The organism is Aquimarina discodermiae (genome assembly GCF_040786235.1).
Taxonomy (GTDB): Bacteria; Bacteroidota; Bacteroidia; order Flavobacteriales; family Flavobacteriaceae; genus Aquimarina.
The window spans coordinates 1-57,671 of record NZ_JBFMKP010000005.1 but is presented as its reverse complement, the minus strand read 5'-3'; the positions used below and the strand labels follow the sequence as shown (position 1 = coordinate 57,671).

The following is a 57,671-nucleotide window of genomic DNA, read 5'->3' as shown; positions in this document are numbered from 1 at the left end:
AAGTATCTATTTCATACGAATCGATACCACTACAATCATCACTACTTCCGCCATCAATATCTACTTCAGAAATAGAAACAACTCCAGATTCGTCCAGTGATAATGTAATATCCTGACAAATTGCTATAGGATCTGTACCATCTTCGACGCTTATTATTGCGATACATTCAGATGAATTACCATTAGCATCGGTTACGGTAAGAGTCACTTCATTATCTCCTAGATTAGAGCAATCGAATGAGTTTTTTGTAATACTTACCGAAGAAATTTCGCAAGCATCTGTACTTCCTCCGTCGATATCCATTGCCTCAACTGTTCCGTTACCAGTTTCATCTAATCGCAAATCATAATTTGAACATAAAGGGACAGGAGGGATATTATCTTCGATATTTATGGTTGTTATACAAATGGATTCATTTTCACTAGAGTCGGTTACTGTAAGAGTTACTGTATTGACTCCTACAGATGTACAGTCAAAAGATTCGGAAGATACATGATAAGTATAATCACAATTGTCTGATGAACCCTGCCCCAAGTCTGAAGCATTGACATTTACAAACCCCATATCATCTAATTCTAATGTAAGCATATTGCAAATAGCATTGGGATTTATTGTATCTATCACAGTTACTATAGCTGTGCAAAAGGCAGAGTTTCCGGCAGCATCTGTACCTGTAAGGGTAACAGTGGTATCACCTACATGAATACATTCAAAATCTTGTTGATCAATGATAAGCGAAACGAGGCCTATATTATCGGTAGATCCTCCATCGACCTGATCGGCTGTAATTGATGCATTGCCAGAAGAATCTAAAGCAATAGTAATGTTTTTACATACCATATCGGGAGGAGTAGTATCTTGAGAAAATATAATTCCAGAAACAAATAGGCAGAAGAACACATAGAAAAGTTTTTTTTTCATAATTAGCGAAAATTATGACAATGTGTTCGACAAAAAAGGGGTTTTCTTTGGTATAGAAAAAACTTAATAGCTTGTATTATACCTGTTTGTCTTATTAAAAATAAAAAAAATGAACCGTTTTAAAAAATGATACCATAAAAATCAGACAATCCCCATTTTCTTAAGTAAAAAAGAAGCGTTCATATTTTGACAAATACCTTCTTTAAATTTATAATCAAAATAAAGTTCATTGTTTACAATTTGTGCATCAAAGAAACGATTTTTTACTTGAGGAAGTACCGCTGTAATTTCGCATAAACTAAGATCGTGAGTAGCAATAATTCCGGTAGCTTTGGCTGCTACCAATTTTTCTACAAACTTACGGGATCCTGTAGCTTTATCTTTACTATTGGTCCCTTTTAGAATTTCATCAAGGATGATAAAGTATTCATCTTTTTCTAGAGCAGTTACTATTTTTTTAAGTTGGGTGAGCTCAGAAAAGAAATAAGAAGCATCGTCGCTTAACGAGTCTGATGTTCTCATGCTACTAATTAATTTTATAGGTCGATATTCGCATGATTGAGCACAAATTGGCAATCCGATATTAGACATTACAATTTGCAGGGCTACTGTACGTAAAAAAGTACTTTTTCCTGCCATATTAGCCCCTGTTATGATAAAGAATTGATCTTTGTTAATAGTAATGTCATTATCAACTCTTTTGCTAGCATCGAGCATAGGATGACCTAGACCTGTTGCTTTTAATGTATGACCGTTTGATACAATCTTGGGGTATATGTATTGTGAATGATTAAATGCAAAATTACCGAGAGAATTATAGGAGTCAAAAAATGCAATGACTTCAAACCATTGTTCTACCTTGGTATTATTTTTAAGAATCCACTGCTCGATACGGTAACATTGTTTGATATCCCATAACAGTAATCCATTCGCCAAAACACCAAACATCATATTGTTGCGCTGGTCAAAAGCATTAAGTATCCCTGCAAATTGTTTTAATATTTGGGATGCTTTTTCTTTTTCACTAATTACAAGTTGTTGTTTTTCTTTCAGCATTGTAGAGGTAAAGTCAGTATTTTCGATTTTTTCTATAAGCTGATAGTACTGCTCAAATGTATCTTTTATGCGGTTAGAATCGTTGTACAGTTTATTTATTTTTTTTAGTTGCGTTCCTGTAATACCAAGCCCAATAAAAAACCAAATCAAAAAAAGATTAAAGGTGATTACTTCTGTAAATAATAGTACAAGCATTACCAGAGAAATCCCAGAGATAATACTGGGTAAAATTTTCATGATTTTTGGAACAAAAAAGGTATAATTTGATAACCATTTTTGAATTACAGAAATAGAAATGGTTACATCTGCCAAAGAAGCAATAGCACTAAACTCTTGTCTCCACTCTGGCAGTTTGGCAATATTTTTTATTGCTTTTTGTTTTTGTTCTATAGAATCGATGGTGTTGGCATTTAGAATTTTTGCCAATTTATTTTTACCTGCCAAAGTAGTCGTTCGATTGATATATTGAAAAAAAGATTGTTTGCCAAAAAGATCAATATCGTGACTATATGAGTGTGACGAATCTATATATTCTTTTCCAGGGTCTAATGCATTTATGTTACCGTCGAGAACATCTAGTTCTAATCGATTAATTTGTAATAGTTTTTCGAACTTTTTTTTGATGTAAGTAAGGCTACTATGACGATTAACCAGATATATAAAAGAAATCGCACCAATAATCAAGCTACCAAAAATTATCTGGGTATTAGGGTAACCAAAGTATATTGTCAAAACAACGGCGATAAAGATCAGTACACGTATACTGCTAGACACGACCAAACGTTTTTTTGTTTCATTTAATGCTGCAGTATGTATGTCAATTTGGCTATGGTAAAATTCGTGTGGTTTTTTCATTTTATTATTGGTGGGGGAAAATAAGCATAAAAGTAGTTTACTTGTGGCGTGCCTCTATGGTCGAGCTATTTGTTTCAATTCCTCATATCTCCTTTGTCGAGCTGTGGTATTTTTACTACTATCTCTCACGCAATTTTTTAAATACTTCTATTCATCAAGTTTTATACGATTAAAGACTTTCTAATTCTTGTTTCAATTTTTTGGTAAGACCTTTTACAACCAGGTCATACGAATGATCTATTAGTTCTAATAATATACTAGTCGACAAACTTTCAGAAAAGTTAACAGTATTCCAATGTTTTTTACTCATATGATAACCCGGTGTGATTTCTGGATGGTATTCTCTTAGTTCGATAGATCGATCTGGGTCACATTTTAAATTAACGCTAAAAGGTATTCTTTCTAATCCCGTTAATGCAAACATTTTTCCCATTACCTTAAAAACCAAGGTGTTTTCGTCAAAAGGAAATTCTTCGGCAACTCCTTTTTTAGATAAACAGTAGGTTCTAAATGTTTCAATATCCATGATTTATTTAATTACAGATTTTTGCATAAAAATAGAAGAGTTCTCTAAAGGTTCAAAGTCAAATTGTTGATACAATCTATGAGCATCACTGGTTGCCAACATCCATTTTTTTACAGGCTTTAGTTTTTTATGTTCAAAAATTGTTTTCATCAATTGTTTAGAGTATCCTTTACCACGATATTCTTTAGAAATAAATACATCCATCAGATAAGCAAAAATTACATAGTCGGTAACCACTCTGGCAAATCCTATTTGTTGATCGCCTATATAAATCCCAAAACACATAGAGTTTTCAATACTTATACGAACTGCTTCTTTAGTTCTGTCTTTTGCCCAATAAGAATTCGTCAAAAATTGATAAACAAAATCAATATCTAACTTATCTTTTTGGCTAGAAACAATTATGCTCATTTCTCTAACTTTTTTCTTTCGGTATTATTGTGGTCTAGTTGCAAAGCAGAATAATCTAATGACCAACCAATAGCACCAGCCAGAGACTCCATTAACGATATAGCATTAAGCGCTTCTTTGTGTGCAGATTCTATAAGACCACTTTGCGGAATTTTATCTTTGATAAACTGTTTTGCTTCTTTATTAATTTCTGTAAGATCAGCAGAGGTAAAAGGATTTAACCAACCTTCTTTTTTGTCATAATATTTATAATCGGTCTCTATGGTCAATAATTTTGGGGTAGGAAAATGAGTAAGAATAATTCGTTTGTTTTTAGTATCACTCTCTAATTTTACTTGAGATAGATCAAAGCCTACATATGCCTTGGCTTCGATAACAACCAATGCTTTTTTGGTACCGGTTAATAAGTTAAAAAACTTGTCTTTAACACTTTCATAATGATATATCTCTGCAAAATCACCTTCTACCGTAACCAGTTTACATACACTTTTAATTTTTTCCATCAAAACGACTGACTGGGTGTGTATAGATGCCTTTTTTTTGGCAGCACTAAATTTTGAAAAGATAAAATAGGCAAGAATAGCACCTCCTAAAAGTCCGATAAACAATAACTCCATGGCGTAAAGATAGGAAGAATATTGATTAAGAAAAATGTGACCTTAGGACTAATTAGCGAGCAATAAACTCTTTTTCTTTTCTTAAACGATTGATATAAATTTTATACGCCTGTATATTAATTTGAAAACTTGCACATACCTCACCAGTTACACAAACTGAACTATTTTTGGTAAAACTCTTTTAAAACTATGTTTTTTCCTTCTATCAATCTTTTTAATTCTTTTCGAATGTAATAACGGTGCATAAATCCTGTTAATACCACCAATCTTTTACCTTGATTTTGCTCTGCAGTTTTTAGAATATTTTTTGCCATGGTTTGATTTCTTAAATCCCAAAAATCTGCCCAAAGCTGGTATCCGTCTCGATAACTTATCTTTTCTCCATTTGGTTTGGTATGAAAATGATTGGCAAATTCTTCTCGCGTGTTGGTAATCTTAGGAATCATTTTGTACTGATAAAACTGTCTTATTTCACAAAGACTGTCTGCCTTTTCGTTATTAAAATATTCTGCAGATTTGGATGCAATTTCTATCAAAGGATTTAAGTGATTTCTGTAGGTGTTTAGGATTTCTGATTCTGTTTTGGTCAGTAAATCAGCTTTATTTAGGCTATCTAGTAATCGAAATGTTAACTTATCTGTAGGACGCATTCCTTTATTTATTCTATGTTGATTTCTACCTTCAAATTCATGCGGTCTAAACGCCACCTCAGGGTATTTTTTTTGATATTTAAGAGAGGCAATTCCTTCATTTTCTTTGGGTTCCTTTTTGAACTTAAAATCTGCTGTATAATGAGAAGAATCTGATTCGTGTAAAATAAAATCGGGTTGTACGTCTTCTAATATATCAAATAGGATATCTGCATTAAAATTGGGTACAGGTTTATGCTGAGTACCGATAACGATTATTTCTGTTGGTTTTTCTTTTTTACACGAAAGAATGACTACAGACAGTAGTGCAATTAGAATTCTCTTTTTCATAGTTTTTGATGTGATGAATTGATGTTTATTCTATAAGTAGAATCAGATAAAAAAAGTTACAGGAAAAAGCATTAAAAATAGGAGAGATGATCAAAGATTTTTTACACTAGATACTTGATTTGTTAATGAATTTCTATTGTTTTAAGATGCTATAAAGAACAGGTTTACTAGGAGAAGCATCATTTTCAAAAGGCGCAATTTGTAAATTAAGAAGGTAAATACCATCGTGGATACGATCATTTACATAGATCATTTCGGTAATCGTAGCGTGATGTCTTGTGGCATTGGGGTAGTTCCAAAATGCTTTATGAGCAACCAATTTACCTTCATCTTTTTCTTTGTCTACAGAAGGTAAATCAATGAGCAAGTGATCAATATTCAGATTTCTGATATACATGGCAGCTTCTTCGGTAAGATAAGGCCAATTAGTGTGAGAATATTGTTGATTCTCTTTGTTTTTTGAGTTCGGTAGTGTTCTTATGATCAAAGCTTCGATAGGAGTATCCGAAATAGAATTTTTGAGCATATTTTTTGTGATGACCAGATCATCTCCTTGTTTTTCTGGAGTTACCGTAATCACCTCTGCTATAAAATAGTATTGCTGTAATGCTTTGTTAATACTATGAAACTCGGATGTAATATGGCCTACACATTCGGTATGGGTACCATGTGCATGTGGATTAAATAAGATAGTATTAAAATTAACAGCAGCCCCTTTAGATACCTTGCCAACCCAATCTCCCATGGTAACCGGTGTTATTTGGGGTTCATCAATATACCATGCATTTACGTTTTCTTTAGAAGCTCTTAACGGAATAGAGATGTCCAAAGGTTTTGATAAATCAATTGTATAGGTTTGATGATTATAGGATATGGTAGCTAGCATATGTACTTGATTGCATAATATTACTCTATGTTAAATTATTTTATAATGTCATCCCAAACTAGATTTGGGATCTCATCGTTCTAGGCTGTACACCTGTTAACTAAGATGCTGAATCAAGTTCAGCATGACAAATAACATAGATTTAGTTATAAATGTAACAAGAAAAGATCACTTGCAATGCCATCACATAAGAACTTTCCTTTTTGAGTCACCGATAATGTATCATTATCCAGAAAAACTAAGGAAGCGTCGATATGTTTTTGAGCTTGTTTAAGAAGATACTCTTTATTGGTTGTGCCAAATTCGATTTCTATTTTTTGCAAAGATATTCCCCATATCGTACGCAGTCCCGTCATAACATACTCATTATACTTATCGGTAAGAGATAGGTTTTCTACTTCTTTAGGAAGCGCGTCTTGCTGTAAGGCCTGTATATATTTTGTGTTGTTATTGATATTCCAGCTACGTTGTTTGCCATTATAAGAATGTGCAGAAGGACCAATGCCTAAATAATGTTTTCCTTGCCAATAGGCAGTATTGTTTTTACTAAAAAAACCAGGTTTTCCGAAGTTTGATAACTCATAATGTACAAAACCTTCTTTGTTAAGAGTCTCGGTAAGAATTTTAAAATGCTGCTGAGCCAGTGAATCGTCTACTTCAGGAATTAGTCCTTTGTCGATAAGTTTAGGTAAGGGTGTATTGGGCTCTACCGTTAATGCATAACAAGAGATATGAGGGATATTAAAATCCAATGCCATTTGGATGTTTTGTTTCCATCGTTTTATAGACATACCTGGGATACCATAGATGAGGTCTATGGTGATATTTTCAAAATGCTGTGAGGCAAAAGATAGACAATCTATAGCTTCTTTGGCATTATGGGCACGATTCATCATCGTTAAATCCTCTTCAAAAAAAGATTGGATTCCTATACTTAATCGATTGACCTTACTTTTTGATAATGCTATTATCTTTTCTTTATCAAGATCATCGGGATTGGCTTCTACAGTAATTTCTGCATCTTTTGCTATTTGATAGTGATGATCTATCGTTGTTATGATACCAGATAACTCTTCTACAGATAATACTGTGGGAGTACCGCCACCAAAATAGATGGTCTGGATAACTTCATCACCACATACTTCAGATTTTCGTAGTTTGATTTCATGACAGAGTGCAGCGATCATGTCTTCTTTTTTCTTCATCGAAGTAGAAAAGTGAAAATCGCAATAATGACAAGCTTGTTTGCAAAAGGGAATATGTATATAGATACCGTTAATAGGATTGGATTTTAGAGTTAATATGGGTTTAGTCACAATATTAGTATAGACTAATAATGACTCATTTCTTTATTCGTTTTTCGTTTTGTTTTACAAAAGCTGCCCAACCGCTATAACTTTTACCTACAATATCAGCTCTTCCCATATTATAGAAATGACATACCGCTGCGGCAAGTCCATCTGTCGAATCCAAATTTTTGGGTAATGTTTTTATTTTTAATAGGCTCTGTAGCATTTTGGCTACTTGCTCTTTGCTAGCATTACCATTACCTGTTATTGCCATTTTAATTTTTTTTGGAGAATACTCTGTAATAGGCACTTCACGACTTAATCCCGCAGCCATGGCAACTCCTTGCGCACGCCCCAATTTGAGCATCGATTGTACGTTTTTTCCAAAAAAAGGAGCTTCAATTGCGATTTCATCTGGGTGATAGGTATCAATAAGCTCTATAGTACGTTCAAAAATATGTTTTAACTTGACATAATGATCATCATACTTACCAAGTTGTAGCTCATTTAACTGTAAGAAAGACATTTTTTTGTTAAGAACTTTTATCAACCCAAACCCCATGATAGTTGTTCCCGGATCAATTCCTAATATGATTTTTTCGTTTTCCAAAGAAGCAGCGTGTTTATGCAAAGCTACGTAATAAAACTGGTATGAGATTGAGAAGAATTACAAGTATGGGTATTAGAAATACATCTTTTTTTGAAATGGTAATCTTTAAGGCTAGTTTGTTTTGTTAGAGAACATAATGTATAATTGTATTTTTTATAGGTGTTTATGAGTGAATATAGATGGCGTTTACTTGTTATACTATACCTAAATGATATTACTTAACCCGTAGTGCATTTATAAAAAGTTGTGCAAACTGCTAAGGCAGTAAGTTGTAATCACCACAAAACAATTCCAATGTACAACTTTCAAGCAAATTACGAGAAAATTCTAGAAGTATTAAATCAAATAGAGGCTACATCCAATTTTTTGTTTCAAATACGGATTCCTAAACTATCGGATAAAGAATTGATAGCCATCAACCTAACGTCAGAATATATGAATATCGATAGTGAACATCAATTGTTCAGGATTTTACCTGCATTTTTATCTTCGCGCATAGAACCGAGCTTCTATAATCAAAGAAAGCGTAGATTATTCCCATATATAGAGCAAATACGGTTAAAATCATCAGATGCTTTTAATGAGTTTGAAGAATATTTATAGTGGATAGTATGCCCTTGGAAGTTTACAAATTATCAAGAGGCATGTCTTCTCTATAAAAAAACAGAGGGCTGTGGTCCTGACAAAGGCTACTGTGCTTCGCAAAAAGTAAACTACTATGGCTACAAACTACACGCAGTATGTTCTGTAAAAGGTGTCTTTAAAAGTTTAGATATCGGCCCTGCCTACGTACATGATGTCAATTACCTAAAAGACATACAAAGTCAGCTCAAAGATTGCACCTTAATTGGGCGCTGGACCCCTCTAAAAGTATGATATAGGTCTAACCAATGACCAAATTCGTGTGTTAACTATATAAACTCTTTATTAGTAGTATTATCATGCAGATATTGTCCATTATAAACCACTCGTCTGACATGAATGTAGAAGGAACCTAGCTACTCCAGAACGTTGAATTACCATCATCTTTATGATCTTGCCTGAATGTACACATTCATATACTTGTAGTTGTCCCAGGAATACTGTGCTATTTTATCATCATACGCAGTATCTAATCCAAATCCAACTTCGTAATCGTAAAATACTACCCCTGTAGTACCTCCTCCGTTTGGATCTATTTTAGCAAGTTTAAACTCGATATCCACCCCGTATCAAGTCCACAATGCATACAGCAGAAAAACAATTTTTATATTTTTCGAGACAATCGGAAGAATTAAACCCCATAATGTAGATTAACTATATAAACGAATTTAACCCTACTTTGTTATCGGTAAAAATGCATCAGTGATAGTAATAGAAAGCCCGAAACTCAATGATAATTGAGTAGGGACTTAGAATGACTAGCCTGACCCGAAGTGAAATGTCGCAAGGCAACAAATTTGGATTAAATTGGATGGTAAAACAAGATTATTACTTGCTTAACTCTGTAAAGTACTTATAAAACAATGGTATGGTTTCAATTCCTTTTAAGTAATTAAAAATCCCAAAATGTTCATTTGGTGAATGAATTGCATCACTATCCAATCCAAAGCCCATAAGTATCGTTTTACTTTTTAACTCTTCTTCGAACAAAGACACTATAGGAATACTACCTCCGCTACGTTGTGGTATTGGTGTCTTGCCAAAAGTATCATGATAGGCTTTGCTCGCCGCTTTATATCCTATATTATCAATGGGAGTTACATAGCCCTGACCTCCATGATGTGGAGTTACTTTTATAGTTACTGCATTAGGAGCAATACTTTCAAAATGTTTTTTGAATAATAAGGTAATTTCTTCCCAATCCTGATTAGGAACCAAACGCATCGAAATTTTTGCATAGGCTTTACTAGCAATTACCGTTTTTGCTCCTTCTCCTGTATAACCACCCCAAATACCATTTACATCTAACGTTGGCCGAATAGAATTTCTTTCATTAGTGGTATACCCTTCTTCACCATATATATTGTTAATGTCTAATGATTTTTTATATTCATCTACAGAAAAAGGTGCTTTTGCCATTTCTGTACGTTCTTCTACAGAAAGGTTTTCTACTTTATCATAGAACCCAGGTATCGTAATTCTATTATTTTCGTCATGTAACGAAGCGATCATTTTTGCCAATATATTAATAGGGTTTGCAACTGCACCTCCATACAGCCCACTATGCAAATCTCTATTAGGACCTGTTACTTCGACCTCTACATAACTAAGTCCTCTCAATCCAGTGGTAATAGAAGGTACATCTTGAGCAATCATCCCTGTATCACTAATTAAAATGACATCATTTGCTAACTTATCCTGATGTTGTTTTACAAACCCACTTAAACTCTTACTACCCACCTCTTCTTCTCCTTCTATCATAAACTTTACGTTACATGGTAGTTGCCCCGTTTTTACCATAATCTCAAGTGCTTTGACATGCATATACATTTGTCCTTTATCATCACAAGATCCTCTGGCAAAAATTGCTCCTTCTGGGTGAATTTCTGTTTTTTTGATCACTGGTTCGAATGGAGGACTATCCCACAAATCGATAGGGTCTGGCGGTTGCACATCATAATGCCCATATACCAATACTGTAGGGAGGTTAGGATCTATTATCTTTTCACCATATACAATAGGGTATCCTGGTGTTTCGCATATTTCGACGGTATCACACCCAGCGGCTTTTAAGCTTTTAGAAATCTCATCTGCCGTTTTGATCACATCTTTCTCATAAGCAGAGTCAGCGCTAATTGATGGTATTTTTAGTAATTCGAGCAGTTCATTTATAAAACGATCTTTATGTTCTTGAATATAAGGTTGAATATTTTGCATGAAGTTAAATTTATTTGGTCTTAAACTCAGATAATACATTAGAAAGTCTATTACATCTTTCAACTACTGTAAACACTACGTTTATGGTATTTGAAAGCCTTATCACGAAGTTTCAATGCATAATCTGAGTTAAAAGTAGTAAAAACGAAATAATTTTAGTTTAAAAAATCCCTGAACTATAAAGGTTTACATCACATCTTTTTGACCCTTTATAATGATTTTAAAAAAAAATAATTTTAGTTCTTTGAGATTGACACATATTGTTTATATTTGCACTCACTTTTACAGAAAGTCCTAAGTACTGTAATAGTTTTTAATGCGGGCGTGGTGGAATTGGTAGACACGCTAGACTTAGGATCTAGTGCCGCGAGGTGTGAGAGTTCGAGTCTCTCCGCCCGCACTGCAAGAAAAGCTTCTCAAAACGAGAGGCTTTTTTTATACCTTAAAATGATTTCAAACATATATAAAGGAGAGACGAGAAGTTTACCCTGAGCTAAGTCGAAGGGAGTCTCTCCGGCCGAACTGCAAAGGAAAACCCAACTTTAACGAGTTGGGTTTTTTGTTTGGGTTTAAATACAACCTTTACAAGAATAAAAGTTAATCATGTCAGCATCTTCTTTTAACATATTTTCTACATACTCTTTAGTTTTTTCGATAGATAGCTGGGGGATTTCTATTTGCATCGATCGCAAAGAACCGTCTTTTTGCGGCACTATAACTATCATTTTACCAATGGTCAAATCAAAAATACGTTCATTAATAATGGCATAAGCATCACGATCTCCAGAGATAAAGGCATTAAAATCAATCGTGTTTTTTTTGGTTTTATAATACCCCTTGGCCAAATAATTAGGATGATTCCTAGAGGATATTAGGGAGCTAGAATGGCTAAATTTTTGTGTGTCTATAAAATCTGTAGAGACAACAATGATAAAGAAAACATCTTGTTCTATATCCTTAATAAAGCTTTTGTTGAATTTATTTTTCTTAGCATAAAAACAGTTATAAAGAAAATGTTTGTTATGTATTGCCAGTCCTTTAAAATTACCATCATACCCTAAACCTATAAAACTTTTTTCTCCTACCAAATCATATTTGGGTACGGGAAAAATACCTTGCGATATCTTTTTTTCTTCAAAATACTTTAAATCCATCTTAAAAATCCTCTGATCCCAAGAGGAAGAATCTCTACGATGCATTTCATTTTTCTTTTTAGCTTCTGTATCCCATTTATATTGACTATAACCAACCATATTCAAAATCAATAGAAGTGCTAGAATGATATTTTTTTTTACAATAATTTGATGTTTCATTTCGTAAACTTTGTTTATTTGGTTTTATATGCGATTATTAGTAATTAGTTCTTGTAAAGCCAACTAACCCCTTTGATTTGGGAGTAAGTAAGTGAGTTTCTTTTTTAAATAGAAGATATCGCCAGGGCATGTATCTTATCAATCTCTTCGGCAGAAAAGGCACTGGGATCATAGTGCCATGTATTAAGGTTTATTTTGACTTGTGTCTTTGTTGATGAACTCATAAATAGTGTGATTTGTATGCTTTGTTTTAGTGAATGTTATAACTCTATGAAATGTTACTCTTTTTCTTAAAAAAAATAGCCTAATTTTTAATCTATTGAATTACAGTGTTTTTTTGAAGGGTTTTTGTTTTTTGTTTAAGTCCGAAATCGGAGGGCTTTATTGTTTTAGTCCAGAGTCCGAAGTCGGATGCTCGAAGTTATTTATAATTCCTTATTAATACACTTATTACCGAACCCTGAGGTTCTCGAAGGGTTGGGCTTCGAGAACCTCAGCCCGCAGTATGTTTTATTTGTTACGTTATACATCACTCTTAATTCTGCATTCCTAATTACTACCCCCTCTCATCTAAGGGGTACTGGTATCATTCTAAAAACAAATTACGTTCTTCTTTTGTCAGTATTCTACAGCTTTTTGTTTTACCCATCAATTTATATCGATGTTTCGCAATAACGTCATATACATAATCTCTAAGTTGTTTAGGGATATACAATAAAAAGGTAAAATAACTATACTTAGCATCCAAATACCCAAATATCTTTAGAATTGCACTCGATTTTATATAACAACGTCCCTTCTCTATAAAAATAATAGAATCGATCGTAGTTATGTTATGTTGTATTAGATAAGGGTCTGCCTTATCTGATAGAAAAGAAACAAACCGCAAAGAAGCATCTGGGTTATGATCTAATATAAACTGCACCCATCGATCACAAAACCCACAACTACCATCATAGATAACAATATTACCCATCATTTTTAATCTTGAAAAATTTCAAAATACGTTCTACAAAAAAGAAAATATAAAATATCCTAAAATACGCTAAGTACTCTGGAAACCCAAAATATGGCAACACCCCAATAAACCCTAACAGTCCAATAACCCATAAATACTTTGTTTGTATCATGATTTGTTTTGATGGTTTCGCAGATTCAATACTTTTTCGAATTTGAGCCACCACCCTATAAAAACATGGATTAGTAGAGTTGTCTAAAACAACCACACATGTTTTTTTGGTTGGATTTCTTATGTAAATTGTATTAGCCCCTAACCATTTTCCATTATGCCAGACGATATCTTTATTTACAACCCACCCAAAACCGTAATCCGATTTCTTTCCATTTTTGAGCATAGGAGGTTCAAAAGCTTCTTTTATGGTTTCTTGAGAAAGTAACGGGTTAGCATACCAAAATTGATCCCAAACCAAAAAATCCTCGATACTAGAAAATATTCCGCGATCCCCTGCTACTCCATCTATCCAAGGAGACTTTATTTCTGTGGGCAACCAGTTAAAATAATTTAAAAAATCTTTGGTGACATTACTACTACCTTTATACTCTTTTGACAAAAGCGTCCAAACTCGAGTATTCTGCATCCCCAAGGGCTTAAAAACTGTCTTTGTCATAAACTCCTCGAAAGAAACTTCAGAAACTACCTCTATCACTCTTGCTAATAATACATAATTAGCATTATTATATTGGTAGGCTTCATTAGGCTCTCGAGTATGTTTTTTATAATAGATATTGATAACTTCTGTTGCTTCTTTAATACCAAGGATATGATTTTTATCTCTTTTAATTTTTTTGGAGAGTCTCATATAATCTTGTGTAAACCCAGAGGTTTGGTTTAAAAGGTGTCGTATGGTAACCTTTTTAAAAGAAAATTCTTCAATATGATCAGTCACCTTATCATCATATGTCAATAAACCTTGTTCTTTTAGGATCATAATAGCTGCTGCTGTAAATTGTTTAGAAACCGATCCTAACCTAAACGAAGACTGTAAGTTTAATGGTGTTTCTTTTGTATGATCGGTATATCCATAGGTGTTTATAAACTGTGGCATACCATCCTTTGCTATTAACACAGCACCATTAAACTTCCCCTTGGATTGCAACATAGATAAATACTCATCTAATGACTCGGTAATCTCTTTATTAGGATCAGGAATAAATTTTGGTACTTTTTTTTGTTTATAAATTAATAAACCGACCAATATCACCAACAAAGCTACTATTAGAAGTACATATATCATTTACTTGTTTTTAAAATTGTTTCAGATTCAGAACTAAAGTATCGATAAAATAGATGTTTTACTCTTTCTATTAAAGATAACCATTGCGAATTTGTAAAAAAGAACCCTTGTAACACTATAAAGATCAATTGAAAATCATATAGCATCATAAATATAGCAATACCTGTATGCAATAGAATAGCCGCAATAATAAAAAGTTTTTTAGTTTGATTAAACCATACTAAAAATGGGAAAAGCAGTTCAATAATTATAGTACCATATGTAGACAACGTAACAAATAAACCATTTTTTACGAGTGCTATATTCCATGGAGTTCCATTAAAACGTTCTCCTGCCAATATATAATAAGTAGCAATGCCATTAAACCAAACATCGGCGTGAATCTTATGGATTGCAGAAATAAAATACACAAGACATAAATGAATACAAATAGATAGTCCCCCCAGGTTAGAAATAAAATTTGAAAATTCATTTATTCTTTGATTTCTGTACTTTAATGGCTTTATACTTAAATATGAATAAGTATTCATAAAAACCATATAAATAAGTACAATTTTTAAAATATTATCACCTCCGTTAAGTGTTACCCAGCTTAAATTCTGTACTATATCTAGACATATCAAAACTAAAAAAGCAGTAATATGTTTACCTATACCAAAAAGGTATAATAAGATGAGTATTATATATACAGCATAAAATATTTCAAAATTTGCCCTTATTATATCAGAATCTATGCTTAAAAAATCTAATAAGATAAATGGAGTGGGATGTAAAAAAGAATTTCCTTTAAATAACAAATCGATATAATCCCATGTTGTCACAATATCCTTTAATAAAAACAAGCATACAAAAACTCTAAAAAAAGGAGTATAGACCTTAAACTTATTTGTTGTCGTTAGAATATTAATTAAATTTTTCATCTATTGTAAATTTATCGCTTTCGAATATTATACTTTCATTAATAGTTAAACTATCCGTCATGCTTAATTTTTGACGATCTATGAATTTTGGCAAATCAACTTTTGACATTTGTATATCTACATAAAAATTATCAGGATCGAGTCCGTTTTTTGTCGCTACATAAAAAGCATAGTTTTGTAATGTCTTATACTCATTTGTAGATTGAACATAGACCTTACCCTTTTCTATTTTTTGATTTTCAGTCAAGCTTATTTTCTCTACTTCCTCTATATCTTTAATGGATTCATTCACTAAAAATAATCCATCACAAATACTATTTATAGTATTTGACAAAACATAATCAAGTAAATCTTCTGAAGAATTAAAAGGAGCTTTACGGGATTTCTGTTTAACCAATGGCTCCATCACTTCAAAAGTATATGCTTTTATGCAATCATTCTTTGATGTAAAATTATAATACAATCGGTCATTGCTCTTTGGAGGAGGTGCAAAGAATCCCCATTTTTGAAATAAAAAAGTATTAAACACCTTAGACTCTTCTAATAAAGAAATATTGATATAATTATCCGGTGCAACAAAAACTCCTGTAAAACCCCAATACACAATAAAAACCAATATTGTTGGGATATATAAAACGTATTTCATGTTTATGTTTTTTTTTAAAACCATAGTAGCAATATCCAAACCTTCAAATGCCACTATGGTTTAATGTTTGTAACTAGCAACCGTTTCTAACCAAGCGATCGAATCTTTTGCATTTTTAAATTGTTTATATCAACTTGATATTTTTGACGATGACTTTCCATATTCTCATGTGCCAAAGTCGATGCTGTTCTTATTGTATGTGCAACTCCTGGCAAGGATACCTGAACTACTGCTTGAACAAAGGCAACTGCTTTTTTAGTAGCGGCAACTACTTTTCTTGAAACTTTTACTGTTACCCTTACCGCTGTTCTTGCTACTGCAGCTCTTACCCTTTGACTCTCAGCCACACCTCTATTTGTAGTCACTTCGTGTATTTGATATGACATTCCATAAAGAGGCTCTTCATCTGTTTTGAAACTCATTAACGATGTGGATACAACACATATCACTAATAGCATCACCATTTTTTGTTTTAAAAATTTCATTTTAGAAAATTAATTTATTGATTTGTACTTACTCTATTTATGGAGGCTTTTCGGTATCCGCCTCACGTTGCGCAACGGTTTATTGTTTTATTAGTTGATAGTTATTAGTTCATTGTTTTTTTCATTTAACTTTCAACTATTAACCAAGAACCATCAACTAATCATCATTCTTAATTCTGCATTCATAATTCGTAATTACCCCCTCTCACCATGGGGATACCCCCTTGCGATACTACTTTGATGGATCATTTTAATGCTTCGAAACGTCACTTTAATGCTTGTTAGCCCAATTGGAAGCACTTCGATGGATCGATTTAATCCATCGATAGATTACTTTACGGCCACGATGACTTCTTTTAATGCTTCGATGGCCTTGCCCGAGGGGTCGAGACTATTAATTTAATCCATCGAAGTAGTATTTTAAGACCTCGAACAACTTTGATAAGGGGGTACTCCTATTCCTCTAATCCATCAAAGTATTCTGATATTCTTAATAAGAGATACTACACCACTTATACCCTCTTTTTATTCTTCTTCATCACTATCGGTATCATTAATAGAACTCGAAGTACGGCTAAACAATACTCGCATATCCTCATACACTGGTTTGGCACCAGGTTCGTTCTCACCGGCCAGATAACGTACCATTCTATAAAAACTTAATGAGTTGGTATAATTGTCATGATCCAACAGGGTTTTGGTATCGATTAATTGTTGTGATAAGTTCTCTAATAATTGCACCCTGTTTTCTACTTGTTTTCTGGCAGTATAATCTTTATCAAACTCTGTTTTGTCCAGAAAAGGTGGAATCCAGTTGGAGTGTTGCTCCATATAATTTTTGGCTTTGTCTACGATCAGTTTATTCTGATTTGCAATACGACCATATTGTCTACGTTGATCAGGAGTAAGATTGACTGTTTTTCCTTTTAGTACTTTTCTGATTCCTTTTAGATGTTGGTCAAGCTCCATTAATTCTTCTTTGGTAAAGCTTACGCTAATTAAATTTTCTAATGCCATTGTTTTTGTTTTAGTCCGGAGTCCGGTGTTGGATATCCGAAGGTTTTCATTGTTACAGTCAGGAGTCCGAAGTCGGATGTCCGAAGTTGTTTTTATTTTTGCTCGAAGTCTTTAGTGACTCACTTTGTTTATAATTTTACATTAAGCTGCTCCCTCTTTGACAGGCTCAGAGTGATATCTTTGAGGGGGAGCTGTCCACAGGACTGCGGGGGTGTTTCTTTCGTTCATATGTTTTTATTTGTAATTCTGCATTTGCAAATCGTATCTCGTAAATCAAAAATCTTACTACTATCAACTCTTCTTAACATACCACTCATATCTAGCCTTGTAAATAAAGTCTATAGCTTCCTCTTTTGTTTTTCCTTGCTCAAACATTAAATGCATCCAATCATATATCATCATTTCATAAGGACTTCCTTCTGCCAATTTTGTAAAGAAATCTTTTCTCTTAAAATGCAAGGATTCTAGTATGTCTAAGCAGAATTGATAATGTAACTCATCTTGTGCTATAGGCATGATTTGTTGTGTTATTTTTTTGTTTTTCATGTTTTGGTTAAGTCAGGTGTACGAAGTCCGAGACTGTATGTTCCATAGTTTCTTCATATTTCGGACTTCCGACTTCCACCACATTCATAATTCGTAATTCTAAATTCTTGATTTGTCACGCTCTCATCCCCACTCCTTCATAAAACCCAAACCTAAAACCCACATGATTCTCATATACATAGCTCTGTATTGAAAAATCATATACTATAGGAGCATTTAATTCTTTCATAATATTTATGAGTCGGTATACCTTGGGTTTAGAAACCCCTAATTTAGATGCTAACTGATCTGGTGTTCCTGTAGCCTGCATACGTATCAATCGATCGATACGCTCTATCATTTTGATATGTTTCATCATAATATTTTCCATACGTTGTTTTTTAAATCAGGTTTCGGGTCTCAGGCATCGGGAGGGATAACGTTCAAGGCCTGATAATCGAGGTTTGATGTTGTTATTTTGTTATTTGGTTTGGGCAATTATGGTGTTGATTTACGTTTTGTTTTTTTAAGTCAAAAGACCGAAGTCAGATGTCCGAAGTTTTTCGGAGAGGGCTTCCTACTTCGTTCACCGGACTTCGGACATCAAGCTTCCGACTTCCAACTCAATTCACAATGCTTTACTTCTTGTTCAATTCTTTTTAAGGTTTTATACATTACTATCACTTGATCATTTGCAATTTTTACATCGGGGTTTATTTCCTCCAGTACTCCTCTAATTAAAACTGTTGATGATTTAAGTTTTTTTGCCATTTTACGATCTACCAATTCTTTTTCTATTGGTGTTAGACGATTATAGAGTCTGGTCATGATTTATAATTGTTTATATATGAGTACATTTTTAATCCAAAAGACATAAACCTATGTTTGTGATTATTTTCTAAACCCCGCATTTTGATATATTGGTTTTAAAGAATAGAAAAAGGGTTTATTATCGCTTTTATAATTCTGCATTCGTAATTCTTAATTTGCAAATGATTGAGTCAAATATATGAGGGAGAATTACGTTTGTGCAAGAGAGTGTAATCCCATTTTATAAATTGTATACTATCAATTTATAAAATGAAAACATCAAAGAAATAAAGTTTTATAAGGTGTAACAACATGATTTTAATCATTTACACATTACTTTAGATTTTAGTATTTTTCAAATGTGTATAAAGAGTTGTAATCACATGTTTATTACAAAAACATTTATTAACCACAATACATGCAAAGAACAGAAATATGGCTTCTAGAAAAAGAAACCTTATCCATAAGGGAATATTCATATCAATAATAGCTCTGTGCCTCTTTTTTAAAACTGGTTTTTCGCAAAATGGCACAATTGCTAAAGATTCTTTATCTCTTAAAACCTATAATGAATTAGAATCTCTATTTAAAAAACATAAATTAGACAGCACCTTATCGAAAGCATATGCATGGGGGTATATACAAAAAGCTAAAAGAGAAAAAGATAGCCTACAAATGGCAAATGGTTATTATTACATCTCTAAAGTCTGCAAGGATGATGTTTTGCTATCTTATTTAGACAGTTTGATCATTGCTTCTAAAAACATAAAAAGTGTCAAATACCCTGGCGTTGGATATATAAACAAAGGAACTTTTTATTATCACAAAGAAAACTACCCAAAAGCTCTCGAAAATTATTTGATAGCACAAAAATATGCACAAAGTAGTAATAACACTCACCATTTAATTGTATTACAACATAATATGGGACTGTTAAAAAAAGTGGTAGGAGACAACACAGAGGCTTTAAAAATTTTTAAACAAAATCTAAAAGTGATTAAAACAAAAGACACTCTAGACAAGTATTCTAAAACACACCTTGTGACTTTATATTCTATTGGAGATGCTTATCATAGACTAAGTGTTTTAGGGACAAAAATCAATTATGTAGACTCCGCTACAAGTTATATTAATAGAGGTATATCCAAAAGTTACAAACGCAATGATAAGTATATGTACCATAACTTTTTACTTCTTAATGGAACCAATAATTTTCTGATAAAAAAACACAAAACTGCTTTAGATTCTTTATATAAAGCGTCTCAAATCATTCGAACATTAGGGAAACACAGTGCAAACGAAAGCTATTGTTATCAACAGATTGCACTTGTGTTGACTGCAATAAACAAAAGAAAAGAAGCTTTCAAATATCTATTAAAGATGGATAGTGTTACCGATATTAACACATATACAGATGAAAAAAGAAAGTCATATGAAGCACTAATTAATTATTATAAGAGTCAAAAAGATGTACAAAACCAATTAAAAACAATGAGCAAGCTTATTACTTATGATAGTGCTTTTTATGCTAGAAATAAAAATGTAAAATCGGATGTTGTCATAAAATATGATACAGAAAAGTTAATCAATGAGCGAGAAAGCATAATACAATCCCTAAAAAAAGAAAAGAAATATTCGAATGTAGGTTTTATTGCTTTTATCATCATTAGTATTATATCTATATTTCTAGTAATCCGATATTATCATAAACAAAAGATCTACAAAAAACGTTTTGAAAATCTTGCAAAAGAAAAAACCACACCAATATCACAAAGTAAACCTATTGCTAATACCATAAAAGAAAATATTCCATGGGAAATTGCAGAAGATATTTTATTGCAATTAGAGAAGTTCGAAAACGAATTAGGTTATTTAAAGTCAGATTTAAAAATGAATTCAGTAGCTAAAAAAATGAAAACTAATTCTAGCTATTTTTCAAAAGTAATTAACCTCCATAAACAAAAAAATTTCACCAACTATATTAATGATTTACGAATAGAATATTGTATTACAAAACTAAAAACCGATTCAAAATTCCGTCTATATTCTATCGAAGCTATTGCCAAAGAAGTTGGATTTAGCAGTGTACAATCTTTTTCTCGAGCCTTTACCAAAAAGACGGGAATTACGGCTTCTTATTTTATTAAAAATATAACATAGTAAATTGATCCAATCGAAAAAGTAATCATGACTCAAAAAAACCACTATCAATTTATAAATTGAACAATATAACTCCGTAATGATTTGATAATATACGATATAGAATACATAGATTTGCTCTACATAACTTAAAACATATCACGATGAAAAATCAAAAAAGAAAAAAAACGAAGTTAAAAATTGAAAAAATAAATGTAACAAAATTAAACTCTCAATCTCTAATTAAAATTATAGGAGGCGAATCAAATTCTGGAAACGGCGGAGGAGGTGGAATTACAAATGGAGATACTGCCACTGGCTAAATTCATTATTAATTTGACTTTACTTCAGAAAAACTTAAGTAAGTTTACTATGAAGTAAAGTCTTTATTTACTAAAAAACTTAATCTAATTTTCGAACTATATTTAATAAAAAAATAATTATGCATTCCATTAATAGTTTTTTCAAATCAATAATTATTAAATTATCATTATTATTAACTATTATGATCAACTATAATTGTCAACCTCAAAACAAATTAGCATCAGTTGATCTTTATCATGGAATACAAATAAACGATGAATACCGACATCTAGAAAACCTAAACGATTCAACAGTAATCCATTGGTTTAAAAAACAAGGTCAATTAACTCAAAAAAAATTACATCAAATCCCAAAAAGAGCAGATCTTATTCAAACACAAAAAGAATTAGGTGCTACTGATAAAGGGCAGATAAAAAACATACAGGTAACCGCACATGACCAACATTTTTACCTAAAAAAAACACCTCATTCAAAACAGTATAGCTTATATTTTAGAGAAAGCTTAAGAACTCAAGAAGAGTTACTTTATGATCCTAAAGATTTTTTGCCTGAATTAGGAAAACAATATTATATTAATTACTACAAACCCAGTTGGGATGGCACAAAAGTACTGATTAGCTTGACCAAAGATGGAGAAGAATTTGCTCAAATTCTAATTTTTGATATGATCAATAGAAAAATGCTACCTATTGAAATGAAAAATTGTCTCCCCACATATGGTGGAGCTTATTGGTTACCGGATAATTCAGGAATTATGTATTTGCAAGTCCCAATTGCAAAAAATATTAAAGAAGCTTATTTAAACACAGAGTTTGTACTTCAAAAATTAGAAGAAAAAGAACCAAAAGTACTACTCTCCAGAGTACATGACCCTGAATTAGAGATGAAACCCGAAGATATTCCTAATATTTATATAAAATCTGATAAGTCAAAATATATTATTGGAGCAGTAACTGGTGCGACTCCTTATCAGGATTATTATTATTCACCTTATAAGCAAATTGACGATTTAAAATTTTCCTGGAAGCCTTTATTTAAAAAAGAAGACAAAGTTTCCCAATATTATCAAGAAGGGGACAGTATAATTTATAGGGCGTCAGGTAATGGATTTTCTAATTTTAGGATATGTAAGACCTCTTTTATAAACCCTAATATAAAAAATCCTGTAGTTTTAGTAGCAGAAAAGAAAGACGAGGTCATTACCAATTTTACGCTTGTAAAAGGAGGCATTTTTTATACTACTACTAAAAATGGAGTTGAGGCAAAATTATACTTTAGAAAAAAAACTGGTAAAACCGAACAAATCCCTTTACCGTTTGCTGTAGGAAAAATATATTTGAGTTCTAAAGGTAAAGAGCATAAATATTTAGCAATAGAAGCATTGGGTTGGCTCAACAAGAAACAACGTTATATCTATAATTTTACCACCAATGAATTCGAATCTGCAAATCTCATTAAAGTTGAAAATAATGGTCTGACAAAAGATATTATCGTAGAAGAAATAGAAATCCCTTCTCATGATGGAATCATGGTACCACTATCTCTGATTTATGACAAAAAACTAATAAAAAATGGCAATAACCCGGTTTTTATGATTGGATATGGCGCTTATGGTATTTCTATTCCTCCTTCGTTTACAACAAAAATAATGACCTGGGCACTTAAAGGAGGGATTTTTGCTGTAGCTCATGTACGCGGTGGTGGTGAAAAGGGTGATAGCTGGTATAAAGGTGGATTTAAACAAACCAAACCCAATAGCTGGAAAGACTTAATTGCCTGTACAGAATATTTAATTGATCAAAAATATACTTCTCCCAAAAAGATGGCGCTACATGGTGGTAGTGCTGGTTGTATTACAGTAGGTCGCGCCATGACAGAACGTCCTGATCTTTTTGCAGGAGTTATATTAAGTGTTGGATTTCTTAATACCGTAAGAATAGAACAAGGTTTTAATGGTGAAAATAATGCAAAAGAATTTGGTTCTGTCGAAGACCCAGAAGAATTTAAAGGTTTGTTAGAGATGGATTCTTATCATCATATTAAAAAAGGAGTTGCTTATCCTGCCACCCTAATAACAACTGGAATGAATGATTCTCGAGTTGCTCCCTGGCATTCTGCCAAGTTTACCTCAAAACTACAAGAATCTAATGCTTCTGACAACCCCGTTTTGTTACGCGTAAAATTTAAATCTGGTCATAGTAGTAACTCTACACAAGAACGCCTAGAGAATGTCGCCGATGTTTTGTCATTTGCTTTCTGGCAAACTGGTCATCCCGATTATCAACCAAAAAAATAACATTTGACATCTTTAATAAATCAATTTAAAAATTGATCACACTATCCTGGGCCTCATCGGCATCCTTATGAATAAAATTAGCCTGATATCCTATCGTGGTACTAAGGTTAGAATGCCTATATAGTGTTAATTAAGGCTAAATAGTGTAGTGTAAAATTTAGACTTAGGATCTAGTGCCGCGAGGTGTGAGAGTTCGAGTCTCTCCGCCCGCACTGCAAGAAAAGCTTCTCAAAACGAGAGGCTTTTTTTATACCTTAAAATGATTTCAAACATATATAAAGGAGAGACGAGAAGTTTATCCTGAGCTAAGTCGAAGGGAGTCTCTCCGCCCGCACTGCAAAAGAAAAACCCAACTTCAACGAGTTGGGTTTTCTTATATATATAAACAACATGTTTTAATTTATCTCCTCCTTAATTAACTCAACGTATTACTATATGTCCTAATCGAGTAACATTACCCTTATCATTTAAAATAGCAAAAAATAAGCCTGCTGGTAATTTGAATTCATTTATACCTTTTGTTGCTCCTTTACTTTGAATGATTCTTCCTGTAATATCATAAATATAAATTCTGGCAGAGGGAGAAACTTCTTTATCAATGCTTATGTTTACCAAACCAGATGATGCTTTGTAATAAATCTTAAATCCAGTTTCAACTTTTTCCGAGGCTTCAAAAGTTTCTTTTTGATTCAAACTGTTTTTATTACTAGTAATAAATTCACCAAAAACCTCTATTTCTGCCAGGTTAAACTTTTTATTACTGTTTTCTATTTGCACCCTCACATACCGTCCAAAACTATTAACAAAGATAGTACTAGGTACCCCTGCCTCACCGGTATTATGAAAATCCAGCACTCTGCTTTGAGTTTGGCTCCCTGTGACCGTTGTAGTGGTAAAAGGAGTAGCTGATACAAATACATGGTAATTAGCTAATCGGTCTGAACAGCATCTTATACGATTCCAAACATGGATACTATCAATAGTAGCTAAATTACCCAGGTCAACCTCCCAATAATCTTGTACTCCTGTTGTATTACCTGTTGATGTTACAGAACCGTTTTGAAAAAAACCATCTGTATTACCATCTACTGCCTTGTCTGCAGTACCTAGTGAATGTCCAGTTTTTGATTGCGTAGCAAGTTTATTTATGGCAAGATTCTCTGGAATAAATTTACCAAAAACCTCTATCTCTGCAAGATGAAACTTTTCATTACTATTTTCTATTTGCACCCTCACATACTGCCCAGTATTATTCACAAATATCGTACTGGGTCTCCCTGCATCACCTGTATTATGAAAGTCTAACACTCCGCTTTGAGCCTGACTTCCCGCCACGGTTGTAGAGGTAAAAGAAGTATCAGACACAAATACATGGTAATTAGTTAATCGACCTGAACAACAATCTGCACGATTCCATACCTTAATACTATCAATAGTCGCCAATTTACCAAGATTCACTTCCCAGTAGTCCTGTACTCCTACAGTATTACCTGTTGATGTTACAGAACCGTTTTGAAAAACACCATCTGTATTGCCATCTACAGCCTTGTCTGAAGTACCTAACGAATGTCCCGTTTTTGATTGTGTAGTAGGCTTATTTAATGCAAGATTAGCTGATTTAACTGGTTCATAAGAGTGTTCGTAATGCTCCCAATAAAAGAGGTCTGCCTCTGCACCTCCTAAAACAAAACTTGCCTCGTATTGAGTTCCGCCCAATGGTGTTAAAGGAATTACTTCTTCTAGTCCTGTTTGTCTATTTACCCTTCTTAGCTCTTGAACCAAATCTGGTGAGCCAAAATCAATTGAAATTGTAATTTCCTGACGACAATTATCCTCTGCTCCTTCTGTTAATTGATCATAATATGCCTGTGTACCAACCTCTGCACCCAATCCATTTTCCTTATTAAATGCATTCATAATCATAAAATAGACAGAATTTTGATTGTGAATTGGTGCCATTGCTATTTCAGAATCTGTTGAAAGATTCTTAACAGGTTTAAAATAACCCACGGCAAGATCTCCAGGAAGTCCATCATTAATAGTAGGCACATCAGTATCTGAAGCTGTTAGATTGGTAGCAGTAATTTGTGTAATAAATGGATCCATCGTTGAATCCCATAAAGGCATTTGATTTGGTTTATCATTAGTTACCTGAACCCCTCCAGAAAGATGCTTGCCAGGGATATATCGCAAATCTGTACTGGTTAAGCGAGAAAGATATGGTGATAATTTTAATAGTTCATCTGTAACCTCCTTATAATAATCGAATATAATAGGTTCATTGTACCAAAAAAGAGGCCTACCCGTAAATACTCTAAACATTGCAATATGCTTCCCTCCAGATACAAAGTTACTATAATAGCGTGCATTAATTTGAGATTGAGAGATTACATATTCGGTTTTCTTGTATCCTTGGCTAATTTGACCAAATTCTAATGGATTCGCTCCTGTACCATCTCTACCTTCTAATGCTACTTTTCGAAATCTGTATAGTTGATCAAACAGTAATTTTAAAGAATAATTTGGCCCAAACGCACGTCTGGTGTCGGTCAAAAAATTATGATCCCACTGCAATATATCCACCCCTGTTTCACTTACATGGGTTCTTAATTGAGCTAGTGTCCATCCGCCTTTTGGGGTGCCATCATCATTAACAAACGCCAAAGAGCTTGTACCTATCAAAACATCTGGATAATGATTATGGCTAGCATTTACCCATTCTTTTGTTATAGGATTCAATGCTGTATTATAATGAATTTCATCCCCCAATACTACCGAATATAGACGATCATAGTAGTTTAATGCACTCGCATTTAAAAACCCATTCTGTACCTCTTCTGAAGTTATTTCTCGTAACCGATGACCAATTTTAGTTCCTTCAGAATCAAAAAATGTTGCATAATTTGTTATGCTCCAAGGTGTATTATTTTTTTCGAGAAATTGCGGATCTACATTATTAATTTCAGCAAAACATACGCCCCATCCTAAATCGTCCCATTCTTCACCCGGTTGTGTCACTGTTGTCCCATGTTGATTGGTAGTAGAAAGCGTTCGTAATATATTATAATCTGTCATTCCCATATCAACCGTGGAACTAAGAATATATGACATGTGATATCTATCCCCTTCTTTTACATAAATTTTAATAGAATCTACTGTCTTGATACTTCCCAGGTCTATTTGCCAAAAAGCCTGATCACCATTTGTAGTCATAGTAATCGTAGTATCATCAGTCCTGTCGGTATTTCCGTCTATAGCCAATTCAGGGCCATTGGCACCAGCACCACCACTTTGAACAACAGTAGCCCCTTGGCTAAGGCTAGCAACATTTACTCCTCCAGAAAAAATCTGTACTTCTGCCAATCTAAGTGGTCCGTTGTTAAGTGATCTTTGTATCCTAAGGTATCGTACATCTTTATTAATGGTATACGTTTTTGTGTTGGTTAAAAATTTGACTCCACCAGCCCCCATCCAGCCTAAAACCTGAATCCCATTGTTAGCAATTATCTTTTGAATTCGCGGAATTTCTTGCGCACATAAGGTTGTAAAACAACAGCTAAGTATTAAATAAAAAAGACTAATTTTCTTCATAGTTTAAAGATTTAGTTATACAATAAAATTGAACCTTCGTTTTATAATAGGGGTATTTTAACAATGGTTATAGTCTTGTAACTACGGGTAAGCTTTGTAAATGTGAAGAAAAAGAAAACCCCGAAAATGACCGATACGGTACACAAACGGGGTTTTTTTCTATAGTATTAAAATACGAAGAATTCGTGACTTTCAGTATGAATTTTCGTTTTATTCCTACTTTGTCATCTTAAGAAATGGCTAATTAATGCGTTAGGGATTGTAGAGAAAATCCCACAGCCCGAGTATACGAGGTGTAAGGAATTGAAACGAAAAGCCCGACCCGATATAAGATAACAAAGTAGGGTTATACACTTTGTATTTGTATTCAAAAATATGATTTATTTTTTTGGATAATTTTTCTAACTCTTTACAAATTGATCTTTAAAAGTTTTGATAAAATTGTTTATCTCTATCAGAATATACTCATATAGATATTTAATAAATTTAGACTTATTGTTATGTAAGACAGAGTTTTTACAAACACATTGATTTACTGATCACTAAATCACAATCTTGCATCAAAAAGTTCGATAACTGTCGCTTCACGTGCACTGCAAAAGAAAACCCAACTTGAAAGAGTTGGGCTTTTTATATCCTCAAATCATACCATACGATCATAAATAAAAATAGACGAGAAGTTTATTACGAATCAAGCTTAAGAGAATCTCTCTGTTTACATAATAAAAGAAAAGCTTTTCGTTTTTGAGAAACTTTTCTGATTAAAGAAACTAAACTGATTAAAAAAAAACTTACCACATCATAAAGTAAATCATCTTACTAATCAATTAAAGAGTTTTTCAATTCTCTATATGATCAAGGATTTCTTCGATAAGCCCAGGAGCAAATACATTTTCACCTTTTAACAGTTTACTCCACATTTGTTCTTGCGCTTCTGGCGTTTGCAATAGATTAACATCTATTAAGGAATGAGTAGCATCCTTAAAAAGATGACTCTTATAGGTTTTATTACCATTTTCTAAAAATGTATTTTTAAATACTTCGAGGCTTTCTTCTGCATCTACGTTTTCATCTTTATCTCCAAATACAGCTAAAACAGGTTTTTTGACTTGTTTAAGGTCGTTTACGATATCACTTTGATAGTTTTTTACCACAAAACCCCATCTTTGCTCACCCATTAAGGAAAATGCATTCTTCACAAAGTCTGGCTGCTCTTCAAAATTAGCTTTATACTCATTATACGCATTCTTACTAAGGTATTCTATTCCCGCATCATTATAGATTTCGCATTCTAAAATCTGTTCTTCAGAATACCCTTCATTTAAAAGTTTTAACAGGGTATAATACTTTCCTTGTCGTAACCAGTTTACAGCAGCAGATTGAAAAATAAGAGATGAAACATCATCAGACAATTGAGACACTTTAGGAATCACCCAGCCTCCCTGGCTTATTCCCCAAAGTATAATTTTATTCGTAGTTATATCCTTTCTGTTTTTTACATAATTTATTGCAGACAATACTTCTCTCGCTCTATCATCCATGGTTTGACTAAGCCAATTTCCCTGAGATTCTCCTACGCCTTGTTTATCCCATGATAAATAGCCTATCCCTTTTTTAGAAAGTTCTTTCCAAAAATATTTATAATACCCCTGTTGAAACCTATCTGCTGCTCCATCACCATGAACAAAAATTACCAAAGGAAACGAAATCTTATTTTGTGGCTTTGCCAACACACCTTTTAAAAGAAAACCATCATGCTTAAACTCAATACTCTCTTCTTTGATTTTTATTGTTTCTGCAGTGGAATCATCTGATTTTGAACACCCCATTACTACAAGACAAAAAACAACTACCAATAACCTAAATTGCAAATTCATTTTACTTTTTTTACCATTAATTAATTCCTATCGATACCCCTTCTCCTTATCAAAAGTGCTATCCTTTACTTTATACCACAAACATATTCTCATTCATCCTTATAAGCGTTTGCCCCGATAATTCAAGACAAAAAAAAATGTCTTCCTTTATCGGGAAGACATTTTAAAATTGAATGATACCACAAGAAAAGGTAGCCGCAACCACACAGCTACCTTTTACAATCATCAAAACGAGAAGCTTGTTACAGCTCCTCCTTTTGATAATTACTTTTTACTTTCTATATATTTTTTATCTCTTGTATTTTTTTGCACTGCAATCGCCGCAAACAAACTCAGTGTAAAAGACATACCATAAAACCCTTTTTCACTTAATTCTAAATCAGCATTCCACAAGCCAATAATCAACAGAATAACAGAAACAATTGTTGCAAACCAACTAATACCATAATACATCTCTGTAACCTGCAAACCTTCTAACCTATCCCTTACATTTTTCTGAACAGATACGGCAGAAAACAATCCAAATAATAAAATTGTAAAATAATATCCTTTTTCATTCAACATCATCTCTGCATTCCATAAACCAATACAGAAAGAGACCATCCCTGCTAATACTGCTATCCATGACGCCCCGATAAATGCTGGAGTAGGTTTTTGATCATACAACTTAATTTCTTCTTTTTTGATAGTATCAGAAGCAACCTCTTCTGTAACTTCATTGCTAAATTTGTAGTTCATAATACTTAATTTTGATGATTAAATTTATTCGTTTTGAACAGGACAAATTTGGAGCAATTCTATTGAAACAAAAATTCTGTTTTACACCAAAACTTATGATATATTTTATATAAAAAATTACAATTATGAATATTTATAGTATTTTTATAACAAAATACTTACGATATAATGAATACTATTTCTTCTATAATTTCTACATTATCTACCGAAGAAAAACGAAGTTTTGTAGCTTTTTTAAAGCAAAAAAACAAAAGAACAGATACGAAAAACATCGAATTATTTATTTTACTTGAAGCACACCCCAACACAAAAGATATTGATCTAATTCTTTATAAAAAGCCTGCAAAAGGAGCTTTACATGCACTTTGCAAAAGACTACACGATACTCTTATCGATTTTATCGCTTCTAAAAGTTTTGAGAGGGAAACTTCTGAAGAAATGGAAATTCTAAAATTACTGCTAGCCAGTAAGATATTCTTTGAACAAAAACAATACAAAATCGCGCTCAAAACCATCAATAAAGCAGAACACAAAGCCAAATCTCATGATTTATACAACATTCTTAATGAAATTTACTATACCAAAATACAATACAATCACATATCCCTAAAAGAACCTCTTAATCAACTAATTATAAATTTCAAAAACAACCAAAAATCTTTAAAACAAGAAGAAAATCTCAATCTTTTCTATGCTCATATCCAGAATAAATTAATTGAAGGAAAAAGTGATAGTGTACTAGCCATCCATAATTCTTTATCCTTATTTGATATTTCTATTACAAACGATTTGACATATAGATCTCTATTCAAAATACTTGAAATCACTAACCAGACTGCTAATATCTCCAGAGATTTTTATTCTATTTTACCATTTGTAGAGACTACTTACCAGCAAATAAAAGAGAAGAAACAATTTTTGGATAAGTATCTATTTTATCATATTCAGATCTTATACTACGTTGCCAATTCTTATTTTAGAAATAAAAACTTTACTGTTTCAGAAGAGTATCTTCATCATATGAACAATCAAATGATAAAGCAAAACAAGAAGTTTTATAAGCGATTTTTTCCTCAATACACATTGGTAAAAGCTCTAAACCTTAATTACACAGGAAAAGCAACAGAAGCAATTTCATTATTAGAAAACTTTAAGTTCGACAAGTTCAAAAACCAAACCACCTATGTTTTAGACCTTAAGCTTACCTTTATCATGATTCTTTTTCAGCAAAAAAAATACAGAGAATCTTTACGATACTATCAAGAATTGCACCACCGCGATACCTGGTATACAGAAAAAGCAGGAATCATATGGGTCATCAAAAAAAACCTAATCGAAATCTTACTACATATCGAACTTGATCATATTGATTTGGTCGAGTCGAGAGTAAAAAGCTTTAGAAAAAAACATGCAACACACTTAAAAAGTAAAGGAGAAGATAGAGTTCTTAGGTTTTTATCTTTAACTATGTCCTTCTACCATAACAGAGATTTGGCGAATAATAAAAATTTCATTTTCAAAATAAAAAACACCTTACTCAAAGATTCTACAGAACAGGAAGATATTTTTACCTTGAGTTTCTATATATGGTTAAAATCTAAGGTAGAGAAAACAGATTTTTACAAAACCACCCTAGAAATGATACAACAAGTCAATTAAAATATATCTTTTTCCTTAAATCTTTCTAGTAATAACACATTCAAGAACAACATACTAAAAGCATATCCTATATCCTCTACAGGTATAGTTCCCAAACGTACTCCTAAGTTTTCTTCATTATTATACCAGACCACTGGAGCATCAATAAAAGTGCCCGTTAAAATTCCGTTCACAATAAAAAAAGGAATTAGAATAATCATAAAACTTATAAAAAAGCGTCGTAATACAGAAACCCCATACATCCACCCCAAAAACATAGCTATTGCCAAAAAAGAATAATTCACAATAGTATATGATCTATCATGATTTAAAAAAATCAGTAGTAAACTCATCACTAAAAAAATCATTATCAAAACCTTGGTAAACAATTGGCCTAACATAATTTTTGGTGCAAAGTACGCTAATGCATAATGAATAAAGATACTTGCATAAGGAATACAAAAGAAAAACAACCATTCTTCTATTGGCATGCTTAGTATTTTTAACCCCAAATAATAGTCGGGGTTAAATCCCCACACACCTTGTACAGTAAAAACAGCATCCCATATAAGAAAAACTATTGCAACGATACTGGTAGAAAGCAATACTTTTTTCCAGTGCTGGATAAATCTCATTTTGGGATTAAAAGAATACCATAAAGGAATACTTATGGATCCAAGATTAAGTATAAGATACAACCAATTCAAGACAATTTTGGTTTTCTAAAATATTTAATAGGAACATATAACATTCCAAAACATTCTCCTTTTTCTTTTCCAAGATGTTTGTGATGGGTTTTATGTGCCTTTCGTAATCCTATCAAATATCTGTTTCTGGTTTTTTTAAACCATTTAAAACGTTGGTGAATAAGAACATCATGCACCAGAAAATAAGCAATTCCATAAAATAAAATGCCAAGACCGATAAAAAACATATAATTCATCCCGTCTTCTACACCATAATAAAACAACAATATGCTCGGAATAGCAAAAATCACAAAAAAGGCATCATTCTTTTCGAATACTCCCTGATATTTTGGTTGATGATGATCTTCATGCAAATACCACAAAAAGCCATGCATTACAAACTTATGTGTACACCAGGTAATACCTTCCATAATCAAAAAGGTAGCTACTGTAATCAAAAAATAAACCAGCTCTGTCATACCTACAAATTTAACGAACTTTGATTATAGCATATCTAATTTATATCTTAAAAAACCTCTTGCCAAAAGATTTACCTTTAAAACGTTAGATATTCTTACTCGTGTTTCTAATATCTCTGATGAAGGGATTTTATGTAATTTCTTTAGTAATCTTTTGTAATATCTATATGCCATATACACCCCAAATTTAGCATCTTTGGGTAATTTTAGAATTCCATTTTTATAGGCATAATCAAAATCTGATTCGATATCTTTTATAATAGCTTCCTTAGCTTCTTTGTTAAAATTGGTAAAATCAACATTAGGAAAATAAGAGCGATCCAATAATTCAAAATCATCTTTAATATCTCTAAGGAAGTTTACTTTCTGAAACGCAGAGCCCAATCGCATTGCTGCATCTTTTAGTTTTTGATACTGCTGCTCATCTCCACCCACAAATACCTTTAAACACATCAATCCTACTACGTCTGCAGAGCCATAAATATATTCTTTATATTCTTCTTCTGTATGATACACTTGTTTATCCAAATCTGCCTTCATACTCTTTAGAAACGCTTGTACCAGATCATCTGTTATATTGTATTGCTTTACGGTATGCTGAAAAGCGTTTAGAATAGGGTTTAAGCTTATCCCCATCTCTAATGCTTCATAATAATCCTTTTCGAATTTATGGATAAGATGTGCCTTATCATACTCATGAAACGTATCAACAATTTCATCTGCAAATCGCACAAAACCATAAATATTGTAAATCGCCTGTCTTATTTTTGGAGACAACAATTTTACCGCCATTGAAAATGAGGTACTATAAGACTTGGTTACCAATTTACTAGAATCAAAGGAGACACTATCAAACACTTCTTTCATTTTCTAAAAGATTTTAAAATTAGTTCTGAAGCAATCTTTCCAGAAATCAAAGCAGGAGGAACGCCTGGCCCTGGCACGGTTAATTGCCCTGTAAAATACAAATTTTTTACTTTCTTGCTTTTAATTTTGGGTCGTAAAAATGCCGTTTGGGTAAGCGTATTTGCCAAACCATAAGCATTTCCCTTATACGAATTGTAAACAGATTTAAAATCATTTACGCAAAATGATTCTGCAAATAATATACTCGATTTAACCTCTTGTTTTGTTATATTTTCTAGCCTATTTATAATTAAATCAAAGTAGCGGTTTCTATCCTCTGGAGTATCTTTTAGGTCTGGTGCTAACGGAATGAGAAAGGTAGCCGCTTCACAACCCATAGGGGCAAACGTATTGTCTGTAATACTAGGAAAACTAGCATAAAAAAGAGGGCTTTCTGGCCAGTCTGGACGATCATAAATAGCTACAGCATGTTCATCAAATTCTGCATCAAAAAACAACGTATGATGAGATACATTTTCTAATTTCTTATCAAAACCTACATAAAACAATAATGCAGATGGAGCAAATGTTCTTGATTGCCAATATTTTTGATTGTATTGCCTATATTTTTTATCCAAAAGGGTTTCTGTATGATGATAATCACTACCCCCTAACACAATATCTGAAGGCATAAACTCATTATTTGCAACCAACCCTTCTATAAATCCAGAAGTACTTACTTTAATTTTCTGAACTTCTGTATTGGTGTAAAAGGTTACTCCTAAACTTTTTGCCAAGCTTACCATTGCATCTACCACTCGAATCATACCACCTTTGGGATGCCATGTTCCCAAACCAAAGTCTGCCCAATTCATAAAATTATATAACGCAGGAGTATCTTGAGGTTTGGCCCCTAAAAATAGTACAGGAAACTCAAGTATCTTTATCAACTTAGGATTTTTAATATTTTTTCGAACCTGTTTTCTAATTGTGCCAAATACCTGATTCAATCGAACGATAGTATCTTTAGACACTAACTCAAGAGGAGAAACACCTGGTTGATATACCAGATTCTGAACCGCCAGTTCATAATTTTCTTTAGCAACTTTTAAAAATTTTCTTAAGTATACAGCGCTTCCCTTTTCTATTTCTTCAAATACTTCACATATCTCTTCTAAATCATTCGATATAAATAAAGAATCGGCAATATCAAAATATACCTGATACGCAGGCATTAACCTTTCTAGTTTATAGAAGTCTGAGGGTGATTTTCCAAAATCAGCAAAAAAACGTTCAAAAACATCGGGCATCCAGTACCAGGTTGGCCCCATATCAAAAGTAAATCCCTCTTTAGAAAACTGCTGGGCTCGCCCTCCTAAATTATCATTTTTCTCTAACACCACCACGTCAAAGCCTTCTTTAGCCAAATAACAAGAAGCTGCTAAAGCAGAAAATCCAGAACCTATAATGTGTATCTTTTTAGTCATTTTGTTTTGTAAAAATATAATTTTATTAAACAAAACAAAAGAACTTATCTTTAAATTTCTTTTAAAATCACATCTTTTACCGAAGCAAAAATGGCAATTTTATCAAAAGGAGCCATATCTATTGAACTCATTTGATGACTAACTCCCCAAAATCGATGTTTTTCATTTTTTAAAAGCCTTTCAAAATTCTTAAAATAATTTAACAACATAGATTCTTCCATCACCATCGTAAAGTGACTTACAAAAGTGATTTCTGAAAATGTCTTAAACATATTTTTTATATTCTCTATAGGGATACTCCTTCCCAAATAAACTGTCCTGTACCCTCTTTTTTGTAATTCATAATTCATAAACAGTAATCCCAATTCATGTACTTCATTTTCTGGCAAAAACAATACGAAAACCTTAGCATCCCTTTCTGGTGTTTTAAGTTGCACCGTATTAAGATGTATTTTTTGTAAAATTAGATTTGAAATAAAGTGTTCATGAACCGGCTGTATCGAATCAGTCTGCCACAGCAACCCTATAAAATCAAGCAGCGGAATAAAGGTTTTTATAAATATTTGCGAAAACGTTCTCTTTTCCAAAAGATGCTCATAGACTTCTTGAAACATATACTGATCAAAAGAATACATTGCCAATTTAAAATCAGTAAGTACTTTGTCGTTTTCTGCATTTTTATCAACAAGATCCCTAGCCGTTGAAAAAATCTCCTCATCGCCCATAGCTGCTATCTTAGAGATTTTATATCCGTATTTATTTAACAACGCTACATTAAGCAGCTTTTGCATATTATACATGTCATACAACCGAATATTTCTTGCCACCTTTTTAGGAGAAAGCAAATCATATCTTTTTTCCCAAATTCGTATGGTATGCGCTTTAATTCCGGATATATTCTCTAGATCTGTACTACTAAATTGTGTTTTGATAAAAGTCAAAATCCACTTTTTTGTTATTCAAATATAAAAATTTGCAAAACAAAATACCAAAAACTAAAAAAGCCTCTCCAAATTTATGGAAAAGCTTCTCATTGGTTTACTACTAAACCACCTCACGACAAGCGTGAGACAACACAACATTTTCTTGCAAAAAAAAGCTTCAATTTACATTGAAGCTTTTTAGCAATTTTGCGGTCTGGACGGGACTCGAACCCGCGACCCCCTGCGTGACAGGCAGGTATTCTAACCAACTGAACTACCAGACCAAAGCCTTATTGCGGATGCAAATATACACCTCATTTTGATTCTCACAAATCTTTTTTCCGTTTTTTTTCAATTAAATTTTACAGTTTTAAGCAAATTTCTGTCTCTCAACAAAATAGGTCGTCATTATTTTATTAAAATCTTTTGTAGTATCTGCCTCTACATACTTAATCCCGTATTGAGCACATTTCATTTTTAAGTCATAAAAATAAGAAGCAACAGCTTTTTGGTAATTTTCTTTAATTGTATCTGCATATAAATTGATATGTTCTCCTGTTTCTACATCTACAAATCGCGTAGGGCGATTACTAAAATCAAAATTCAATTCTTTTTCACTATCAAATGTGTGAAAAAGAATAACCTCATGTTTGTTGTATTTAAGATGCCTAAGGGCCTCAAATAGTTTATCTGGATTAGAACTTGCCTGAAACATATCTGTAAACAGAAAAATTAATGATCTGCGATGTATCTTTTCGGCTATTAAATGTAAAAAGGTGAATGTATCTGTATTTTTATCTTTCGAATCCTTTAAAACAGTTTGATTTAATTGATTAAGCAACATTTGATGATGTCTTTCACTTCCTTTTTCTGGCGCATAATAATCATATGCATCACTATAAATACTCAAACCGATGGCATCTCTTTGCTTTTTCAGGATATTCATCAAACAAGCAGTGGCCAACACCGAGAAACTTATCTTATTTAATGAATCCAGGTGATGTTCTTTTACTTTTGGATAATGCATTGATGAAGAGTTATCGATAATAATATGACATCTCAAATTTGTTTCTTCTTCGTACCGTTTTGTATATAGTTTATCTGTTTTGGCAAATAGTTTCCAATCTATATGCTTTGTACTTTCCCCATTATTATAAACCTTATGTTCTGCAAACTCTGCAGAGAAACCATGAAACGGACTTTTATGCATACCTGAAATAAATCCTTCTACAACTTGTTTTGCAAGAAGTTCTAAATTTGTAAATCCTTTTGTTTTATTTATCTCTTTTTGGATATCCATGAATATATTTTTCATACCAATGACTCCTACCATTTATAAATATAGATAGCCATTCATTAATGAAAATCTACATCATAGATGACAGTATCAAATTAATACTGGTTAACGATAACAATATACGGATAACAAAGAAACTCGCCCAGATTTTTTATAACCGCATAAAAAAAGGGTTTGATAAACAACCAAACCCTTTTTTTTATTTTGAATTATTTTTTTCTACAAAAGAGAATCTAAAGCTTCTGCATAAACATTCTTAGGAGAAACACCAACTTGACGTCCAACTACTTCTCCATTTTGAAAAACCAACACAGTAGGAATATTTCTTACTCCGTATTTGGCAGCAAACTCTTGATTGGCATCAACATCTACTTTACCTACTACAGCTTTCCCATCATACTCTTCACTGATTTGCTCAATAATTGGACCTACCATTCTACAAGGACCACACCAAGCTGCCCAAAAATCAACCAATACCGGTTTATCACTTTTAAGTACCACTTCATCAAAAGTAGCATCTGTTATTTCTAGTGCCATAATTATTTATTTGTTAAAAAAGGTTTCATTAATTTATTATATTCAAAATTAGTCAATAATTCTGCCAAAGCTTACACTAGCAATATTTGTTTTCATTATAGAGTCATTTGATTTTCTGATACCAAAGACAACTAAAAAAACTGTATCTATATAAATATCAACGGATAACACACTATCAAAACACATTTAGGGCTAGAAAAATCCACTATGCAATCCTATAAAATTCTCACAAAAACTTTCAAAATCACATTCCTAACAATGTCAAATTGTCTTAAAATAAAGACTTTAATAAGCTCTACAACAAAAAATCAGTTTAACTTATAATAAATCGAATCATTTTCTAACGCCATTAATAGCTCCTGTGATATATTCACCTTTTGTTTTCGGCTTGGCATATGTAATTTTAATTTTTCTGCCATTTCATAAATCACAAAATTAAGCGTATGATTACCTGTATGTACGGTCAACAATTCTTTAAGTCCATCTATTCTAGAATCAGAAAGTTCATTAATATCTAACTGAATGGTTAACTTTCTTGCATAGGTCTCCATTACATCGTGTAATAACTGGAAGCTATTAAACTGAATTCTTGGATCTCCTTTTTTTCCTGTATCTCTATTTACCCAACCTTCTTTTATAAAGGCTTTAGTATAGACAAAAGTACTTTTAACAAGGAAAGGACGATGTTTCAAATACTCTTCTCCAAAAACTCTGAATTCATGCGCAGTATTATAATCTTCCATCGTAAAAGTAGCCCATCCTTTCCCATTCTTAGAGGTTCGATGCTCTACATTGGTAATCACCCCTCCAAAAGAAATTTCTCGATTAACATTACTTTCCAGATCTGCAAAGTTAAGCAAGGTTCCGTTACAGAAATACTTCATCTCATATTTAAAATCATCTAGAGGATGTCCAGACAAATAAATCCCTACCACTTCTTTTTCACGAGCTAGCTTCTCCATCGTACCCCATTCTTCACAGGGGGGAACAATAGGTTCTGGGATTTGCACTTCGCTAGCTTCTCCAAAAAGACTTACTTGCGAAGAGTTCTCACTCTCCTGAAGTTTGGACCCATAGCGCATTGCTTTTTCTAAAAAAGTAACTCCGTCACCTTCTTCATGAAAATACTGCCCTCGATGCGTATCCCCGAAAGAATCAAAACCACCTGCCAACGCCAAACTCTCAAAAGCTTTTTTATTAGCTGCACGAAGATCAATACGTTTAGCAAGGTCAAAAATAGATCTATATGGACCATCGTCTTTTCTATTTTCTACAATGGTTGCAACCGCACCTGTTCCTACACCTTTGATCGCTCCCATCCCGAAACGAACCGCCCCATCTTTATTTACAGAAAATTTGCGGTAAGATTCATTAACATCTGGCCCCAAAACATCTAGTTTCATCCGTTTACATTCTTCCATAAAGAAAGTAACCTGTTTAATATCATTCATATTATTAGACAGTACTGCCGCCATATATTCTGCGGGGTAATGCGCTTTGAGATACGCTGTTTGATAAGCTATCCAAGCATAACACGTCGAGTGTGATTTATTAAAAGCATAGGCTGCAAAAGCTTCCCAGTCTTTCCATATTTTTTCTAATTTATCTTCTGCATGTCCTTTGGCAGAAGCCTGAGAAATAAATTTAGGCTTCATTTTATCTAGTACTGCCTTCTGTTTTTTACCCATTGCTTTACGCAAAACATCTGCCTCACCTTTTGTAAAATCTGCCAGTTTTTGGGACAAAAGCATTACTTGCTCCTGATATACCGTAATACCATAGGTTTCTTTTAAGTATTCTTCGCAAGCTTCTAGATCATATATAATTTCTTCTACACCGTGTTTCCTGTTAATAAAACTAGGGATATATTCGAGTGGTCCCGGGCGATATAAAGCATTCATTGCAATGAGATCTGCAAAAACTGTAGGCTTTAACTCCTTCATGTATTTTTGCATCCCAGGAGATTCATATTGAAACACCCCTACCGTTTCTCCTCTCTGGAAAAGCGCATAAGTTTCTTCATCATCTAGTGGAAAATTCTCTGGATCCAGTTCGACACCATGCTTGGCCTTTACAATTTTTACGGTATCCTTTATCAGCGTCAAGGTTTTTAGCCCCAGGAAATCCATTTTTAGTAACCCCGCATTTTCTACTACCGAGTTATCAAACTGGGTACAGTACATATCAGAGTCTTTTGCCAACGCTACAGGAACGAATTTGGTAATATCATCTGGCGTAATAATCACTCCACACGCATGTATTCCGGTATTACGAACAGATCCCTCTAGTACTCTTGCCTGATTTAGCATTTCTGCCTCTAGATCATTACCATCGGCTATCGAAATAAGTTCATTAACCTTTTCTAATTCATCACTTCTAAATTTCTTTTTAAGTGTCGCTTCATCAACCCCAAAAATCTTTCCTAATTTGGACATATTAGGAATCAGCTTTGCAATACGATCTGCATCACCCAAAGGAAGGTCTAATACTCTAGCCGTATCTCTAATTGAGGATTTGGCTGCCATAGTACCGTAGGTAATAATCTGCGCCACCTGATTAGCCCCATATTTTTCGATTACATAATCCATCACCCGACCACGTCCTTCATCATCAAAATCAATATCAATATCAGGCATACTTACACGATCCGGATTTAAAAAACGCTCAAAAAGCAGGTCATACTTAATAGGATCCAGATTCGTAATCCATAAACAATAAGCCACTGCTGATCCTGCTGCAGAACCCCGACCTGGTCCTACAGAAACCCCCATATCCCTAGCCGCTCTAATAAAATCCTCTACAATTAAGAAATACCCCGGATATCCTGTTTTTTCAATTACCTTTAACTCAAAATCAAGACGCTCATCAATTTCTGGAGTAATTTCTTCATACCTAATTTTTGCCCCTTCGTAGGTAATATGTCTCAGATAAGCATTCTCTCCTCGCTTACCTCCATCGATAGCATCTTCTTCTGATTGAAATCGCTCTGGAATATCGAAAGCTGGTAACAATACATCTCTAGCTAATACAAAAGGCTCTATTTTATCGATAACCTCTTGTACATTAAGAATTGCTTCTGGTAAATCCTGAAACAAGCCCTTCATTTCTTCCTGAGATTTAAAATAATACTCCTGATTAGGCAATCCATATCGATATCCTCGACCTCGACCTATTGGCGTCGCTTGCTTCTCTCCATCTTTTACACACAAAAGAATATCGTGCGCATTGGCATCTTCTTTTTCGCAATAATAAGTATTGTTGGTTGCTACGGTTTTTATACCATACTTTTTAGAAAATTCGATCAATACCTGATTCACTCTATTTTCATCTTCTTGATTATGTCGCATAATCTCGATATACAGGTCATCACCAAACTCTTCATGCCACCACTGCAAAGCTTCTTCTGCTTGTTTTTCTCCAATATTTAAGACCTTACTAGGAACTTCTCCGTACAAGTTTCCTGTTAAGACTATGATATCTTCTTTATATTGTTGTATTACTTTTTTATCAATTCGAGGCACATAATAAAACCCATTAACAAACGCAGTAGAAGACATTTTGGCCAGATTATGATATCCATTTTTATTTTTAGCAATTAAAACTACCTGATATCCATTATCTTTTCTCGACTTGTCTTCATGGTTTTCACACACAAAAAACTCGCATCCAACGATCGGTTTCATTTCTACACCCTGTGGTTCCTCACCATTTTCTATCGCTTCTTCGTTGGCTGCTTTTACATTTTTATTATGATTCGATACTGCTTGCACAAAATGAAATGCTCCCATCATATTGGCATGATCTGTCATTGCAACTGCTTTCATTTTATGTTTAGCCGCTTCTTGTACTAATGCCGGGACACTAATGGTAGACTGCAAAACCGAAAACTGCGTATGATTGTGCAAGTGAACAAAACTAGCTTCATTTAATGCTGCTATGTTATCATCAATCTCTTGTTGTGATAAATCCGAGCCCACATTTTTTGTAAGCGCTTCCTGGATTTTCTGAGAAGCCTTCTTAAGATTAATATGTTTTAACCCAATAAGCTGAATCGTTTCAGGATTCTCTGTGGTAAAATTCTGAAAATAGTCTGCTTCTACATCCAACTCTTCAATAGTAAAAACCTGTTTTCTAATTAATTCTAGAAAACATCTGGTAGTAGCCTCAACATCGGCTGTTGCATTATGTGCCTCACCAAAGGCTGTACCAAAAAGATATTGATGTAACTCTGTTAGCGTCGGTAATTTAAACTTTCCTCCTCGTCCCCCTGGGATTTGACATAACTGCGCAGTAGTTTCTGTACAGGTATCCAAAACAGGCAACTCTTGCAATTGATTTTCTATCCCTAAACGATAGAACTCTGAGCCCATGATATTTACATCAAAACCTACATTTTGCCCTACCACAAATTTGGTTTTGGACAGTGCTATATTAAATTTCTCTAATACCTCCTGTAGTGTAATTCCATCTTGAGCTGCTAACTCTGTCGAAATACCATGAATCTTTTCTGCATCATAAGGAATATTAAACCCTTCGGGTTTTACCAGATAATCTTGATGCTCTATACAATTACCCATCGCATCATGCAACTGCCATGCAATTTGGATACATCTCGGCCAATTATCGGTGTCACTTATTGGCGCATCCCATCGTTTTGGTAATCCGGTGGTTTCGGTATCAAATATTAAGTACATAAAAAGAAGTATTTCGAGGAAACAAATTAGTCGTATTCCAAATTACGAACCTTCAAAAATAACCAAAATGAGCTATCGGTTTTCTAAAAGTTATTCCGATTTATTAACGGTGCCATAAAAAAACCACTCACTTTATAAAAATGAGTGGTTTTTACTAGTACAGTTGAGTAAGGTAATTACTTCTGCATAAAGGGGTAATTAATATCCAAAATCAAAGGTTCCGCCAGAGATGGTAACACCACTTCGGGTATCAAACTCAAAGCTTCCGCTTATACATTTGGTTTCTAATGAATGGTCGGTTATTGTTAAGCTTCCTGACAAAACAGAGGACTTATCGTTATTTAGTGAATATGAGGCGCTATAATCTCCTGACCCTGTCAACGAATATGTACCAGGGGTAACATCAGAAGAAAATATGATAGTAATTTCTTGGGTCGAATTGGTTGCTTTAATAAGTATTGAAGAATCATCAACACCAAAAATATCAGCAGAATGATCATCGGTAATCATCTCTACACCATCTACCATAGCCGTCAAAGAAGCATTCAATAAACACTCGTTAACAGCTTCTGTTATTTCTTCCAGTTTGGACGCGTTTTCTAATGGTAACCTGTAGAACCATCCATTACTAAAATTTAATGAATTGCCATTCTCATCTTTTAAATCTTTAAAATGAAAATTACCAGAAATTTCGTTATTAGAAATTTCGGTTATTTCTACAGTACCGTCTGTTTCTCCTTCTTTAGAAACAAACTCAATACTATTATTATCCTGAAAACTTGCTTTATTTATTGCTTGTTGGGCAGTTTTATAAGTTCCTTTGTTTGTAGAAACTACAGAAAAACTTATTGATTGATTATCTGTACTACCAGAAATCACCAAAGTACCGTCCTCAAAAATTACAGCTTTTTTAATCGTCGATCTAAACAATTCACCGTCGATTTTTGCCTGTAGTGCCGGATCGTTAATTTCAACATCTGTTGTACAAGATGTCAAAAAAAGGCAGATAACTGCCAGCATAGGGGTAATTTTTCTAATCATAGACAGGGGCTTTTATATGATTTTTCTTACTGCAAAACCACAAAATATGTGTTTACTCTTACAAACATAAGGTCTAAAACTCAATTAAACAACATTTTGATCGAAAAAATACATATTTTATCGATGAAATACACAATTAAAGCTTTTTTACCTGTAAAAACAATTTGATTTATTGTGCATTTACCCTAAAACAAGTGTTTTTTCAAAATCGACATACGTCATTAATCCACAAATAATTACCTTTCAAAGAATAAAAAAAACAAACTAACATTTATACATTTCTAGTTCATATAAAATACTTATATTTGCCCCCTTAATTATGAATAGGGTCGAGTACCCAAAAATTAATTTTTATGCCTGTTAAAATCAGATTACAGAGACATGGTAAAAAAGGAAAACCTTTTTACTGGATCGTAGCAGCAGATGCTAGATCAAAAAGAGATGGAAAATTTCTTGAAAAATTAGGAACGTACAATCCAAATGTAAATCCTGCAAGTATTGACTTAGATGTTGATGGTGCTGTAAAGTGGTTACAGAATGGTGCACAACCTACAGATACTGCAAGAAACATTTTATCTTACAAAGGAGCTTTGCTTAAAAATCACCTAGCTGGTGGTGTAAGAAAAGGTGCTTTGACAGAAGAGCAAGCCGAAGAGAAATTCCAAGCTTGGTTATCAGACAAAGAAGGAGCAGTTGGTGCTAAGAAAGAAGCACTAGCAAAAGCTGACGAAGAAGCAAAAGCAAAAATTCTTGAAGCTGAAAAAGAAGTAAACGCAAAACGCGAAGCTGCTGCAAAAGCAGAGGAAGAAGAAGCAAAAGCAGCTGCAGAGGCTGAAGCTGCCGAAGCTGCCGCAGAAGAAGTAACTGAAGAAGCTAGCAACGAGGAAGAATAGTTGCATTATTAACGATGAAGAAAGAAGAATGCTTCTATCTAGGTAAAGTCGTAAGTAAATTTAGTTTTAAAGGTGAGGTATTGATAAAATTGGATACCGATGAACCTGAAAGTTATACAAAAATGGAATCAGTCTTTGTTAATTATAACAATCATCTGGTTCCATTTTTTATTGAAAAATGCACTTTACACAAAAGTGATTTACTACGCGTAAAATTTGAGGATATTGATTCTGAAGAAGATGCAGACGATCTTATGAAAGTAGAATTGTATCTTCCACTCACTCTATTACCAAAACTAGAGGGAGATCAATTTTATTATCACGAAATTATTGGATTTACTATTAAAGACACTTCTTTTGGAGAAGTGGGGATCATAAAGGCAATAAATGACTCTACCGCTCAGGCACTGTTCGAAATAGATCGTAAGGGTGTAGAAATACTTATTCCTATGAATGATGAATTTATTGAAAAAGTAGATCGTACATCAAAAACAATTGTGGTAACCACTCCAGAAGGGTTGATTGATCTTTATTTATAAAAAACCATTTTATGAACGCCCCTTTCGTTTTTAAACAATTTACGGTTGAGCAAGATCGATGTGCTATGAAAATTGGTACTGACGGGGTGTTATTAGGAGCCTGGACACCAATCCCCAAAGAAACGGCCAGCATATTAGATATTGGTGCAGGTACCGGGATTATTTCATTAATGGCAGCACAACGCTCTTATGCAGAGGTTATAGATGCAATAGAAATTGACACCGATGCCTATGAGCAAACCGTAGAAAACTTTGAATCTTCTCCTTGGGGGGATCGTTTATTTTGCTATCACGCTTCATTTCAGGAATTTGTTGCAGAAATTGATGAGCAATATGACCTACTCATTAGTAACCCTCCTTTTTTTGCAGAAGATTACAAAACTTCTAATAAAAAAAGGGACATGGCGAGATTCGAGGATGCTTTACCTTTTGAACACTTATTAGCCGGTGCGACTAAACTATTATCTGATCACGGTAATTTGGCATTAATTCTACCCTACAAACAAGAACAAAGGATTGTTACCCTTGCGAACCAACTCAAACTATATCCTGAGAAAATAACTCGGGTAAAAGGCACTCCCACATCAGAGATTAAAAGAAGCTTACTGTTTTTTGGTCGTCATAAAGAAAAATCATGTGAAATTAACGAATTAATAATAGAAAACTCACGCCATAACTATACCGACGATTATACACTTCTTACCAAAGATTTTTATCTCAAAATGTAACTCAACACTGTTTATTTTTAACGTATACATTCTGCAACAAACAAAAGTATAACCCATAAAAAAAGAGAGTCTACAAAAAGCCCTCTTTTTCTAATTTAATCACTCTACGAAGTTTAATCTATATTACATTAAATTAAAGCTCTTTACTTTTTCTTGATCCAATTACCATCAGCATCACAAAATACTTCCATTTCTTTTTCTCCTTGCTTCAATATCAATTTAAATTCTGAAGCATCCTCTTTTGCAGCTGCCTTTTCAATTTTTGCACCTGCAAAATCCTTTGCTACTGCATCTAATACTTTTTGTGGTAAATTTTCTGTTGCCAGTTCTACAAATTTTTCCTGAACTGGTGGAGCAACTACTTTTGTTTCTAAACTAGAAACCTCTTTCTGGGCATAGATATTTTGAGTTCCTACTAATAATCCAAATGCGAATACCATTAATACAACTAAATTTTTCATCTGTTTCATTTATTTTATTTGTTATACCATCTTAGAATAGAATAATTATGCCAACCAAGGTTAAAGAAATCACAAATCCACTCAACCCACTACAAAACAACAAATTACAACACAACACCACACATATTCACAACATTAACTCATCCAAGTTGTATTTTTTTATGTGTAGAAGAAAAGTCTAAACAGTGGAATTAATACACAAATCTACCTTTAGGATCTTAAAAAATTGTTGTTTTATTTATTGTGATTAGTCACTTCTTAAAAATGTCAAAAAAATTGCTTGCTCCTTTTTCATTACCTACATTTGTTATAACCGCATTAGAGAAACACAAAAAAACATGAAATGAGCCATCGCTATTTCGTCTATACCAATCGAAATGGTTATTGGCAAATTACACCTGATCTCTAAAACAATAAAATAGAAACAGATGAAACCAGACTTATTTCAAGCACCTGATTATTACCAAATTGATGATTTATTAAGTGAAGAACACAAAATGGTTCGGGATGCGGCCCGAAGTTGGGTAAAGCGAGAAGTATCTCCTATTATTGAAGAGTTTGCACAACGTGCCGAGTTTCCTACTCAGATTATTAAGGGGCTTGCAGAAATAGGAGCATTTGGACCTTATATCCCAGAAGAGTATGGAGGTGCAGGGCTCGATCAAATAAGCTATGGGTTAATCATGCAAGAAATAGAACGAGGAGATTCTGGAGTACGATCTACTTCATCGGTACAATCCTCGTTAGTTATGTATCCAATCTGGAAATACGGATCCGAAGAACAACGAAAAAAATATTTACCCAAACTGGCCTCTGGAGAGTTTATTGGCTGTTTTGGGCTTACAGAACCCGATCACGGATCCAATCCAAGCGGAATGACCACCCATTTTAAAGACAATGGAGATCATGTGATTCTTAACGGTGCCAAACTCTGGATTTCTAACGCACCTTTTGCTGATATTGCTGTGGTTTGGGCCAAAAATGAGGAAGGTAGAATTCACGGATTGGTTGTAGAGCGTGGTATGGAAGGATTTTCTACTCCCGAAACGCATAACAAATGGTCACTAAGAGCTTCTGCAACCGGAGAGCTAATTTTTGACAATGTAAAAGTTCCTAAAGAAAATATATTACCCGGTAAAAATGGTCTGGGAGCACCTCTTGGTTGCCTGGATTCTGCACGTTATGGTATTGCCTGGGGTGCGATTGGTGCCGCTATGGATTGTTATGACACTGCTTTACGGTATGCCAAAGAACGAATCCAGTTTGACAAACCCATAGGAGCAACACAACTACAGCAAAAAAAGCTAGCAGAGATGATTACCGAAATCACTAAAGCCCAATTATTAGCATGGCGATTGGGGGTATTAAGAAACGAAGGCAAAGCTACCAGTGCGCAAATATCGATGGCAAAACGCAACAATGTCGAAATGGCTATAAATATTGCTCGAGAAGCACGACAAATTCTTGGCGGAATGGGAATTACTGGTGAATATAGCATTATGCGCCATATGATGAATCTGGAAAGCGTGATTACCTACGAAGGAACCCACGATATCCATCTGCTTATTACAGGATTAGATATCACAGGTTTTTCAGCATTCAAATAAAAATCCTCTGGACAAGCCCACGAGATACTCAACAAAAATAGAAAAGTATCCGGTCATTGTAGGCTTATATTTAAGCGAGTGATTTTACATTTTTGGTACTACTGTCTTTTGCAAAAAAGCCAAATTCGAACCCTACCGCCTGCGCATATACAAAACTCTGCAAAGCAATATTATACTCTATGGGAGCATTTAATAGTTTCATAGTTCTTATAATACGATACAATTTAGTTTTCGAAACGCCTAATTTTGACGCTAACTCTAAGGGCGTTCCTGTCGCTTGTAAACGAATTAACTGATCAATACGTTCTATAAGCTCAATGTGTTTGATGATACCATTCATAATTTTCCTTTACTTAAGATTGAATTATTAAATCAATTTTTATGTGGGGTTTATAAGTTAATGTCTGGAAGAAAAGTAATGTTACCTCAAAACTGTACTTTTTTACGCATTTCTACTTTTTTTCATAATTTACTCAAGTTCAACACGTAAACACCCTCATACATACTTATAATTAAACTCAATTTTGCATTAGAAAATGGTATCAAAAAGTTTGATATATAAAAACCCCAAAGGTTTCGAAGACCTTTGGGGTTTTTATATAATTATGTTTGTAATAAACAAAGTGAAATCAAACACAATCTATATAGTGTTCTTATTTTTTTTCTAACAGTTCTAGCAATTCTGTGGCCCTACTTTTATAGGTCCCATCGTAGCCAATGATTTCTAAAAGTAACTCTTCTACTTTGGCTGTTTTGTTTAGTTTTAAATAGGTAAGTGACAAATACCATTGTGCTACTTCCAGATATTTTGTATCCTCAACATTTTCAAATTGCTGTATCGCTTTCTCTTCCTGATCTATATTTAAATAGCTATTCCCCAAATACAATGATAACGGTTGTTGTTCTCTTATGTTTGGATATTTTTCCAAAGCAACTACCACAGAATCATAAATCCCCTTACCATATTGTTTGATAATATCCTGCACTTCTATACTTGTCTCTCCTCGTGTCATATCCTCTACCGGAAAAGGAGCATAATAAGCTCCGTACAAATCTAGTGCATGTTGAGCAGAGTTACTGGTATACAACAATGTACCAATACCAAACAGTACTACAATAACTGCTGCCATTTTATAGTACAAACCATCTCTGTTGGGTCTAATAGACACCACATCAGGTGCCTCATCTAATCTAATATGCGCACTAATATTCTTTAACTTATTTTTAAAAGCAATGGTATCTGCATCTTGCAAAGTAGTATGTAACGCTCTATGCATTGCTACTTCTTCTTTTAATGCGTCATTCTTCTCCATTTCCTGTTCAAAAGTCACTAGTTCTTCCTGGGGTAAGGAACCCTGCAGATAGTCTTCTATTTTTTCGAATAATTCTGGGGTACGTTCCATTTGTTACCTAATTTATATTAAAAATCAGATAGAAATCACAAGTTGTTTGAAGCATAAGACGTTATCTATTCCTATAATTTTCGATTTTGAATAACTTCAAAATCACTTTGCAATTTTGCGTATCTGTCTTTTTACATTGTTATATGAAATTTATTACTGGTATAGGGGTTTACCCCTCTACCATTCATACATTTCATCAGTTTAGTTTTTTTCTATTGGTTCTTTTAATTCCTTATATAAGGGGTCTTTTTCAATCATTTCTATTAAATGCTCTTTACATTCAAATTTCTTCTTTCGGGCATATCCTTCTGTATAGCCAGTACTTTCTGCAATTTGCCTCATACTCTTACCATTAAAAACCATATTAAGTACTTTTTGGCAAGCTTCACTTAAATTCACAAAATGCTTGCGATATACATGAGCCTCTTCATTTCTCTCTATTTCTTCAACAATATCGGGATCTAGAGCTTCTACAGCTTCTAGCAAATCTTCTGCACTCACCATCTTATTATTTTTTCGGAGGCGATTTCTCCAAATATTTTTACAGATTCCATAAAAATAAGTTTGCAATGAAGCATACAGTTCTATTTGCTCTACTTTTAGTTTCTGATAAATCAACACCATCGCATCCTGAAAAACATCTTCTACATCTAATTCGCTACCCGAATTCTGAAGCACATATCGTCGAATATAAGGCATATTTTTTTTATAAAATGCTGTAATAACGACCTCATCTCCGGTTTTGATACCTTCTAAAATTTTCTGATCTTCGATAGTATTCATAGGTGTATGTACTAAGACAACAAATTGTTACTCCCTTATAATGTTAAATATATGTAAAAGTAACATTTTTCCGTTCTTTGCTATTCATATATAGAGAGAAACAACGTTAAAAACACAAATGTAGTGCATGGTTTGGCTGTTAGTTGAGAGTTGTTAGTTAATACTCACAAAAAACATACTTCACAGACTTAGGAGTGACATAGTCAAAGTCGATATTAGGTTTTTTAATCGTTATTAAATACAAATGCCATCAAAAACCAATCAAATCACAACAGATTTTACGAGTTTTGCAGTATGAACTATGATTTGATTATTGTTGGCGGGGGTGCGGCTGGTTTTTTTACAGCTATCAACGTTGCCGAAAACAAGCCCGAACTTAAGATTGCAATCCTCGAACGAGGAAAAGAAGTATTATCAAAAGTACGTATCTCCGGTGGAGGAAGATGTAATGTCACCCACGCCGAGTTTATCCCTAGTGAACTTAGCAAAAACTATCCCAGAGGTGAAAAAGAACTAAAAGGACCATTTCATACTTTTATGACTGGTGACACTATAGAATGGTTTGACAATAGAGGAATCGAATTGAAAATTGAGGATGACGGAAGAATATTTCCTGTCTCTGACTCCTCGCAAACGATTATTGATTGTTTTTTATCCGAAGCCAAAAAACTAAACATAGCCATCCTTACAGGTCATGCAGTTAAAGATTTTCACCCAAAGAACGGACAATGGACTGTGGACACCAGCCAAGGAGTATTTAACACCTCCAAACTAATGATTGCTACAGGTAGTAATCCAAAAATATGGAATCATTTACAAGAACTGGGACACCAAACGGTTTCTGCAGTGCCATCTTTATTTACTTTTAACATCAAAGATGCTAGGATTAAGGGATTACCAGGAGTTGCAACACAAGCTTCGGTAAAAGTTCGACAATCAAAATTATCCAGTCAGGGGCCTCTGCTAATTACACATTGGGGAATGAGTGGCCCTGCAATATTAAAGTTGTCGGCATGGGGAGCCATCGAATTAAATGCCAAAAACTATCAATTCGAAATACAAGTAAACTGGTTACCCGGCTATGCTACCCACGAAATTGTTGCCGAACTTAAAACTCTAAAAGAGCAGTACCCCAAACAACAAATCTACAAACACAAACAATTTGAACTTCCTAAAAGGCTTTGGCAAAGTTTGGTAATTGCAGCCAACATCAAAAATGATACTCGATGGGCAGACACCAACAAATCACAGCTGCAAAAGCTAGCAGAGCAACTTACTCAAGCAGTTTTTAACGTTAATGGAAAGAGCACTTTTAAAGAAGAATTTGTAACTGCCGGAGGTATAGACCTTAAAGAAGTGAACTTTAAAACTTTTGAAAGCAGAACGCATCAAAATTTATATTTTGCAGGAGAAGTTTTAAACATCGATGCCATCACAGGGGGCTTTAATTTTCAGAATGCATGGACAGGAGCTTTTATCGCTGCACAAGCAATAACTAAAGTGTAGTTGATTTCTGAAATCAAACATTAAAAGGAATAAAAAACATACTTTAACAGGTTAAGCACGACCCGTATTTTTAACATATATAATGGTAAAACCAAAAACCTCCTTTTAGTTCTTCTACAAGACCTAATGAGGCAAAAAACTAAATTGTTGTAAAAAACCACCGATGAACACTTACATAGCTTTACTTCGCGGAATTAACGTTGCCGGACAAAAAAAGATCAAAATGGTTACTCTAAAGAAACTATGTGAAGATATGGGATTTACTTCTGTTACCACTTATATACAAAGTGGAAATATTGTTTTTAAATCTCAGAAAACTGACGTTACCGTATTGAGTCAATCTATCTCTACAGGAATCCAACAACAATTTGGTTTTGAAGTCCCTATACTTGTACTTACACATGATACTTTAGCAGATATTTACAATAACAATCCTTTTGCTCATCGTATAACTATTGGAGAAATAGACAGTAAAAAAATGTACTTTACCTTATTATCAACTCCACCAGATCCCCATGCTAAAAAAGAGATTATCGTAAACTCTCAAGAAGGTGAAGAATTCGTTATCACTCACAAAGCAGTTTATTTTTATGCGGGTATTGGATACGGAAAAACAAAACTGAGCAACAATTTTTTTGAGAAAAAGCTAAAAACACAAGCGACCACCAGAAACTTGAAAACCGTACTTAAATTGCTTGACTTAAGTATCTAAACCCAAAATACACCCCTGTTATTTAGTTATTTAGGGTAATTTTTCGTATCTTCTTAGGGCAAACCAATACCTCATACAGTATGAAAAAAATTACCCTTGTTCTTTTGCTAATGTTCTTATTTAGTAACGTTATATACAGTAAAGAGTTTAACGAAAAAGATCCCGTAAAAAAGCTTCTGGTTGATTATATCAATAAAATGAATGCACTGACCCAAGGAACCCAAAAAGAGGATGTACTTGAGTTATTTGATGGAAAATATAGCGGAAACACGGTTTATGTTAACTTATCAGGAGCTCTGGTAAGAAAAGATTATTCAAAAAGAGATATCTCTTCTCAACTAGATGATATTATTAACGATAATAATTACAGTTTTAAACTGACATTGGATAAAATCATCTTTCAGAATCAGAAAGAAATAGCCGGTACCATTTCTGCTATTATCAATTTTGAATCTTCTGTCGATAATCGATTGGCCGAAAAAGGAACCATGGTGATGAACATGGTAGTTGTGCGTGTTAAAGGTACTTGGAAAATAGTACAAAACAATATGGTTCGTGTTTCCGAAGCCAAAGACATTGGAGAATGTATTTGCTATATGTATGAAAAAGGAACTACCAAATTTGTTACCGAAGTATATTTTCCTTCTGGAATAGAATATAGCCAGGAATTAAACGCTTTTCAGGTAATGACCAAAAACGAAAAACGCATTGTTAAGTCAGAGAGCAATGAATATTACTGGAATAAAAACACCGGAAAAATTACCCTTAAAGGAGGTAAAATTGGTCAAACAAGTGATTCTAAAAAAGCAGTACAGTATGTACTAAAGGATCTGTATAAAGATTCTTGCGTAAATATTGTATTTAATTAATATCGCTGTTCTTATAGGAAATAGCATAACTTAACCTTAAAAAGTATGCATATGTGTGATATCTGGCTTGTCGAAGGAATTCCTTCGGCAAGCTTATAACCAATTTTTTAATTCTTAAGTTACTGAATAATGGTTTGGTCTTTTAAAAAACCTCTCCAAGAGATTTCAATCGCTTGATTGATATGTTTTTCTTGAAGTTTTACCTGCTCATTTTCGTGAATTTTCACCAGAGACACTACATTTCCGAAAAACAATTCTTCCATCACCAGAGTATTATATGACTTAAATACTTTCTCTTTTACACCTTTTTTGAAGTAACTTTCGATATCTCCATAATATTGCCTGGCTTTATCTTTTAAGGATTGAGGTATTTCTGGTGAACGTGCAATTTGTTCAGAGAATATAAATGCCAGCGGATTATTTACAAAGTAATAGAACAAGTTAAGCCACATTACTGTAAATTGCTTTTTTATATCATTCTCTGGGATGTTACGCATTACTACTGTTCCAAAATCCTGAGTAAGCATCAAATACAACTCGGTGATGATTTCTTCTTTATTTTTAAAATGATGGTAAACGGTTCCGTTTGCTACACCCGATTCTTTAATGATTTGAGAAAGCGACGTAGCATTGATACCTTGTTTTGTTATTAACTCGAGTGTAGTCTGTAAGACTATTGCTTTTTTACTCATAAAAAAAATCCTATTCGGTATTCTTCATTTAATTTAGTTGCCATACACCAAAATTCAATGCAGTTGCAAACGCAACCCAAACGACATATGGGATCAATAGATATGCAGCGACAGAATTAACCACCGTAAACCACTTAATCGTAAATAATAACAGGATAAAAAGAGCTACAATATCCAGCAGTGCGATTAATGGGTTTTGCAATCCAAAGAAAAATATTGGCCACGCTGCATTAAGCAGCAATTGAAATCCAAAATGATATAACGCAGTTTTTACCCATTTATGATAAAAACCTTTGCTCCAAACAATTCCGGCCGAAATACCCATCAAAACATAGAGTAAAATCCATACCGGGCCAAAAATCCAATTAGGGGGGGTAAAAGAAGGTTTTTGTATAGAAGCATACCATGTGTCTAGTGACGTTTTTGAAGCCAAACTGCTTAAAAAACCTATCAAAACACATGCTAAAATAGATATAATAATACGTAAAAACCTCTTTTTCATTGAATTTAGTTAGTGTAACACTAAAATAGCAATTATTTTCGCTACAAATGTACTTAAACTCTTCTAGAGCATTTATCTTTGTTCAAAATTATTACATACAATGATGGAATATTCCGAATTTAGTTCTTCTATACTTTCAGAATTACCCAAAGAAGGACATATTACATGTACTTCTCCCAGTAATATTGCTTTAGTAAAATATTGGGGTAAACGACCAGTTCAATTACCAGAAAATGCTTCTATAAGTTTTACACTGGAAAGCTGTAAAACTACTACTCGTCTAACTTATAAAAAAAAGGAAGATACTAAAAATGATTTTGATTTCGAACTTTTTTTTGAAGGAAAACCTAAACCCGAATTTAAACCTAAAATATTAGCATTTTTTGAGAGGATAGAGGAATATCTCCCCTTTTTAAAACAGTATACATTTACTATAGAAACCAGTAATACGTTTCCTCATAGTAGTGGAATTGCTTCATCTGCCAGTGGAATGAGCGCTCTGGCTTATTGCTTGATGCTACTAGAAAAAGAGATAAGCCCAACTATTACAGATTCACAATTATTAAAAAAAGCATCTTTTCTTGCTCGATTAGGGTCTGGAAGTGCTTGTCGAAGTATCGAAGGCCCCATTACCGTTTGGGGAGAACATAATGATATTTTGGGAAGCAGTGATTCTTTTGCTGTTAAATTTCCGTATACGGTACACCCAAACTTTGAAGCCTACCAAGATACGATCTTATTAATTGATAAAGGCGAAAAACAAGTAAGTAGTACCGTAGGGCATGATCTTATGCATGGGCACCCTTTTGCCGCAAAACGATTCGAACAAGCCTCTCGTAACATCTCTACATTAAAGGATACCATAAGTAGTGGTGATCTAAATACTTTTATAGAGATTGTAGAAAGTGAAGCGCTTACATTGCACGCAATGATGATGACCTCTATGCCTTATTTTATACTCATGAAACCAAACACTTTATCGGTTATCCAAAAAATTTGGGAGTATCGTAAACAAACGGGATCCAAAGTTTGTTTTACACTAGATGCTGGTGCTAATGTACATGTTTTGTATCCAAATAGTGAAAAAGAACAAGTTTTAGACTTCATTACTAAGGAGTTAGTTGCGTATTGTCAGAATGGGCAGTATATTTGCGACAAAATAGGATTCGGAGCAAAAATAGTGTAACTTTATATAAATTAAGGTTACTAACTAATTATACAACCAACTAACAGCAATGAAAGGACCATTATTTTATTCTAAAATACTTTTGTTTGGAGAATACGGTATCATTAAAGATTCGAAAGGTCTTTCAATACCCTACAATTTTTTTAAAGGCGCATTAAAAGTAAGTGAACAGCCTAATGAAGAGGCACAGCAATCCAATGCAAGTCTAAAAAAATTTGTGACCTATCTAGAAAGTATTGAGGATAAAAGGATCGCTACCTTTGATTTTGGAAAGCTACACACCGATGTTAATGCTGGAATGTATTTTGATAGTAGCATCCCACAAGGATATGGCGTAGGAAGCAGTGGTGCGTTGGTTGCTGCTATATATGACAAATATGCTACCAAAAAAATCACTGTGCTAGAAAACCTTACCAGAGATAAACTCATACAGCTCAAAGAGATATTTGGTCTTATGGAGTCCTTTTTTCATGGTAGCAGCTCTGGGTTGGATCCATTAAATAGTTATTTAAGCTTACCTATTCTTATACATTCTAAAGATAATATAGAGCCAGCAGGAATACCTTCGCAAAGTGTCGAAAACAAAAAAGGCGCTGTTTTTTTACTAGATAGTGGTATGGTTGGAGAAACGGCTCCTATGGTAAATATCTTTATGGAAAGCATGAAACAAGAAGGTTTTAGAAACATGCTTAAAAATCAATTTGTTAAATATACGGATGCCTGTGTCGAAGACTTCTTAAAAGGAGATGTCAAATCATTGTTTTCTAATATCAAAGAGCTTTCTCATGTAGTCTTAGACAATTTTAAACCTATGATTCCAAAGAAATTTCATACACTTTGGAAAAAGGGTATAGAAAGTAATGATTACTACCTAAAATTATGCGGTTCTGGTGGTGGAGGTTATATCTTAGGGTTTACACAGGATTTCGATAAAGCACAAGCTTCACTCAAAGATTATAAGCTGGAGGTTGTTTATAATTTTTAATAAGCATTTCTTATGCTTACCCGCAGAAACAAACTCGTACTTCTAAAATTATTAAGCCTGTTTTCTGTAGTAAGAGGGTATAATATATTAATCATTGTACTTGCACAGTACTTTACTTCTATATTTATTCTGGCTTCTCATATTGACTTACGACATATACTTCTGGATCCTAATTTATTTGTAATTGTCCTTGCCTCTACTGGTGTTATTGCTGCAGGATATATTATTAACAATTTTTATGACAAGGAAAAAGATTTAATCAACAGACCACAAAAAACTATGCTGGATCGCCTGGTTAGTCAGCGCACCAAACTTACAGGGTATTTCATACTTAATTTTCTATCTGTAGTATGTGCCAGTTATGTTTCGTTTAGAGCAGTTATGTTTTTTTCGCTCTATATTTTTGCTATCTGGTTCTACTCTCATAAACTCAAAAAGTTTCCTGTAGTGGGTAATGTTATGGCAGCGCTATTGGCCATCACCCCTTTCTTTGCCATATTTATCTATTATAAAAACTTTGATGAAGTTATTTTTGTACATGCCACCTTTTTATTTTTAATTCTTATTATTAGAGAAATTGTTAAAGATTTAGGCAACCTAAGAGGAGATTTGGCACATAACTATAAAACCATTCCTATTTTTTATGGAGAAAAAACCTCTAAGCAAATTATCAGCACATTAATTTTAATCTCAGGTATTCCTATTTACCTATTACTTACCCGCTATCAAATTGGATTTATGTATCTCTACTTTTTATTATGCATCCTGTTTTTGATCATATTTCTTTTTGCTTTATGGATATCAAAAAAGAAAACACATTATGTATGGCTACATAATATTCTAAAACTTATTATTGTGACAGGAGCATTTAGCATCATCCTAATCGATGTAAATATAATTCTGGACAAAATTCTTTGGTAGTAAACGACCTATTTATGCATAAAGTCTAAGCCAAAACTTCTAACAACGCTTACCAAATCAATATAAATAAATGATCCTCGGGACAAGTTCAAGAGGCATTAAACCTTAAATCCCGCTAAAAAAAGTGTTAGTTCAACCATCTATTTTGAAGGCATTGCTACACAAATTTTCAAAACAGAGTTTCATTAATAAAAGAGGTCGTCTAAAAAGTTATTTTTAGGCGATTTTCTTTTTCATCCATTATGGTTTTTGTTGATTTTTTTCAATTTTAGGATTAAAAGATGTGTTTTAAAAAGGCACACGCAATCC

At 33.4% G+C, this 57,671-nt stretch carries 53 protein-coding genes, 2 tRNA genes and 2 pseudogenes (1 of these 57 running past the window's edge); 17 read left to right on the top strand and 40 right to left on the bottom strand.

Translation table 11 applies throughout. The features are described from left to right. The 9 genes from ABW636_RS04270 to ruvC all read right to left on the bottom strand — a co-directional run. Positions 1 to 922 carry the 5' portion of an HYR domain-containing protein gene (locus ABW636_RS04270; protein ID WP_367588709.1) on the bottom strand. It extends 2,252 nt beyond the left edge of the window, so the window shows 922 of its 3,174 coding nt (coding positions 1–922); it begins with the start codon at positions 920 to 922; its stop codon lies off the left edge, out of view. 141 nt (positions 923 to 1,063) lie between these two features. Next, the gene (locus ABW636_RS04265) at positions 1,064 to 2,833 is read right to left on the bottom strand and encodes a MutS-related protein (protein WP_367588708.1); all 1,770 of its coding nucleotides are present in this window, start codon (positions 2,831 to 2,833) and stop codon (positions 1,064 to 1,066) included. A gap of 169 nt (positions 2,834 to 3,002) precedes the next feature. Further along, positions 3,003 to 3,359: an MmcQ/YjbR family DNA-binding protein gene (locus ABW636_RS04260; RefSeq protein ID WP_367588707.1), complete on the bottom strand. Its 357-nt coding sequence runs from the start codon at positions 3,357 to 3,359 to the stop codon at positions 3,003 to 3,005. Positions 3,360 to 3,362: 3 nt separating this feature from the next. Further along, entirely contained in the window at positions 3,363 to 3,770 is a 408-nt protein-coding gene (locus ABW636_RS04255) for a GNAT family N-acetyltransferase (RefSeq protein ID WP_367588706.1), read from the bottom strand. Beyond that, a complete protein-coding gene (locus ABW636_RS04250; protein WP_367588705.1) occupies positions 3,767 to 4,387 on the bottom strand; it encodes a DUF4230 domain-containing protein in 621 nt (206 codons plus the stop codon). The genes ABW636_RS04255 and ABW636_RS04250 overlap by 4 nt, the downstream gene beginning before the upstream one ends. Before the next feature lie 161 nt (positions 4,388 to 4,548). Continuing rightward, complete coding sequence (locus ABW636_RS04245; RefSeq protein WP_367588704.1) at positions 4,549 to 5,367, bottom strand: hypothetical protein; 819 nt, start codon at positions 5,365 to 5,367, stop codon at positions 4,549 to 4,551. A gap of 133 nt (positions 5,368 to 5,500) precedes the next feature. Further along, on the bottom strand, positions 5,501 to 6,253 hold the full coding sequence (locus tag ABW636_RS04240; RefSeq protein WP_367588703.1) for a cyclase family protein: 753 nt from the start codon (positions 6,251 to 6,253) through the stop codon (positions 5,501 to 5,503). A gap of 146 nt (positions 6,254 to 6,399) precedes the next feature. Continuing rightward, positions 6,400 to 7,533 (bottom strand): radical SAM family heme chaperone HemW, encoded by a 1,134-nt coding sequence (gene hemW, locus ABW636_RS04235; protein ID WP_367588839.1) that lies wholly within the window; start codon positions 7,531 to 7,533, stop codon positions 6,400 to 6,402. Between the two features lie 61 nt (positions 7,534 to 7,594). Then, the gene (gene ruvC, locus ABW636_RS04230; protein ID WP_367588702.1) at positions 7,595 to 8,152 is read right to left on the bottom strand and encodes a crossover junction endodeoxyribonuclease RuvC; all 558 of its coding nucleotides are present in this window, start codon (positions 8,150 to 8,152) and stop codon (positions 7,595 to 7,597) included. A gap of 294 nt (positions 8,153 to 8,446) precedes the next feature. Here ruvC and ABW636_RS22555 point away from each other — a divergent pair. After that, positions 8,447 to 9,004, top strand: a pseudogene (locus ABW636_RS22555) (transposase); the annotation flags it as partial. Here ABW636_RS22555 and ABW636_RS04215 read toward each other — a convergent pair. Next, positions 8,977 to 9,357: pseudogene (locus tag ABW636_RS04215) on the bottom strand (M43 family zinc metalloprotease). The pseudogenes ABW636_RS22555 and ABW636_RS04215 sit on opposite strands and share 28 nt — an antisense overlap. Positions 9,358 to 9,622: 265 nt before the next feature. After that, positions 9,623 to 11,011, bottom strand: coding sequence for a dipeptidase (locus ABW636_RS04210; RefSeq protein WP_367588700.1), 1,389 nt, complete (start codon positions 11,009 to 11,011; stop codon positions 9,623 to 9,625). Between the two features lie 318 nt (positions 11,012 to 11,329). Here ABW636_RS04210 and ABW636_RS04205 point away from each other — a divergent pair. Beyond that, a tRNA-Leu gene (locus ABW636_RS04205) sits at positions 11,330 to 11,411 on the top strand. Positions 11,412 to 11,580: 169 nt separating this feature from the next. On the opposite strand, the gene ABW636_RS04200 is transcribed toward ABW636_RS04205, so the two are convergent. The 6 genes from ABW636_RS04200 to ABW636_RS04175 all read right to left on the bottom strand — a co-directional run bounded on the left by ABW636_RS04200 (position 11,581) and on the right by ABW636_RS04175 (position 16,603). Continuing rightward, positions 11,581 to 12,324: a hypothetical protein gene (locus ABW636_RS04200; RefSeq protein ID WP_367588699.1), complete on the bottom strand. Its 744-nt coding sequence runs from the start codon at positions 12,322 to 12,324 to the stop codon at positions 11,581 to 11,583. Positions 12,325 to 12,910: 586 nt separating this feature from the next. Continuing rightward, on the bottom strand, positions 12,911 to 13,303 hold the full coding sequence (locus ABW636_RS04195) for a thiol-disulfide oxidoreductase DCC family protein (protein WP_367588698.1): 393 nt from the start codon (positions 13,301 to 13,303) through the stop codon (positions 12,911 to 12,913). After that, complete coding sequence (locus tag ABW636_RS04190) at positions 13,293 to 14,579, bottom strand: serine hydrolase domain-containing protein (protein WP_367588697.1); 1,287 nt, start codon at positions 14,577 to 14,579, stop codon at positions 13,293 to 13,295. The genes ABW636_RS04195 and ABW636_RS04190 overlap by 11 nt, the downstream gene beginning before the upstream one ends. Beyond that, positions 14,576 to 15,499, bottom strand: a complete 924-nt coding sequence (locus ABW636_RS04185; RefSeq protein ID WP_367588696.1) for an HTTM domain-containing protein — start codon at positions 15,497 to 15,499, stop codon at positions 14,576 to 14,578. Before ABW636_RS04185 ends, ABW636_RS04190 begins: the two co-directional genes overlap by 4 nt. Continuing rightward, the gene (locus ABW636_RS04180; RefSeq protein ID WP_367588695.1) at positions 15,483 to 16,145 is read right to left on the bottom strand and encodes a hypothetical protein; all 663 of its coding nucleotides are present in this window, start codon (positions 16,143 to 16,145) and stop codon (positions 15,483 to 15,485) included. The genes ABW636_RS04185 and ABW636_RS04180 overlap by 17 nt, the downstream gene beginning before the upstream one ends. Before the next feature lie 86 nt (positions 16,146 to 16,231). Continuing rightward, positions 16,232 to 16,603, bottom strand: coding sequence for a hypothetical protein (locus tag ABW636_RS04175; RefSeq protein ID WP_367588694.1), 372 nt, complete (start codon positions 16,601 to 16,603; stop codon positions 16,232 to 16,234). 301 nt (positions 16,604 to 16,904) lie between these two features. On the opposite strand from ABW636_RS04175, the gene ABW636_RS04170 reads away from it, so the two are divergent. Then, positions 16,905 to 17,033, top strand: a complete 129-nt coding sequence (locus ABW636_RS04170) for a hypothetical protein (protein ID WP_367588693.1) — start codon at positions 16,905 to 16,907, stop codon at positions 17,031 to 17,033. Positions 17,034 to 17,155: 122 nt separating this feature from the next. Here the strand turns inward: ABW636_RS04170 and ABW636_RS04165 are convergent, their stop codons facing one another. The 4 genes from ABW636_RS04165 to ABW636_RS04150 form a co-directional block, all read right to left on the bottom strand. Next, a complete protein-coding gene (locus tag ABW636_RS04165) occupies positions 17,156 to 17,647 on the bottom strand; it encodes a hypothetical protein (protein ID WP_367588692.1) in 492 nt (163 codons plus the stop codon). 291 nt (positions 17,648 to 17,938) lie between these two features. Beyond that, entirely contained in the window at positions 17,939 to 18,193 is a 255-nt protein-coding gene (locus ABW636_RS04160; protein ID WP_367588691.1) for a hypothetical protein, read from the bottom strand. 115 nt (positions 18,194 to 18,308) lie between these two features. Next, complete coding sequence (locus ABW636_RS04155; RefSeq protein ID WP_367588690.1) at positions 18,309 to 18,563, bottom strand: hypothetical protein; 255 nt, start codon at positions 18,561 to 18,563, stop codon at positions 18,309 to 18,311. 212 nt (positions 18,564 to 18,775) lie between these two features. Beyond that, positions 18,776 to 19,000, bottom strand: coding sequence for a hypothetical protein (locus tag ABW636_RS04150; protein ID WP_367588689.1), 225 nt, complete (start codon positions 18,998 to 19,000; stop codon positions 18,776 to 18,778). 417 nt (positions 19,001 to 19,417) lie between these two features. On the opposite strand from ABW636_RS04150, the gene ABW636_RS04145 reads away from it, so the two are divergent. The 3 genes from ABW636_RS04145 (at position 19,418) to ABW636_RS04135 (ending at position 23,741) form a co-directional block, all read left to right on the top strand. Then, positions 19,418 to 21,142: a helix-turn-helix domain-containing protein gene (locus ABW636_RS04145; RefSeq protein ID WP_367588688.1), complete on the top strand. Its 1,725-nt coding sequence runs from the start codon at positions 19,418 to 19,420 to the stop codon at positions 21,140 to 21,142. 143 nt (positions 21,143 to 21,285) lie between these two features. Then, on the top strand, positions 21,286 to 21,444 hold the full coding sequence (locus ABW636_RS04140) for a hypothetical protein (protein WP_367588687.1): 159 nt from the start codon (positions 21,286 to 21,288) through the stop codon (positions 21,442 to 21,444). A gap of 119 nt (positions 21,445 to 21,563) precedes the next feature. Then, the gene (locus ABW636_RS04135) at positions 21,564 to 23,741 is read left to right on the top strand and encodes a prolyl oligopeptidase family serine peptidase (RefSeq protein ID WP_367588686.1); all 2,178 of its coding nucleotides are present in this window, start codon (positions 21,564 to 21,566) and stop codon (positions 23,739 to 23,741) included. Positions 23,742 to 24,161: 420 nt separating this feature from the next. On the opposite strand, the gene ABW636_RS04130 is transcribed toward ABW636_RS04135, so the two are convergent. From ABW636_RS04130 to yiaA, 3 genes are all read right to left on the bottom strand, one after another. After that, entirely contained in the window at positions 24,162 to 27,332 is a 3,171-nt protein-coding gene (locus tag ABW636_RS04130) for a galactose-binding domain-containing protein (protein ID WP_367588685.1), read from the bottom strand. Positions 27,333 to 28,171: 839 nt separating this feature from the next. Continuing rightward, positions 28,172 to 29,209 (bottom strand): alpha/beta hydrolase family protein, encoded by a 1,038-nt coding sequence (locus ABW636_RS04125; RefSeq protein WP_367588684.1) that lies wholly within the window; start codon positions 29,207 to 29,209, stop codon positions 28,172 to 28,174. A 264-nt stretch (positions 29,210 to 29,473) separates the two neighbouring features. Further along, positions 29,474 to 29,947, bottom strand: a complete 474-nt coding sequence (gene yiaA / locus ABW636_RS04120) for an inner membrane protein YiaA (RefSeq protein ID WP_367588683.1) — start codon at positions 29,945 to 29,947, stop codon at positions 29,474 to 29,476. A gap of 168 nt (positions 29,948 to 30,115) precedes the next feature. On the opposite strand from yiaA, the gene ABW636_RS04115 reads away from it, so the two are divergent. Then, positions 30,116 to 31,606 (top strand): hypothetical protein, encoded by a 1,491-nt coding sequence (locus ABW636_RS04115; RefSeq protein WP_367588682.1) that lies wholly within the window; start codon positions 30,116 to 30,118, stop codon positions 31,604 to 31,606. Here ABW636_RS04115 and ABW636_RS04110 read toward each other — a convergent pair. The 10 genes from ABW636_RS04110 to ABW636_RS04065 form a co-directional block, all read right to left on the bottom strand. After that, positions 31,603 to 32,292: a lycopene cyclase domain-containing protein gene (locus tag ABW636_RS04110; protein WP_367588681.1), complete on the bottom strand. Its 690-nt coding sequence runs from the start codon at positions 32,290 to 32,292 to the stop codon at positions 31,603 to 31,605. The genes ABW636_RS04115 and ABW636_RS04110 overlap by 4 nt on opposite strands. Next, a complete protein-coding gene (locus tag ABW636_RS04105) occupies positions 32,289 to 32,750 on the bottom strand; it encodes a sterol desaturase family protein (protein ID WP_367588680.1) in 462 nt (153 codons plus the stop codon). The genes ABW636_RS04110 and ABW636_RS04105 overlap by 4 nt, the downstream gene beginning before the upstream one ends. A 24-nt stretch (positions 32,751 to 32,774) precedes the next feature. After that, a complete protein-coding gene (locus ABW636_RS04100) occupies positions 32,775 to 33,617 on the bottom strand; it encodes a phytoene/squalene synthase family protein (protein WP_367588679.1) in 843 nt (280 codons plus the stop codon). Continuing rightward, positions 33,614 to 35,083, bottom strand: a complete 1,470-nt coding sequence (crtID, locus tag ABW636_RS04095; protein WP_367588678.1) for a bifunctional phytoene desaturase/3,4-desaturase — start codon at positions 35,081 to 35,083, stop codon at positions 33,614 to 33,616. Before crtID ends, ABW636_RS04100 begins: the two co-directional genes overlap by 4 nt. A 50-nt stretch (positions 35,084 to 35,133) precedes the next feature. Continuing rightward, positions 35,134 to 36,024: a MerR family transcriptional regulator gene (locus ABW636_RS04090; protein WP_367588677.1), complete on the bottom strand. Its 891-nt coding sequence runs from the start codon at positions 36,022 to 36,024 to the stop codon at positions 35,134 to 35,136. Between the two features lie 192 nt (positions 36,025 to 36,216). Then, a tRNA-Asp gene (locus ABW636_RS04085) sits at positions 36,217 to 36,290 on the bottom strand. A gap of 86 nt (positions 36,291 to 36,376) precedes the next feature. Further along, positions 36,377 to 37,306: a DUF58 domain-containing protein gene (locus ABW636_RS04080; protein ID WP_367588837.1), complete on the bottom strand. Its 930-nt coding sequence runs from the start codon at positions 37,304 to 37,306 to the stop codon at positions 36,377 to 36,379. A 216-nt stretch (positions 37,307 to 37,522) separates the two neighbouring features. Next, positions 37,523 to 37,840: a thioredoxin gene (gene trxA / locus ABW636_RS04075; RefSeq protein ID WP_034247085.1), complete on the bottom strand. Its 318-nt coding sequence runs from the start codon at positions 37,838 to 37,840 to the stop codon at positions 37,523 to 37,525. 308 nt (positions 37,841 to 38,148) lie between these two features. Further along, entirely contained in the window at positions 38,149 to 42,534 is a 4,386-nt protein-coding gene (gene dnaE / locus ABW636_RS04070) for a DNA polymerase III subunit alpha (protein ID WP_367588676.1), read from the bottom strand. Between the two features lie 198 nt (positions 42,535 to 42,732). Beyond that, positions 42,733 to 43,575 (bottom strand): DUF6252 domain-containing protein, encoded by an 843-nt coding sequence (locus ABW636_RS04065; protein ID WP_367588675.1) that lies wholly within the window; start codon positions 43,573 to 43,575, stop codon positions 42,733 to 42,735. Between the two features lie 353 nt (positions 43,576 to 43,928). Between ABW636_RS04065 and ABW636_RS04060 the strand changes: the two genes are divergently transcribed. From ABW636_RS04060 to ABW636_RS04050, 3 genes are read left to right on the top strand one after another with little or no spacing between them, the layout of a single operon-like run. Continuing rightward, positions 43,929 to 44,468, top strand: a complete 540-nt coding sequence (locus ABW636_RS04060) for a 30S ribosomal protein S16 (RefSeq protein ID WP_367588674.1) — start codon at positions 43,929 to 43,931, stop codon at positions 44,466 to 44,468. A gap of 14 nt (positions 44,469 to 44,482) precedes the next feature. Then, positions 44,483 to 45,007 carry a ribosome maturation factor RimM gene (rimM, locus tag ABW636_RS04055; RefSeq protein WP_367588673.1) on the top strand — a complete coding sequence of 175 codons (525 nt, stop codon included), beginning with the start codon at positions 44,483 to 44,485 and terminating at the stop codon, positions 45,005 to 45,007. Positions 45,008 to 45,018: 11 nt separating this feature from the next. Beyond that, positions 45,019 to 45,735 (top strand): tRNA1(Val) (adenine(37)-N6)-methyltransferase, encoded by a 717-nt coding sequence (locus ABW636_RS04050; RefSeq protein WP_367588672.1) that lies wholly within the window; start codon positions 45,019 to 45,021, stop codon positions 45,733 to 45,735. Between the two features lie 143 nt (positions 45,736 to 45,878). Here ABW636_RS04050 and ABW636_RS04045 read toward each other — a convergent pair whose 3' ends face one another. Continuing rightward, the gene (locus tag ABW636_RS04045; protein ID WP_367588671.1) at positions 45,879 to 46,196 is read right to left on the bottom strand and encodes a hypothetical protein; all 318 of its coding nucleotides are present in this window, start codon (positions 46,194 to 46,196) and stop codon (positions 45,879 to 45,881) included. A gap of 428 nt (positions 46,197 to 46,624) precedes the next feature. Here ABW636_RS04045 and ABW636_RS04040 point away from each other — a divergent pair, with 428 nt between their 5' ends. Further along, entirely contained in the window at positions 46,625 to 47,803 is a 1,179-nt protein-coding gene (locus tag ABW636_RS04040) for an acyl-CoA dehydrogenase family protein (protein ID WP_367588670.1), read from the top strand. A 70-nt stretch (positions 47,804 to 47,873) separates the two neighbouring features. Here the strand turns inward: ABW636_RS04040 and ABW636_RS04035 are convergent, their stop codons facing one another. From ABW636_RS04035 to ABW636_RS04025, 3 genes are all read right to left on the bottom strand, one after another. Then, the gene (locus tag ABW636_RS04035; RefSeq protein WP_367588669.1) at positions 47,874 to 48,143 is read right to left on the bottom strand and encodes a hypothetical protein; all 270 of its coding nucleotides are present in this window, start codon (positions 48,141 to 48,143) and stop codon (positions 47,874 to 47,876) included. A gap of 313 nt (positions 48,144 to 48,456) precedes the next feature. Beyond that, a complete protein-coding gene (locus tag ABW636_RS04030; RefSeq protein WP_367588668.1) occupies positions 48,457 to 49,206 on the bottom strand; it encodes a tetratricopeptide repeat protein in 750 nt (249 codons plus the stop codon). Between the two features lie 201 nt (positions 49,207 to 49,407). Further along, complete coding sequence (locus ABW636_RS04025; RefSeq protein ID WP_367588667.1) at positions 49,408 to 49,989, bottom strand: RNA polymerase sigma factor; 582 nt, start codon at positions 49,987 to 49,989, stop codon at positions 49,408 to 49,410. Between the two features lie 294 nt (positions 49,990 to 50,283). On the opposite strand from ABW636_RS04025, the gene ABW636_RS04020 reads away from it, so the two are divergent. The 3 genes from ABW636_RS04020 (at position 50,284) to ABW636_RS04010 (ending at position 53,076) form a co-directional block, all read left to right on the top strand. Continuing rightward, positions 50,284 to 51,495 carry a BaiN/RdsA family NAD(P)/FAD-dependent oxidoreductase gene (locus ABW636_RS04020; protein ID WP_367588666.1) on the top strand — a complete coding sequence of 404 codons (1,212 nt, stop codon included), beginning with the start codon at positions 50,284 to 50,286 and terminating at the stop codon, positions 51,493 to 51,495. A 163-nt stretch (positions 51,496 to 51,658) separates the two neighbouring features. Continuing rightward, positions 51,659 to 52,207: a DUF1697 domain-containing protein gene (locus ABW636_RS04015; protein ID WP_367588665.1), complete on the top strand. Its 549-nt coding sequence runs from the start codon at positions 51,659 to 51,661 to the stop codon at positions 52,205 to 52,207. An 80-nt stretch (positions 52,208 to 52,287) separates the two neighbouring features. After that, positions 52,288 to 53,076 (top strand): hypothetical protein, encoded by a 789-nt coding sequence (locus ABW636_RS04010; protein WP_367588664.1) that lies wholly within the window; start codon positions 52,288 to 52,290, stop codon positions 53,074 to 53,076. Positions 53,077 to 53,195: 119 nt separating this feature from the next. Here ABW636_RS04010 and ABW636_RS04005 read toward each other — a convergent pair whose 3' ends face one another. After that, positions 53,196 to 53,768 (bottom strand): TetR/AcrR family transcriptional regulator, encoded by a 573-nt coding sequence (locus ABW636_RS04005; protein ID WP_367588663.1) that lies wholly within the window; start codon positions 53,766 to 53,768, stop codon positions 53,196 to 53,198. Positions 53,769 to 53,796: 28 nt separating this feature from the next. Further along, positions 53,797 to 54,270 carry a TspO/MBR family protein gene (locus ABW636_RS04000; protein ID WP_367588662.1) on the bottom strand — a complete coding sequence of 158 codons (474 nt, stop codon included), beginning with the start codon at positions 54,268 to 54,270 and terminating at the stop codon, positions 53,797 to 53,799. Between the two features lie 103 nt (positions 54,271 to 54,373). Between ABW636_RS04000 and ABW636_RS03995 the strand changes: the two genes are divergently transcribed. From ABW636_RS03995 to ABW636_RS03985, 3 genes are read left to right on the top strand one after another with little or no spacing between them, the layout of a single operon-like run. After that, positions 54,374 to 55,456, top strand: coding sequence for a diphosphomevalonate decarboxylase (locus tag ABW636_RS03995; protein WP_367588836.1), 1,083 nt, complete (start codon positions 54,374 to 54,376; stop codon positions 55,454 to 55,456). Between the two features lie 49 nt (positions 55,457 to 55,505). Next, a complete protein-coding gene (locus tag ABW636_RS03990; RefSeq protein WP_367588661.1) occupies positions 55,506 to 56,441 on the top strand; it encodes a mevalonate kinase family protein in 936 nt (311 codons plus the stop codon). Between the two features lie 12 nt (positions 56,442 to 56,453). Beyond that, the gene (locus ABW636_RS03985) at positions 56,454 to 57,362 is read left to right on the top strand and encodes a geranylgeranylglycerol-phosphate geranylgeranyltransferase (protein ID WP_367588660.1); all 909 of its coding nucleotides are present in this window, start codon (positions 56,454 to 56,456) and stop codon (positions 57,360 to 57,362) included. Positions 57,363 to 57,671 lie beyond the last annotated feature (309 nt).

Excerpts from the sequence above, each read along its gene's own strand:
- ABW636_RS04265 (WP_367588708.1), bottom strand. The coding sequence starts at position 2,833 with ATGAAAAAACCACACGAATTTTACCATAGCCAAATTGACATACATACT.
- ABW636_RS04260 (WP_367588707.1), bottom strand. The coding sequence starts at position 3,359 with ATGGATATTGAAACATTTAGAACCTACTGTTTATCTAAAAAAGGAGTT.
- ABW636_RS04255 (WP_367588706.1), bottom strand. The coding sequence starts at position 3,770 with ATGAGCATAATTGTTTCTAGCCAAAAAGATAAGTTAGATATTGATTTT.
- ABW636_RS04250 (WP_367588705.1), bottom strand. The coding sequence starts at position 4,387 with ATGGAGTTATTGTTTATCGGACTTTTAGGAGGTGCTATTCTTGCCTAT.
- ABW636_RS04245 (WP_367588704.1), bottom strand. The coding sequence starts at position 5,367 with ATGAAAAAGAGAATTCTAATTGCACTACTGTCTGTAGTCATTCTTTCG.
- ABW636_RS04240 (WP_367588703.1), bottom strand. The coding sequence starts at position 6,253 with ATGCTAGCTACCATATCCTATAATCATCAAACCTATACAATTGATTTA.
- ABW636_RS04210 (WP_367588700.1), bottom strand. The coding sequence starts at position 11,011 with ATGCAAAATATTCAACCTTATATTCAAGAACATAAAGATCGTTTTATA.
- ABW636_RS04200 (WP_367588699.1), bottom strand. The coding sequence starts at position 12,324 with ATGAAACATCAAATTATTGTAAAAAAAAATATCATTCTAGCACTTCTA.
- ABW636_RS04195 (WP_367588698.1), bottom strand. The coding sequence starts at position 13,303 with ATGATGGGTAATATTGTTATCTATGATGGTAGTTGTGGGTTTTGTGAT.
- ABW636_RS04190 (WP_367588697.1), bottom strand. The coding sequence starts at position 14,579 with ATGATATATGTACTTCTAATAGTAGCTTTGTTGGTGATATTGGTCGGT.
- ABW636_RS04185 (WP_367588696.1), bottom strand. The coding sequence starts at position 15,499 with ATGAAAAATTTAATTAATATTCTAACGACAACAAATAAGTTTAAGGTC.
- ABW636_RS04180 (WP_367588695.1), bottom strand. The coding sequence starts at position 16,145 with ATGAAATACGTTTTATATATCCCAACAATATTGGTTTTTATTGTGTAT.
- ABW636_RS04175 (WP_367588694.1), bottom strand. The coding sequence starts at position 16,603 with ATGCTATTAGTGATATGTGTTGTATCCACATCGTTAATGAGTTTCAAA.
- ABW636_RS04170 (WP_367588693.1), top strand. The coding sequence starts at position 16,905 with ATGCTTGTTAGCCCAATTGGAAGCACTTCGATGGATCGATTTAATCCA.
- ABW636_RS04165 (WP_367588692.1), bottom strand. The coding sequence starts at position 17,647 with ATGGCATTAGAAAATTTAATTAGCGTAAGCTTTACCAAAGAAGAATTA.
- ABW636_RS04160 (WP_367588691.1), bottom strand. The coding sequence starts at position 18,193 with ATGAAAAACAAAAAAATAACACAACAAATCATGCCTATAGCACAAGAT.
- ABW636_RS04155 (WP_367588690.1), bottom strand. The coding sequence starts at position 18,563 with ATGGAAAATATTATGATGAAACATATCAAAATGATAGAGCGTATCGAT.
- ABW636_RS04150 (WP_367588689.1), bottom strand. The coding sequence starts at position 19,000 with ATGACCAGACTCTATAATCGTCTAACACCAATAGAAAAAGAATTGGTA.
- ABW636_RS04145 (WP_367588688.1), top strand. The coding sequence starts at position 19,418 with ATGGCTTCTAGAAAAAGAAACCTTATCCATAAGGGAATATTCATATCA.
- ABW636_RS04140 (WP_367588687.1), top strand. The coding sequence starts at position 21,286 with ATGAAAAATCAAAAAAGAAAAAAAACGAAGTTAAAAATTGAAAAAATA.
- ABW636_RS04135 (WP_367588686.1), top strand. The coding sequence starts at position 21,564 with ATGCATTCCATTAATAGTTTTTTCAAATCAATAATTATTAAATTATCA.
- ABW636_RS04130 (WP_367588685.1), bottom strand. The coding sequence starts at position 27,332 with ATGAAGAAAATTAGTCTTTTTTATTTAATACTTAGCTGTTGTTTTACA.
- ABW636_RS04125 (WP_367588684.1), bottom strand. The coding sequence starts at position 29,209 with ATGAATTTGCAATTTAGGTTATTGGTAGTTGTTTTTTGTCTTGTAGTA.
- yiaA (WP_367588683.1), bottom strand. The coding sequence starts at position 29,947 with ATGAACTACAAATTTAGCAATGAAGTTACAGAAGAGGTTGCTTCTGAT.
- ABW636_RS04115 (WP_367588682.1), top strand. The coding sequence starts at position 30,116 with ATGAATACTATTTCTTCTATAATTTCTACATTATCTACCGAAGAAAAA.
- ABW636_RS04105 (WP_367588680.1), bottom strand. The coding sequence starts at position 32,750 with ATGACAGAGCTGGTTTATTTTTTGATTACAGTAGCTACCTTTTTGATT.
- ABW636_RS04100 (WP_367588679.1), bottom strand. The coding sequence starts at position 33,617 with ATGAAAGAAGTGTTTGATAGTGTCTCCTTTGATTCTAGTAAATTGGTA.
- crtID (WP_367588678.1), bottom strand. The coding sequence starts at position 35,083 with ATGACTAAAAAGATACACATTATAGGTTCTGGATTTTCTGCTTTAGCA.
- ABW636_RS04080 (WP_367588837.1), bottom strand. The coding sequence starts at position 37,306 with ATGGATATCCAAAAAGAGATAAATAAAACAAAAGGATTTACAAATTTA.
- trxA (WP_034247085.1), bottom strand. The coding sequence starts at position 37,840 with ATGGCACTAGAAATAACAGATGCTACTTTTGATGAAGTGGTACTTAAA.
- dnaE (WP_367588676.1), bottom strand. The coding sequence starts at position 42,534 with ATGTACTTAATATTTGATACCGAAACCACCGGATTACCAAAACGATGG.
- ABW636_RS04065 (WP_367588675.1), bottom strand. The coding sequence starts at position 43,575 with ATGATTAGAAAAATTACCCCTATGCTGGCAGTTATCTGCCTTTTTTTG.
- ABW636_RS04060 (WP_367588674.1), top strand. The coding sequence starts at position 43,929 with ATGCCTGTTAAAATCAGATTACAGAGACATGGTAAAAAAGGAAAACCT.
- rimM (WP_367588673.1), top strand. The coding sequence starts at position 44,483 with ATGAAGAAAGAAGAATGCTTCTATCTAGGTAAAGTCGTAAGTAAATTT.
- ABW636_RS04050 (WP_367588672.1), top strand. The coding sequence starts at position 45,019 with ATGAACGCCCCTTTCGTTTTTAAACAATTTACGGTTGAGCAAGATCGA.
- ABW636_RS04045 (WP_367588671.1), bottom strand. The coding sequence starts at position 46,196 with ATGAAAAATTTAGTTGTATTAATGGTATTCGCATTTGGATTATTAGTA.
- ABW636_RS04040 (WP_367588670.1), top strand. The coding sequence starts at position 46,625 with ATGAAACCAGACTTATTTCAAGCACCTGATTATTACCAAATTGATGAT.
- ABW636_RS04035 (WP_367588669.1), bottom strand. The coding sequence starts at position 48,143 with ATGAATGGTATCATCAAACACATTGAGCTTATAGAACGTATTGATCAG.
- ABW636_RS04030 (WP_367588668.1), bottom strand. The coding sequence starts at position 49,206 with ATGGAACGTACCCCAGAATTATTCGAAAAAATAGAAGACTATCTGCAG.
- ABW636_RS04025 (WP_367588667.1), bottom strand. The coding sequence starts at position 49,989 with ATGAATACTATCGAAGATCAGAAAATTTTAGAAGGTATCAAAACCGGA.
- ABW636_RS04020 (WP_367588666.1), top strand. The coding sequence starts at position 50,284 with ATGAACTATGATTTGATTATTGTTGGCGGGGGTGCGGCTGGTTTTTTT.
- ABW636_RS04015 (WP_367588665.1), top strand. The coding sequence starts at position 51,659 with ATGAACACTTACATAGCTTTACTTCGCGGAATTAACGTTGCCGGACAA.
- ABW636_RS04010 (WP_367588664.1), top strand. The coding sequence starts at position 52,288 with ATGAAAAAAATTACCCTTGTTCTTTTGCTAATGTTCTTATTTAGTAAC.
- ABW636_RS04005 (WP_367588663.1), bottom strand. The coding sequence starts at position 53,768 with ATGAGTAAAAAAGCAATAGTCTTACAGACTACACTCGAGTTAATAACA.
- ABW636_RS04000 (WP_367588662.1), bottom strand. The coding sequence starts at position 54,270 with ATGAAAAAGAGGTTTTTACGTATTATTATATCTATTTTAGCATGTGTT.
- ABW636_RS03995 (WP_367588836.1), top strand. The coding sequence starts at position 54,374 with ATGGAATATTCCGAATTTAGTTCTTCTATACTTTCAGAATTACCCAAA.
- ABW636_RS03990 (WP_367588661.1), top strand. The coding sequence starts at position 55,506 with ATGAAAGGACCATTATTTTATTCTAAAATACTTTTGTTTGGAGAATAC.
- ABW636_RS03985 (WP_367588660.1), top strand. The coding sequence starts at position 56,454 with ATGCTTACCCGCAGAAACAAACTCGTACTTCTAAAATTATTAAGCCTG.